Here is a 57,671-nt window from a genome sequence, read left to right as displayed (position 1 = left end):
AGCTCCTCGCGCCGCAGGCCCGGTACGCGGCGGCGCTCACCGTAGCGGACAAGTCCGACGTCCGAGGGACTGATGCGGCCCCGACGGGACTTGAGGAATGCGCCTAACTCATCCATGGCTTCATTATGCTGAAGGTACGACTGGGAAGGCTAGCCTTCCTGGTGAGACGAACGACAAGAGTCTGGCTAGGAGTCGGGTCTTCTCCCACCCTTGCTCCATGACCACGCATCCCGACTCGCGGCAGCGCATGAGCACCCGGCTGAAACTCACGCTTTTCGTCCTGCTGGGCGCCCAGTTCATGCTCTCCGTCGACTTCTCCATCCTCAACGTCGCGCTGCCCCAGATCGGTTCCGGGATCGGGATGTCCAGCGAAGACCTACCGTGGGTCGCGTCGGCGTACGCGCTGCCCGCCGCGGGCTTCACCCTGCTGTTCGGCCGGATCGCCGATCTCTTCGGCCGCCGCCGGCTCTTCCTCGCGGGCATCGTCCTGCTGACCGTCGCCTCGGTGCTCGGCGGGGTGGCGGACGACCCCGGTCTGCTGCTCACCGCCCGTGTCCTGCAGGGCCTTTCGACCGCGATGGCGGCTCCGGCGGCGCTGTCCCTGCTCACCACCTCGTTCTCCGAGGGCGCGATGCGCGAGCGGGTGCTCGGCCTGAACGGCGCCCTGCTGTCCGGCGGGTTCACCGTGGGCGCCCTGGTCGGCGGCACCCTGGTCGGCCTGCTCAGCTGGCGCTGGGCGTTCCTGATCAACGTCCCGGTCGCGCTGGTGATCCTGGTGGCGACGCCCCGGCTGATCGAGGACAGCCGGGCACCGGAGAAGGTCCGCCTCGACGTGCCCGGTGCCGTCACGGTGACCGCCGGCCTGCTGGCCTTCGTCTACGGCGTCATCGACAAGAGCATCCTGATCTCGGCCGTCGGCGTGCTGCTGCTGGGCGTCTTCTGGCTGATCGAACTGCGGTCGCCCGCACCGCTCGCGTCCGTCCGGATCCTCAAGCGGCCCAGCGTGAAGTGGGGCAACTTCGCCGGTCTCGTCGTGTTCTCGATGGAGAGCGCGCTGATCTTCCTGATGACGCTGTACTTGCAGGACGTGCTGGACTTCGCGCCGCTGACCACGGGGCTGATCTTCGGTGTGCCCGGCCTGGCCGCCGTCGCCGCCGGTGTGGTCGCCGGCCGGGCGATCGGCCGGTTCGGCACCCGGAACGTACTGGCGGTCGGTCTGGCGGTGCAGGGCCTGGCCACCGCCCCGCTGGTCCTGGTCGGCAGCGACCGCGTGATGCTGGCGGTGGCGCTCCCCGCCCTGTTCATCAGCTTCTTCGGCCATGTCACCTCGATCGTCGCCTACACGGTGACCGCCACCTCCGGGCTGCCGGACTCCGAGCAGGGCCTGGCCACCGGCCTGGCCGCGCTCAGCCAGCAGGTGGCCGTGACGATCGGCATCCCGATCCTCAGCGCGGTCGCCGCCACCCGCAGCGTGCAGCTCGACGGCATCCACCTCGCGCTCGGCGTCGACGTGGCCGTCACCCTGGTCGCGGTGGGCCTGCTCTGGGTGGGGCTGCGCAACCGCTCCGGGGCCGCCTCCCCGGCCGCCCAGGAGCCGCCGGTCGAGGTGGGCGAGCGGGCCGCCAGCCACTGAGACCGGGTGGTCTCAGCACATTCGGAGAAGATATCCGTCCGATTTCCCGGGATTATCGAACAGCGCCCCCGGCACGGAGAAACCCGCGGCACGGTCCGCGGGTTTCTCCGTGCTTCGCGTGACCGCGTTCCGGCCCGAACCGGACCGGCCGACACCCTCTCTTTTCCACCCCGAGGAAACGGACCACCTGTGGCAGTCAAAAGCATCGCCGTCAACGGAATCGACATCTCCTATCTGGAACTCGGCGAAGGGCCGCTGGCCCTACTGATGCACGGGTTCCCCATGTCCCCGGCGACCTACCGCCACCTGATGCCCGCCCTGGCCGGGGCGGGCTACCGGGCGGTCGCGCCGTATCTGCGGGGGTTCGCCCCCTCGGCCGTCCCGGCGGACGGCGGCTTCGCCATCGCCGACCTGGTGGCGGACGTCAACGGCCTGCACGAGGCGCTGGGCGGCGACGGCGACGCCGTGCTGGTCGGCCACGACTTCAGCGCTCCGGCGGTGTGGGGCGCCGCGCAGGCCGCCGACCGCTGGTCGAAGCTGGTGGTCTGCGACGTCCCCCCGCTCCCGGTGTTCGGCCCGATGGTGCTCACCCCCCGGGGCACCGACGCGCTGAGCCACTTCTGGTTCTTCCAGATGGCGGTGGCGGAGCAGGTGATCGCCGACGACGACATGGCCTATCTGGACTGGGTCTACCGGAAGTTCACGGCCGAGGGGTTCGACGCCACGGAGGACGTGGCGCACGCCAAGGACACGCTGCGCGCGCCCGAGAACCTGCGGGCGGCGCTCGCGCTGTACCGCACGGCCTTCCCCCCGGCCGCGTTCGGCACCCCTGACTGGGCCGCCGAGCACGGCGCGGTCTGGGGGGCGCCGCCGAGCCAGCCGGTGCTCAACCTGTTCGGCTCCGAGGACCCGAGTTTCGCGATCACCCCGGACGTCCTGGCCGCGATCGCCGAGGCGCTGCCGAAGGGCTCGCACGCCGAGGTCGTCCCGGGGGCCGGCCACGTCGGGCTGGTCGAGAAGCCGGCCGAGGTCAACAGCCTGATCCTGCGTTTCCTCGCCGGGGAGCTCTGACCGGCGGGTGCACCGAAACGGCCCGGGCGGCCGGCTGTGGAGGCCGGCCGCCCGGGCCGTTCGGTCGACGCCCGCTCAGGAGCTGAACTTGTCCTGGCCGTTCCACCAGTTCTGGCCGGGGCCGACGGCGTTGGCGTCCTCGTAGCGGTCGTGGTGGCGCCACCAGTCCCAGGGGTGCTCCAGCCCCTCCTCCTGCCGGCCCAGCACCGTCATCTCCAGGTAGTTGTAGGGGCTGAGGGTGGCCTCGCCGCCGCGGTCGAACACCGAGTTGGTGTGGAAGACCTCGTCGCCCTCGCGCAGGAAGGTGCTCACCCCGGGGATCTCACCGCGGTCCGTGGTGACGTGGAAGTCCCGGTTGAACTCGGTGCCGTAGGACGAGACCCACGGGATGTCCCAGCCCATCCGCTCGCGGAACGGCTCGATCCTGGCGATCGGCGCCAGGGCGACCATCACGAAGGAGGTGTCCCGGGCGTGCAGGTGGGAGAGGTGGCCGACCGAGTCGGCCTGCATCGAACAGCCCGGGCAGCCCTGCTCCCAGGCCGGTTCGAACATGAAGTGCCGGACGATCAGCTGACGGCGGCCGGCGAACAGGTCGAGCAGGGTGGGGTTGCCGCCCGGCGCCTCGAAGACGTACTCCTTCTCCACCTTGACCACCGGCATCGAGCGCCGGAGCACCCCGACCTCGTCCCGGAAACGGGTCAGCTCCTTCTCCCGCTCCAGCAGCTCCTTGCGGGCCGCGAGCCATTCCTCCCGGGTCACGACGGGCGGCATAGCCATGTTGTCCTCCTGGGGACAAATCCGCCCACCGGGACGGCATGGGCGGGAACGAATGCGTCGGTCCAGCGTGGCACGCGGGACGCCGCCGTGTCTTCCTCTCGATTGCCCTGACCGAAAAACAGTCCGGCCGGGTTCGGCAATTCTGAAGATGCCCACCCGGGCGGCCCGGTGGAATCGTTTCCCCGGTGACCGCCCGCACCGTACGGAAATACGGTCAGGTCACCCATCCCCAATCGCCCAGGAGGCCATGATGTCGTCCAGTGGAATACCGACGCGGGAAGAAATCGTCGACCGGGTCGCGGCGCTGGTGCCCGTCCTCCGGGAGCAGGCGGTCTGGTCCGAGGAGAACCGACGGCTGAGCGACGCGACGATCGCCACCCTGGCGGAGGCCGGCGTCTTCCGGCTGCGCACACCGCGGCGCTACGGCGGGTACGAGTGCGACACGACGACGCTGGTGCAGGTCGCCATGGAGCTCGGCCGGGCCGACGGGGCCATCGGCTGGACGTCCTCGGTGTACTGGATCCCCACCTGGATCGCCGGGCTCTTCCAGGACAGCGCCCAGGACGAGGTGTTCACCACCCCGGACCCGCGGGTCTGCGGCACCAACAGCCCGACCGGCACCGCCGTCCCGGCCGAGGGCGGCGTCGTGCTCAACGGCTCCTGGAAGTTCATCAGCGGGGCCTGGCACGCCGGCTGGCAGGAGGTCGCCGCCGTGCTGCTGCGCCCGGACGCCGAGCCGGAGCCGCTGATGCTGCTCGTCCCGATGTCCGACCTGGAGATCGCGGACGACTGGCACACCGTCGGCCTGCGCGGCAGCGGCAGCGTCACCACGCTGGCCGACCACGTCTTCGTCCCGCAGCACCGGATCATCCCGATGAGCGCGGCGATGCGCCCGCAGGGGCTCTCGCAGGCCAACGCCGACTCCCCCGTCTGGCGCACCCCGGCCACCCTGGTCGCGGCGGCCTCCGGGGTGGGCGTGGCGGTCGGTCTGGCGAAGGCGGCCAAGGAGGTCTTCTTCGAGCGGCTGCCCGGCCGGCAGATCACCTACACCGACTACACCGCGCAGAACGAGGCCCCCGTGACGCACCTTCGGGTCGCGGAGGCGGTGAACCGCATCGACCAGGCGGAGTTCCACGCCCTGCGGGCCGCGGCCGTGGTCGACGCCAAGGCGGCCAGCGGGGAGGAGTGGAAGGTCGAGGAGCGGGCGCGGGTCCGCAACGACCAGGGCGAGGCGACCCGGCTGGCGAAGCAGGCCGTCGACACCTTCGTCAGCATCAGCGGGGGTTCCGCGATCTACCTGGACGTGGCGCTCCAGCGGATCGCCCGGGACATCCAGGCCGCCGGTCTGCACGCGCTGATCAACCCGGACACCAACGCCGAGCTGTACGGGCGGATCCTCTGCGGTCTGGAGCCGAACACCCTCTACATCTGAGCCGTCCGCGGCCGGACCAGGGCCCGCCGTCCCGCTTGCCGGGGCGGCGGGCCCGTCGCCGTCGGTACCCGGCCGTCCCGCCGTCAGTGCGCCGCCATGCCGCCGGTCAGGTCGACCAGGGCCGCCGTCGTCGCGTCGGCCCGCTCCGAGGCCAGGAAGGCCGCCATGTCGCCGACCTGCGCGAGCGACGGCCCGCGGTCCAGCAGGCTGCGGGCGGCGGAGCGGCGGTTCCAGCCCTCCGCCCGGCCCGGCAGGTCGGGCAGGTCGGTCGCCAGCGTGCTCTCGATACTGGCCCGCGCCTCCGGCGAACCGGCCGAGTGCAGGCAGAGCACCCGGACACCGGCCGGGCCGACCTCGGCGGCCAGGGTCCGGGAGAACGCCTCCACCGCCGCCCAGGCCGGGCCGAAGCCGGCCGTGTAGGGGTAGGGGATGCGCGAGGGCACCGCCGTCGCCATCATGATCACGCCGCGCCCGGCGGGCACCATCCGCGCGGCCGCCGCGGTGGCGGTGGTGAACTGCGCCCGGGTGAAGTCGATGATCGGCAGCGCGAAGTCGTCGAAGGACAGCTCCCCGAGGGCCGCGCCCTGCTCCCCGCCCGGGCGGTGCGTGGAGGTGGCGCAGAACGACACGTCCAGCCGGCCCGTGCGCTCGACGACGGAGTCGACGAAGGCCTCCACGGCCTCCCGGTCGAGCGCGTCGACCTGCGCGGTGACCAGCGAGCCCGGCCACGGCCCGGCCCCGTCGGCCAGCTGCTCGTCGACCAGTTGCTCGTCGGCCAGTTGCTTGAGCGCCGCCTCGCCCCGGCCCGCCACGAACACCCGCGCGCCCTCGCGGACGAACGCCCGGGCCACCGCACCGCCGATCGCGCCGGGTCCGTAGACCACCGCCGTCTTCCCGGCCAGCAGACTCTCCATCGGGTTTCACCTTCCCTCGGGCGAGCCGGACACGCGGCCCGCGGGACTTCGGCACCGCCGTAACGGCGGGCGCGTCCGATCCACGCTAAGGAAGGTCCGGGCGGGCCGCGAGCCGAGCGGGTCCCGGTCCGCGCCGCGCTCCGGGCGACGCCGCAGGCCGCGGCGGCCGCGCGGGCGGTCCGGTCCGGCGGGCGGTCCGGCGGCCGCCCGCTGACGCACATGCGTTCGGGCCCGGCCGCGCCCGGTTCAGCCGCCCGGCACCCAGGCCGTGTGCCCGGCGGCCGGGAGCCCGTCCGGCAGCAGCACCTCGGCGACGGGGGCCCCGGTGAAGTCGGCGGTGTCGACCACCACCAGCGAGCCGCTGTCCCGCTCCCGGTCGTGCACGAGGCCCAGTACCCAGCCGTCGCCCTCCGGCGCGCCGGGGCCGCGCGGGACGAACACGCCCTCCCCCACGGTGCGGCCGGCGCCGACCCGGTGCACCGCCGTCCGCCCGGTCAGCAGGTCGTGCCGGAGCAGCGCCGTACCGGTGGCGGCGCCGCGGCCGTCCGGCCGGACGGCCGTGGTGAAGGCGTAGCGGTGCGGCAGGCCGCTGCGGCGGGGGTCGATGCCGGGCAACTCCTCCACGAAGTCGTCGAGTTGCTCCTCCAGCACGGTGCCGGAGAGCCGGTCCACCGTCCATCGCCACAGGCCCGGCGCCGCCTGCCCGGGGTCGAGCGGGTGCGCCCCGGGGCGGGGCGCCGGGTGGCGGATCGCGTCGATGACGAGGTGCCGGCCGGTCTCGTAGGCGTTGACGGGGTGGAAGACGTAGCAGGGCTCGATCTCGATCCAGAGGATGTCGTCGTCGCCGCCGTCGCGGGGCAGCAGGCCGAGCCGGGCGCCGTGCCGGTCGTCCCACTGGTAGCGCGGGCCCGGCCCGGGGCCGTCGGCGACCACCGGCAGGTCGTAGAGGACGGCGTACCGCTCGGTGAGCGAGAAGGCGTGCATCATCGGGGACTGCTTGACGGTGATCCGGCGGGCCCGCCGCACCCGGCCGGTCCGGTCGACGGCCACGTGCTCCACGTAGGGGCGGCGGTGGTCGAAGGCGACCGCGTGCAGTTCCCCGGTGACCGGGTCGAGCACCGGGTGCGAGGCGAAGCCGTTCGGCAGCGTGCCGTCGAAGTCGCCGCGGGCCACGGTGTTCAGCTCCGGGCCGAGCTCGACCGGCAGCGCGCCGTCGTCGCCGAGCGCCAGGATCCGCCCGCCGTGGCCGACCAGGGCGGCCCCGGCGTCGTCGGCGAGGGCGCGCCGCGGTCCGGGGACGGTGAGCTCGCCGAGCCGCCGGCAGGCCCGGTCGGTGCGCAGCCAGCGGCTGCGGTACCACTGCGCCTCGCCGTCCCGCAGCCGCAGCCCGTGCACCAGCGGGTCGCCGCCGTGCAGGTGGTGGCCGGCGTCCGGGCCGGCGCCCGGGCCGGCGCCGGCCGCCAGCAGCAGGCCGTCGAGTCCGGCCGGGAGTTCGCCCCGGACCCGCGGGGCGTGCACGGTCTGTTCGCCCGCGACCGGCCGGGGTTCCCGGCGGGTGGCGCGAAGAAGGGTGTCGGACTGGCTCTGCGTCAACATCGCTACCCGCCATGGCGTCTCGGCGTTACGTAACACTGTTACTATTCAGGTGTACCGCTGCCATGACAGCATGTCAACGGTGAGTCCCCGTCAAGCAGACCCCAGACTCGGCGCGCAGCTCATCGAGGCCGCCGCCCGCCTCCTCGCCGAGGAGGGCCCGCTGGCCCTCTCGACCCGCCGGCTGGCCGCCGCCGTGGGCACCTCCACCACTGCGGTCTACACCCACTTCGGCGGCATGGACGACCTGGTCCGGGCCGTGGTCCACGAGGGCTTCGTCCGGCTCAACGGCCGGATGAGCGCCATCGGCGAGGGACCCGACCCGGTGACCGACGTCGCCTCGCTCGGCCACGCCTACCGGGACAACGCCCTGGAGCACCGCTACCTGTACGGCATCATGTTCGGCGGCGCCGGCCTGGGCGGCTTCGCCCTGACCGACGCCGACCGCCAGCACGGCCGCTACACCCTGGAGATCCTGGTCCGGGCCGTCGTCCGGTGCATGACGGCCGGCCGCTTCCGGGCCCACGACGCCCAGCTGGTCGCGCACCAGATGTGGATCGCGCTGCACGGCCTGGTCACCCTGGAGCTCGGCGGCTACCTGGTCGAGCCGTACGACGCGGACGCCTGCTTCGAGGCCCAGGTCTGCGGCCTGATCGTCGGCGCCGGCGACAAACTCGCCGACACCATGGCCTCGTTGAAAACAGCGCGGGAGCTCCGGGCCTGATCTCCGGGGCCCGGGGCTCCCGCGGTCGCGGCCCGTCGGCGGGCCGTGCGGAGCGTGCGGAACGCGCCGGGGGTCAGTTCCAGGGCGCCGTCGGGAACCAGAGGTAGCCGAGCCGGCCCAGGATCCGGATGTCCCAGTAGACGATCGTGAAGACCCCGGCCACCAGGAAGGCGGCGGCGGTCAGCGCGCTCGCCCGCGCGGGCCTGGCGGCCAGCCAGCCCCGCAGCCGGTCGCCCAGGGTGACCGAGAGGAGCACGAACAGCAGCCCCATGACCACGATGTTGCCGATCGACTGGAGCACGAAGGCACCCGCGCCGTAGAACGGGTTGTGGGTGTTCGCGGCATGCCGGAAGAGGTCCCGGAAGAGCGGGTACGGGCGCCCGATCAGGAAGCCGCCGACCAGCACGCCGATCAGCACCAGCGGCGCGTTGGGGAACCGGCGGGAGAGCGCCGCCAGCGGATCGCGGACCACCCCGGCGGCGGCCAGGCCCAGCACCACCATCGCCAGGCCGATCAGACCGTAGGTGGTCATCGACTGCGCCGCCCGCGGCGAGAGGCCGCTGGTCGGGGCCGTGGCGAACTGCGGGAGGTGGGTCCCGGCCAGCCCGACCAGCGCGCCGTAGGCCGCCGAGACCGGCACCAGCCCGGCGCCGATCCACAGCAGCGGACGCACCGTCTGGAGGAGTCTGGCCCGGCGGGTCCTCTCCTGGCCGACCAGCGGGCCGACCGCGCCGAAGACCGCGATGTTGCAGGCGGTGAAGGAGCCGGCCAGGCCCGTGACGAACGCGAACAGCACCCCCGAGGCGATGCCCGCGATCGGGGTGCCGTGGGCGTCGTGCCCGAGCAGGGCGGTGGCGGTGTTGAAACCGATCTCGCGGTCGACCAGTTCGGAGTTCCAGGCGTACGCGATGAACAGGCCGCCGAGGACGCTCAGCCCGAGCGTCAGCCCGAGCCGTCCTGGGCGGTGTCCGTTGACGAACAGGGAGGTGGGAACCGCCGGACGGACGGCGGACCGGGCGTCGATCACCTTGCTCATGGCTGTGGGCCTCCTGCGGGCTGGCGGGACAGGGCGTTTGGAGTATGGGGCGCCACCGGGCGGCGGACTTCTTCCGTCCTGCCCAGTCCGCCGGCCGACCGGGTCGGGCACGTTCGGAGTAGGCCCGCCGCGTCCGCCGCCAGCACGATGTGAAGCCGGATCACCGCGGTCCACCCCGCCCCGCTGGAGGGAACGTTGGCCGGTTACTGGCGCGCGCTGCGGCGCCGCATCCTGACGCCCGACATCTCGGAGACCCTGCTCTCCACCCGTGGCTTCCACGAGAAGGACCCCGCCGCCCGGCACCTGCTGGAGAACGTCGGCGCCACCTTCCTCACCGGCTACGCGTACGCCGCCGAGGCCCGCACCCCACCCGACGCCGAGCGCCGTCTCGAACAGGTCCCGGAGGAGTTCCGGGGCTTCGCCTACGAGGGCGCGGCGATGGCCCTGGCGATGCTGGACGGCCTGCCGCTGGGCGGCCGCAACCACGTCCGCGGGCTGCTCGCCGGGCGCGGCCGGGACCACGTCTACATGGCCTACGTCGGGGTGGGCTGGGCGATGGCCCGGCTCCCCCGCTTCCGCTGGCCGGCGCTGTCCCTGGACGACCCGCTGCTGCGCTGGCTCGCCCTGGACGGCTACGGCTTCCACCAGGCCTACTTCCGCACCGCCGAGTACGTCCACGGGCACCGGCGGGACACCGATCTGCCCTGGCCCTGCGACGGACCCCGCGACTACGTCCCGCACGCCGTCGACCAGGGGGTCGGCCGGGCCTGCTGGTTCGTCGGCGGCGCCGACCCCGAGCGGGTGGCCGACCTGCTCGACCGGTTCCCCGAGGAACGCCGGCCCGACCTCTACAGCGGCGCCGGGCTGGCGGCCACCTACGCGGGCGGCGGCGACGAGGCGGAGCTGCGGGCCTTCCTGCGGCGGGCGGAGAAGTACCGGGGCGAGGTCGCCCAGGGCTCCGTCTTCGCCGCCACCGCCCGGATCGAGGCCGGGCTGGTCACCGAGCACACCCGGCTGGCCGCCCGCGTCCTGTGCGGCCTGACCCCGGAGGAGGCCGCGGAGTTCAGCACCGCCGTCCGGCCGGTGCCGGTGGTGGACGGCGAGCTGCCCGCGTACGAGGTGTGGCGCCGCACGATCGCCGCCCGGTTCGCATCCCGCCCGGGCGCGGTCGTATGAGCACCGTCGCCCGGCCCGGCGGACGGCCGCCGGGGCCGTCCCGCCGGCGCACCCTGGACCTGCTGACCCGGATGGCCCGGGACCGGCTCTCCGTGATGACCTGGGCGGCGCGCACCTACGGCGACGCCGTCCGGCTGCCGCTCGGCCCGAAGACGCTGCACTTCTTCAACCATCCGGACCACGCCCGGCGGGTGCTCTCCGACAACGGCGCCAACTACCACAAGGGGATCGGCCTCACCCACGCCCGGCGGGCGCTCGGGGACGGGCTGCTCACCAGTGAGGGCGCGCTCTGGCGGCAGCAGCGGCGGACCATCCAGCCGGCCTTCCAGCCCAAGCGGCTGGCCCAGCAGGCCGCCGCCGTCGGGGAGGAGGCCGAGAAGCTGGTCGCCCGGCTGCTGGCCCGGCCGCCCGGGGAGCCGGTCGACATCCGGCAGGAGATGACCGGTCTGACGCTCGGTGTCCTCGGCCGGACGCTGCTCGACGCGGACCTCGACGCCTACGAGGGCATCGGCGAGCACTTCGAGACCGTCCAGGACCAGGCGATGTTCGAGATGATGTCGCTCGGGGCGGTGCCCACCTGGATCCCGCTGCCGGGGCAGACCCGGTTCCGCCGGGCCCGCGCCGAGCTCGAACGGATCACCGCCACACTGGCGGCCGAACGGGCCTCGGCGTCGACCGGGGGCCGGGACGACGTGCTCTCCCGGCTGGTCGAGTCCAGCCGGGACGACCCGCCGGCCGTGCGCCGGCTACGGGTGCGCGACGAACTGGTGACCCTGCTGCTGGCCGGGCACGAGACCACCGCGTCCACCCTGAGCTGGACCTTCCACCTGGCGGCCCGGCACCCGCAGGTCTGGGAGCGGCTGCACGAGGAGGCCGTCGAGGTGCTCGGCGACCGCCCGGTCGGCATCGGGGACGTCCACCGGCTCGGCTACACCACCATGGTGCTGCAGGAGGTGATGCGGCTCTACCCGCCGGTCTGGATCCTGCCCCGCAAGGCGCTCGCCGAGGACGAGATCGGCGGGTACCGGGTGCCGGCCGGCGCCGATGTGCTGATCTGCCCGTACACCCTGCACCGGCACCCGGAGTTCTGGGACCACCCGAACCGCTTCGACCCGGAGCGGTTCACCCCCGAGCGCGCCGCGCACCGCTCCCGGTACAGCTATCTGCCGTTCGGCGCCGGGCCGCGGGTCTGCGTCGGCAGCGGGCTCGGCATGATGGAGGCCGCCGTCGTCACCGCGGCGGTCGCCCGCCGGGTGCGGCTCACCGAGGTGCCCGGGTACCCGGTCGTCCCCGAGCCCATGCTGACCCTGCGGGTGCGGGGCGGGCTGCCGATGACGGTCCGGCCGGTCGGCTGAACCACCCGTACGAGAAGACCCCCGGGCCCGCCGGCCCGGGGGTCTTCTCGCGGTCCTGACGCCCTGCCGGCACCCGTCCGGACAGCACGCAGGCCCGGCCGTGCAGCGGCCCTCCCGGTGAGGGCCGCTGCACGGCCGGGCACAGCCGCCCCCGGCCCTCCCGATCGGGACCGGGAGGGCCGGGGAACAGGCTCAGGAACGGCCGAGCGGGTGGAACCCGCCGGCGTGGAAGACCAGCGCCGGCTCCGCCTCGCCGCGCCCCAGTCCGAGGACGGACCCGACCAGGATCGAGTGGTCCCCGCCGTCGTGCACGGCGGCCAGCCCGCATTCCAGCCAGGCCAGCGCGCCGGTGAGCAGCGGCGCGCCGGTGTGCCGCCCGGGGGACGCCGGGACGCCCTCGAACTCGGCCGCGCCGCGCGGCCGGTGGCGGTCCGCGAAGTAGCGGGCGAGCTTCTCCTGGCGGTCGGAGAGCACCGACACCGCGAAGCCCCCCTCCGCCAGGATCCGGTCGTGCACGGCGGCCGTGCGCACCACGCACACCAGGACGAGCGCCGGGTCGAGCGAGACCGAGGTGAACGAGTTCGCCGTCATCCCGCACGGGTTCTCCCGTCCGGCCGTCAGCACGGTGACGCCGGTGGCGAAGGCGCCGAGCGCTCCGCGCAGGGCCGAGCGGTCATGCACCCCGCGCGGGAGGCGCTCGGACAGCCCGGCCGGCTCAGGCGGCCCGGCCAACCCGGACAGCCCAGGCAGCCCAGGCAGCCCGGACAGCCGGGCCGGTGTCCCGGGCGCCGCCGGTACGGGCGGTGCGGTGAGCCCGGTCAGGGACCGGCCGTCAGTGGCGCCCACGGCCTACACCCCGCTTCCGCTGCGGACCGGAACGGGCTCCGGGACGTCCGGGACGGCGCCGGCGGCGTAGGGCGCCAGCGCCAGCCGCAGCGGCTCGGGCACCCGGGCCGGGCGGGTGTCGTTGTTCGGCCCCCGCATGCAGGCCACCCGCTGCCGGCCCCGCGCGACCAGGTCCTCGCCGCCCTCGCGGAGCCGGACGTAGTCGAAGGTGAAGCCGATCTGGGTCTGGGTGAGGTCCTCCAGCCGCATCCGGATCGACAGCTCGTCGAAGGCGGTGATCTCGGCGAAGAACTCGCAGTCCACCTTGAGGGTGAACAGCTTCAGGTCGTCGCGGATGTCCGCCAGCACCTCGGGCGCCCGCTCCCGGAGGAAGAGCTCGCGGCAACGCCCCTGCCACCGGACGTAGTTGACGTAGTAGACGTTGCCCACCAGGTTGGTCTCCTCGAAGCCGACCAGATGGCGGTGCTCGAAGTACGGCCGGTCGCTCACTCGTCCCCCTCGGTCAGGATGGCGAACACCACGGGCTCCCGGAGCCCGCGCAGTGCGGTCGGAAAGGTCGCGACGCGGGCGGCGCCGGAACGCAGCACCAGCCAGCCGTCCAGGCCGGTGGCCGGGCCGGTCGCGGGCCCGGTCGCGGGGTCGGCGGTGAGCCGCCCGAGCGCCCGGCCGTGCTTGCGCAGGCACTCGACCGCTCCCCAGACCCGGGTGGCGGCCACGGACAGCTCCTCGGTCTGCTCGGCCGCGATCAGCCGGGCCAGGGCGAGGCCGTCGGCCCCGAGCAGGCCGGCCCAGTCCTCGGCGGTGCGCTCGTCGACGGTCTGGACGTCGCAGGCGACCGGCCGCTCCCCCGCCACCGCGAAGGTCACGCCCGCGCCGTGCGAGGAGGAGACGGTGGGCCCGCCCTCGATCTCGGGGCGGCCGTCCGGGCGGTAGCGGACCGTGGCCGGTCCGCCCACCAGCCGGGCGACGGCCTCGGCGGTGCGCTGCCGCCGTTCGGCGGTGCCCCGGGGCGGGGCGCCGTCGTCCGGGTGGACGACGCAGTCGACGGCGGCGGACAGCAGGAGTTCGGCCCGGCGCTCCAGGTAGGGGCCGAGCAGGACGGGCTCCCACGGACCGCGGCCGTCCTGCTTGCGGACGGCCTGGAGCCGCAGCCCCCGCCAGCTCTCGACCAGGGCGTCGTCGTGGTCGCGGACGTCCAGGTCGTAGAGGTAGGTGTCACCGTCGCGCAGGCGCTCGACGGCGTGCAGGACGAGCGGGCCGGACGCGCCGGCCCCCGGGCCGGCGGGGTGCAGCCGCTCGACGCCGACCGGCAGCAGGGTGGCGTCCGGGACGCAGCACTGGATGGCGTGCATGAGGGTGTCCCGGGCGCCGGGGTCGCCGAGGACCAGGCCGTCCGGCAGGTAGCCGGCGAACCAGGGGGCGTCCGCGCGGGTGGAGACCTCGGCGACGCACTGCTTGGCGGCCAGCGCCCGGTAGCCGAGCAGCCGCTGGAAGCGGCCGCCCTGGAAGAGCACCGGTCCGTAGAGGTCGCGGGCCGGGTCCAGCGGGACGGCGCCGCCGGGTGCCGTCCCGAGGGCGGCGGGGGCGGGGGCGTCGAACCGCAGGGTGGCGCGGAAGTGGTCGGCCTGGTAGCCGGTCTCGCTGCTGCGGATGACGGTCCGGACCGTGCCGTCCTCGGCGGCGAGGACGGCCACCCGGATGGTGGTGGTGCCGTCGGTCGGCACCACGATCGGCCGCAGGAACTCCGCGTCCTGGAGCGCCGGCGGTGTGCCGTGCCCGGTCAGGGCGGCGGCGCACTGGGTCATCGCCTCCATGCCGAGGACGGCGGGGAAGAGCAGCGAGCCGTCGAGCAGGTGGTCGCCGAGGTAGGGGTCGGTGGCGTCCGACAGGTCGGTCTCGGCGACGAGTTCGACGCCGGGGTGGTGCACCAGGAGGCGGTCGAGGAAGCGGTACAGCGGCAGTTCGGCCGTCTCGTGGGTGAGGGTCGGCAGGGATCCGGTGCGGCCGGCCACCACCAGGGTGCCGGGGGCCGTCCGGTCGGCGATCAGACGGCCGAGCAGCGCGACGCCCTCCTCGGCCGGGATGGGTTCGATGCCGGCCCGGAGCAGCGACTCCAGGACGCCGAGCCGTTCGCCCATGCCGGTGCCGGACCAGACCGACCATTCGAGCGCGAGGCAGCGGCAGTCGGGGTAGTCCTCCCGGACCCGGTCGGTGAGGTCGGTGAGCCAGTCGTTGGCGGTGGCGTAGTCGCCCTCGCCGCGCAGTCCGGCCCGGCCGATGATGCTGCCGAAGGTGACCAGCAGCCGCAGGGAGGCGGGGTCGGTCACCGCGAGGACGTTCTCCAGGCCGGTGATCTTGGTGGCGAGGGTGCGCCGGAAGGACGCCTCGTCGAGGTCGGCGAGGGCGTGCGGCACATTGCGGCCGGCGCCGTGCAGGACGGCGGTGACCGGGCCCAGGACGGCGTGGATCCGGGCGACGGCCGTCTTGACCTCGTCGGCGGCGGTCACATCGGCCCGGACGTAGTGGTAGGAGACGCCGGCGGCGGCCATCCGCTCCAGGTTGGCGGCGAGTTCGGGGTCGTCGTCCGGGTCGGAGCGGCCGAGCAGACCGATGGCGGTGCCGGTGGCGCGGGCCAGCCCGAGGGCGCACTCGGCGGTGATGCCCTTGCCGCCGCCGGTCACCAGCAGGACGTCGCCGGTCCCGAGGCCGAGGTCGGCGCCCTCCTCGGCGGCCGCGGTCGGGTGGGGGCGCAGGACGGGGACGCGGCGGGTGCCGTCGGGGTCGTAGTGCACCTCGGCGAAGCCCCGGGTGGCCGCGACGTCGGCGACGATCCGGGCGACGGTGTCGGCGCCCGGTCCGGCGTCCGGGCCGGTGTCCCGGCCGGGCGCGAGCGGCAGGGTGATCACGGTGGTGGCGACCGCGGGCGCCTCCAGGTGCAGGGTCCTGGCCAGTCCGGCGGCGCCGCGCCGGTCGCCCACGGCGACCAGGCGGACCGGTCCGGCCGCGGAGAGTGCCGCCCGGGCGGCGTCGAGCATCAGGCCGGCGTGCCGCTCGTCGCAGTCGGCGGGCAGGCAGAGCAGCACGCCGTCGCCGAGTCCGGCCCGGCCGAGGGCGCGGTGCAGGTCCTCCGCCAGCGGGTGGTGGGGGGTGCTGAAGAGCTGCCAGTCGCCCCCCGGCCGGGGGGCGCCGGCCGGTCCCGCGGCGGCCGGGACGAGGTCGACCGCGTAGGCCCGCACCCAGGGGGCGACCCCCTGGACGGCCGCCGCACCGTCCGTCCCGGGGCCGTCGCCGTCGCCGAGCTCGTCGAGCAGTCCGGCGAGTTCGGCCAGGGTCGAGGTGGCGAAGGCGGAGGTGGCCATCGGCACGGACCGGCCGAGTTCACGGGCGGTGTCGTTGACGATCTGGCCGACCGTGATGGAGCTGAGGTGCAGCTCGTCCAGCGGGTTCATGCCGCCGTGCACCGCCGCGAGCGGCAGCTCCGCGCGCTCGGCGGCGAGCCGGAGCAGGACGGCGAGCGTGTCGTCGCCGCCGTCGGACGGCGTCTCCCGGTCCGCCGTCCGGGCGCGTTCGCGGGCCGGGGCCGGCTCGGAGCGCTCCGCCGGGCGGGCCGCCGCCGTGGTGCCGAAGTCGCCTTCGGGGGCCTCCTCGCAGGGGCTGGCGAAGAACCGGAACTCCTTGTCCAGCGGCAGCGGGCGGACCAGCCGGTCCGCGAAGAGCGCCGCGTGCTCGACGGGCGCGCCCATCGTCCAGGCTGCGGCCGTCGCGCCGAGCAGGCCGGCCAGCGAGGTGCCGTCGGTGTCGAGCGAGAGCACCGGGACGGTGGGCGCGATCTCGGCCGCCAGGCCGCGCAGCACCCGCCCGGGGCCGACCTCCAGCAGCAGGTCGGTGTCGGCGGCCAGGGCGGAAAGGGCCTCGGCGAAGCGGACCGGGTCGAGCACCTGCCGGGTCAGCAGGGCGCGCGGGTCCGTCCCCTCGGCCAGTTCGGCGCCGGTGACGGTCGAGAACATCCGGCCGTGCGGCGCGGTGAACGGGACGGTCGCCAGGTGCTCCGCGAACGCGTGGGCGGCCGGTTCGACCGCGGGCGAGTGGAAGGCGTGCGAGACGTTGATCCGGTTGCTGCCGAGCCCCTGCCGGGAGGCCCGGGCGCAGACCCGTTCGACCGCGTCGACCGGGCCGGACACCACCGTCTGGGTCGGGCCGTTGTATCCGGCGACGACCACCGGGAGCCCGTCCAGCAGCGGCTCGACCTCGGCGGGCGGCGCGGCGATCCCGGCCATCGTGCCGTTGCCGTCACTGGCGTGTGCCATCACCCGGCCGCGCACGGCGACGGTCTCCAGCAGGGCGGACTCGTCGAGGGCGCCCGCCCAGTGCAGCGTGGTGAGTTCGCCCAGGCTGTGCCCGACGGCACCGACCGCCTCGATGCCGAGGGCGGCGAGCACCCGCAGGCCGGCGACGGAGGAGGTCACGATGCGCGGCTGGGCGACGTCGGTGGCGACCAGGTCCCCGTCGGCGGGCAGCCGCAGGTCGCGGTAGAGCGCGTCGACGGTGGCGAACCTGCGGCGCAGCGCGCCGCCGTCGCCCCGGCGTCCGGCGCCCTGCCCGGGGAAGAGCAGGCCGATCCGGGGCCGGGCCGAGCCGACCCCGAGGAACACCCCGCCGGCCGGGTCGACGACGGCGCGGGTGCCGCCGTCGAGGAGGCCGAGCAGGTGCTCGAAGCGCCGGGCGGCCTCCTGCGGGTTGGCCGCGAGGACGGCCGCCCGGACCGGTCGGCCGGCCAGCCGGGACTGCAGGGTGGCGGCGAGGTCCGCCAGTTCGGCGTAGGAGAGGCGGGCGGTCAGGTCGGCGAGGTGGGCGGCCGAGGCCCGCAGGTCGGCCGGGCTCACGGCGTCCACGAGCAGCAGCTCGCAGTCCTGCCGGGAGCGGACCAGCCGTTCGGTGGTCCGTCCGAGGGCGCTCTTGCGGACGCCGTCGGCGTGCTCGACCACCACGTGGGCGTTGATGCCGCCGAAGCCCATGGAGGAGACCCCGGCGCGGATCGGCGCCTCGGCCGGCCACAGTTCGGCGGTGTCCGGGACGCGCAGCGCGGGCTGCTGTCCGGTGAGTTCGGCCTGCGGCTCGGTGTGGCCGGTGGCGGGCGGGATGATCTGGTGGCGCACCGCCAGGATGGCCTTGAGCAGCCCGGCCACCCCGGCGGCGGCCTTGGTGTGCCCGATGTTGCCCTTGATGGTGCTGATGGCCGCGGGCGGGGCGGTGGCGTCGGCGGCCCGGCGGGCCTGCGAGAAGGCGCGCAGTTCGGTGGCGTCGCCGACGGCCGTGCCGGTGCCGTGGCCCTCCAGGTAGTGGACCGAGTCGATGCCGAACCCGGCCGCCCGGTAGGCCCGTTCGATGGCCAGCCGGTGTCCCTGGACCTCGGGGCGGGTGATGCCGCCGCGGCCGTCCGAGGAGTAGCCCCAGCCGGGCAGGGTGGCGTAGCGGAACCGGCCCTGCGCGCGGGCGTCCTCGTCGCGCATCAGGACGAGCATGCCGCAGCCCTCGCCGGGCCAGAAGCCGTTGGAGTGCCGGTCGTAGACGCGCATCTCGCCGGTGGCGAGGGCGCCGGTCTTGGCGAAGCCGATCAGTTCGAACGGGTCGATGCTGAGGTCGACCCCGCCGGCGACGGCGACGTCGAACCGGCCGTCGGCGAGCGCGTCGGCGGCGGTGATGACGGAGAGCAGGGAGGAGGAGCAGGCCCCGTCGACGGTGAAGCCGCCGCCCTTGAAGTCGAAGTGGTTGCAGATCCGGCCGGCGATCGTGTTGGCCAGGCCGCCGGCCAGGGTGTCCTCGCCGATCGGCGGGAACGGGCTCTTGTAGCGCTCCTCCAGTCCGTCCAGGAACTCGCCGAGCGCGGCGTCGTCCCAGCCCTGTTCGCGCAGCGCGGCGCCGACCGTCCGGCGGACGTAGGGCCAGCGCAGGCGCATGACGTTGGCGCGGCTGAACTCGCCGGTCAGGGTGTTGCCGACGACGACGCCGGTGTTGGCGTCGGCGAGCCCGTGACCGGCCGGGAAGCCGGCGTCGGCGAGGGCCCGGGCGGCGGTGTCGAGGGCCAGCCAGTGCGTCATGTCGGTGGCGCGGAAGGTGCTGCCGGCGACCCGGTGCTCGACCCGGTCGAACTCGAAGCCCTCGATGACGGCCGCGTTGGGGCTGTAGAAGCGGTCCGGTGCGGCGGGGTCGGGGTCGTAGTAGTCGGCCGCCCGCATCCGCTCGTCGGGGATGCGGCGGAAGGCCCGGCGCCCGGCCAGGACGTTCTGCCACAGCTGCTGGGGGGAGTCGGCGTCGGGGTAGCGGCAGGCGATGCCGACGACGGCGATGCGGCGGTCGCTCATACCGACACCGCCTCGGTGCCGGACTGCCGGCCGACCGCCTGCGGGTTGCCGGCCGCGCCGAGCGGGCCGGCCGCGGCGCGCTCGCGGCGTCGCTTGAGCAGGTGGGCGACCCACCAGCCGCCGCCGCGCAGCGCGCAGGCGAGGGAGGTGGCGAAGAACAGCGTGTAGACGACGTTGAAGACCATCAGGAGGCCGTAGATCATGGCCACCCCGGAGCCGAACATGAACTGCGGCCAGGCCTTGGACGGGGTGGTGCCGGGGTCGCTGATCATGTAGTTGGTGAAGAGGACGAACGCCACCCCGGTCATCACGCCGAGCGCGGAGTAGAGCGAGACGTCCCAGATCCAGTGCCGGAGGAACGCCTGGATGGCGAAGCCGCCGAGCCAGCCCACGATCAGCGGGGTGCGCTTGGTCAGCAGGGAGTTGATCACCGTGCCGGCGGTGGCGATGATCAGCGGGATCATCATCCGGAAGAAGGTGTTGGCGTTCTCGGTGAACTCGTAGGGCGGGGCGATGCTCAGCCAGGAGCCGAAGCAGAGCAGCGAGACGGTGATCCCGAAGTTCGACGGGTTCATGAAGTGGCGCATCCGCCCGGCCACCGGGGCCTGGAGGGCGTGCTTGCCGGAGACGCCGACGACCACCGCGAAGAGCATCGCGATCAGCTGGTTGTTGACGTAGAGGAGCATGTTCGCGGCCAGCGCGGTGATGTGCGACGGCAGGAGGAACTCGTAGACGCCGCGCACGCCGTGGCCGAGGAACCGCGGCCCGCGCTTCTGCGCCCAGGCGCTCAGCAGCTCGAAGGCGATCTCGGTGGCGTAGCCGGTGAGCACCGCCAGGATCGGCCAGAGCCAGGGCTGCTCGAAGCCGAGCAGGGTGTAACCGAAGATGTTGAACACGCTGATGGAGAGCGCGAAGTTGCGCAGGGCGAGGTAGCGGGGGTCGGGCTTCGGCTTCGGTCCGGGCGCGGGCGACGGGGACGCGCCGGCCGGTACGCCGCTGACGGGTGACTGTACGGTCGCGGTCATCGGCTCGGGACCTCCTTGATGTCGCTGGTGAGTTCGAGGGTGTGGGTGCCCGGGGTCAGCTGGGTCGTCTTCTGGTGCGGGGTGCCGCCGGCGTCGCGCCATTCGAGGCTCACCGTCACCGGGCCGCTCGTGGCGCCGAGGCCGAAGTGCACGTCGAAGCTGCGGAATCCGCCGTGGCCGCCACCGCCGTCGAGCTGGGAGACCTGGGTGCCGAGGGCCGAGGTCACCTTGACCCGGGCGCCGTAGGCGGGCGATCCGGTGCCCGCCAGGCCCTGGCCGGCCGCGCTGTCGCCGGCCGGGCGGTAGAGCTTCAGGTTGAGGTAGTCGCCGCGGTTGGACGCCATGTTGGCGTAGAAGGCGGGCGGGCCCCACTGACGGGCCACCGCGAAGTCGAGGGCGCCGGTACCGGTGGTGTCACCGGTGGCGATGCCCCGGGTGGGGGTGGGGACGGCGAGGCCGAGCTGCTTGCTGACGTTGGCGTAGACGCCGTTGGCGGTCTTGGCGTAGAAGCCGAGCACGTTGTCGCCGGCGAGGTCGTCACCGGGCTGCACGTGCGGCCACATCCGGGGGTTGGAGAGCAGGTTGTCGTTGCTCATGGCGAGTTCCTGGAGCCACGGCCAGCGGTCGATGTTCCCCTTGACGAAGCCGGTGGCCTGGATGACGGAGAGGTCGCCGTTGTTGAGGAAGTCGCCCATCTTGGCGTCCCAGCCCCAGCCGGTCCAGGCCATGCCGTGCTCCTGGGCCTTCTGGGTGAACGGCGCCGTGCCGCGTTCGAGCTGCCGCTTCATGTCGGCCTCGTCCTTCGCCTCGTTGACCCAGACGAAGTTGCTCTCCTCCAGGCCCCAGGCCTCGGTGATGTTGCTGACGAACATGTCGAAGTTGCCGTTGTGGTTGAGGTCGCCGAAGTCGACGCCCATGCCCTTGAAGGAGCCCTTGCCGAGGACGAACGACTTCGGGGTGGTGGGCGTCCGCTCCCCGGTGGCCTCGGTGAACCGGATCTTCCCCGGGGTGGAGCGGTTGTACAGCAGGTGGGCGTGGCCGAAGTCGTTGGCGATGTAGAGCTCGGGGAGCGCGTCGGAGGTCAGGTCGGCGCCGGAGATGGCCAGCGTCCACCCGGTGGAGGCGTCGTAGGGGATCGCGTCCTTCTCCTCCACGAAGGCGGCGGTGGGGTCGCTGCCGGTGGTGGCGGACACCCAGCGCAGCACGTGGTCGCCGCCGGCGTTGCGGGCGCTGGAGAGGGAGTCGTTCATCGCCACGTTGTTGAGGCCGTGCGGGTCCAGGACGTCGGAGTCCGGGAAGTAGTTGCCGATCACGATGGACGGGTGGCCGCTGCCGTCGAGGTCGCCGACGTAGTCCGCGTCGGTGTTCCAGCGCGGGCCGTGGTACTTGCCGTCCGGCGAGGCGGTGGGCACGACCTCGCGCGGCACGTACGCGCCGGGCGCCGGCTCGGTGGCGTCGGTCCTGGCCATGAAGAGGATCGGGGTCCGGCCCCAGTAGGTGACCAGCAGGTCCATCCGGCCGTCGCCGTTGAAGTCGCCCGGGGTGCAGCCGGTGGGCGCCATCGCGGCGTCCATCGGCAGCGGCGCCGCGTCGAGGACGAAGGGGGTGAAGCGGTCGCCGGGCCGGGCGGTCGGCGTGTAGGTGACGATCACCTGGTCGGTCCGGGTGTCGACGATGCACATGCCATCGGCGACGCCGTGTCCGGTCAGGTCGTTGATGGCGATGCTGGCGCCGACCGAGGAGATCCACGAACGGATCTTGTAGTAGGCCGGGTTGACCTCCCGGACGGTCTTCATCGGGCGGTTCTCGTAGCCCGGTGGCATCGCGATCGGCAGTTCCTGGAAGGCGTACGCGGCGGCTGCCTCGTCACCTCCGGCCACCGCCACGGAGGTCCTGACCGCGAAGAACAGGGAGGCGGCGACCACGATGGTCGCCACCCCCGGTATCATCCGGCGAAACCGCTCACGGAGAGGCATCTCATTCCCTTCGGATCGGGCACGGACGGAACTGCCAGGACCAGTGAAATACCGTCAAAAGAACGGCGGATATGGCCAGGAGTTCGCAGAATGAATGATGGATCGGAGTCCGCGGAAAACGCTTCTCCCGCATTGCCCACCGATACGGCCGATATGGGCACGTTCGGAGAAGACCGCGGCCCGGGCACGTGTGATGCTCTCCGGCAGATCGCCCGAGCGCACGCCCCGTGGATCCACCACGAACGGGGGTGCCGCCACCGGTACTACGCCGCGAGGACATGTCATGACAGAGACGTACGACGAGATCATTGTCGGATCAGGCTCGGCCGGCGCAGCCCTGGCTGCCCGGCTCAGCGCCGATCCCTCCCGCCGGGTCCTGCTGCTGGAGGCCGGCCCGGACTTTCCGGACATCGACGGGACCCCCGAGGACCTCCGCAGCGGCGCCGCGATGTCGCTGGACGAGCACGACTGGAAGTACCGGGCCGAGATCGCCGACGGCCGGCGGGTCCGCTTCCCGCGCGGCAAGGTGACCGGCGGCTCCTCGGCGGTGGGCGCCACCATCGCCCTGCGCGGCGTGCCGCAGGACTACGACGAGTGGGCCGCCGTCGGAAACCCCGAGTGGTCCTGGGAGAAGGTCCTGCCGTTCTTCCGCCGCCTGGAGGACGACGCCGACCACGACCAGGGCGAAGTGCACGGCCGGGGCGGCCCGTACCCGGTGCGCCGCTGGCAGCCCGACGAACTGACCGACATCCAGCGGGGGTTCCTGCAGGCCGCCCTGGACGCCGGATACCCCGAGGTCAAGGACCACAACGACCCCGAGGCGACCGGCGTCGGCCCGATCCCCTCCAACCGGCGCGAGCCGCTGGACGTCCGGGTCTCCACCGCGATGGCCTACCTGACCGCCGAGGTGCGCGAGCGCCCCAACCTCACCATCCGGCCCGGCGTCCTCGTCCACCGCGTGCTGCTGGAGGACGGGCGCGCCACGGGCGTGGAGGTGTCCACCGCGGGCGGCGCGGCCGAGCAACTGCTCGGCCGCCGGGTCGTGCTGTCCGCCGGCGCTGTCAACTCCCCCGCCATCCTGATGCGTTCGGGCATCGGCCCGGCCGACGAGCTGGCCCGCCACGGCATCGCGGTCCGGACCGACCTGCCGGGCGTGGGCGCCAACCTGATCGACCACCCGCGGACCGGCGTCTTCATGGTGCCCCGGCCCGGCGCCGTGGACACCGCGGCACCGTTCCTGCAGACCATCCTGCGCACCACCGCCGAGGACTCCGACCAGTTCAACGACCTGCAGTTCTACATGGTCAACCACTTCGACCTGACACTCTTCCCGGACCTCCAGATGCTGGCCGGCGGCATGGTCATCCTCGGCGTCATGGTCGTCCACCAGCGGCCCGAGTCCCGCGGCCGGATCACCCTCACCTCCGCCGACCCCGCGGCCGCGCCCGACGTCCGGCTGAACTTCCTCTCCACCGAGCGGGACATGCGGATCCTCGCCGACGGCGTCCGCACCTGCTGGCAGCTGGCCAACCACCCGGACGTCCGCCCGTACGGCGAGTCCTTCATCGTGCTCAACGAGCGGCTCGTCGAGCAGGACGACATGGTGCGCCAGTACATCCGGGTCAGCCTGGACAGCGCCTACCACCCGGTCGGCACCGCCCGGATGGGGCCGGCCGACGACCCGGGCGCCGTGGTCGACCAGTACCTGCGCGTCCACGGTGTCGACGGCCTGTACGTGGCCGACGCCTCCGTGATGCCGAACATCGTCAGCTGCAACACCAACCTGACCTCGATCATGATCGGCGAGCGGCTGGCGGACTGGCTGAGCCGCGACTGACCGCCACCGGCCGCCACGGCCGGCCGGCCCCGGGCCCGTTCGCGTACCAGGCGGACGGGCCCGGGGCCGTTCGCGTACCAGGCGGACGGGCCCGGGGCCGTTCGCGTACCCGGGACGCCGGTCGGCCGAAATGACCAATACCCGTGCCCGGTCCGGCCTTTGACCAACCGGCCGACCGGTCGTTCAATCCACCTGGCAGAGGGCAATCTCGGAGACACCAGACCGACCGCCCGGTGCCACCATCGTGGGAAAGCAAAGCACCGAAATCACCGTCCGCGGAATATCCGAACCACTCGGAGAGCAGGAGAGATTGGCATGACGGAGCAGCAGCAGATCCCCGGGGTCCGTGTCCCGATGGTGTCCGAATCCGAGGCCACCGGCCGCACCGCGGAACTGTACGAGCGCATCAAGGAGACGACGAAGCTTCCCTTCGTTCCGGACATGTTCCGGCTGGTATCCGCCCGGCCGGCCCTCCTGGAGGTGGTACTCGCCGGCTATTCCGGGGTCTTCAGCGACGGCGTGCTGCCGCGCGGCACCCGGGAACTCATCTCCGCCTGGACGTCGAAGGTCTGCGGCTGCCCGTACTGCGTCGGGACGCACAACTGGTTCCTGCTCCAGTTCGGCGGCAGCAAGGAGCTCGCCGACGCCATCACCGTCGCGAGCTCCCCCGACGAGCTGCCCGTCGACGCGCCCACCGCCGAACTGCTGCGGCTGGTCACCAAGGTGACCACCGGCGCCTACCGGGTCACCGACGAGGACTGGCAGCGGGCCGCCGCCGCGGGGTGGAACGACGAGGAACTGCTGGAGGCGGTCTTCGTCGCCGCGCTGTTCAACTTCATCACGCGGCTGGTCGACGGCCTCGGGCTCGGCACGACGGTCCGCGAGAGCCGGATCTCCCGGCAGGACACCGAGGAGCAGGACACCGGGGAGCAGGCGACCGGGGACGCCGGGGACACCGAGGACGCCGCCCGGTGAACGCCTCCCGCGCCGTTCTGCTCACCGGCGCCTCCTCCGGCACCGGCCTCTCCTCGGGCACCGGCCGGGCCGTCGCACTCCGGCTGCACCGGGCCGGCTGGCCGGTGTACGCGACCGCCCGCGACCCCGAGATGCTCGCGCCGCTCGCCGCGGAGGGCATCACCACGATGCGCCTGGACGTGACCGACGAGAAGTCGATGCTGGCGGCGGTGGAGCGGATCACCGCCGAACACGGCGCGGTGGGCGTGCTCGTCAACAACGCGGCCTACAGCCTCAACGGGACCATCGGCGAGACGCCGATCGAGGAGGTCCGCCGGCAGTTCGAGACCAATGTCTTCGGGCTCTCCCGGCTGACCCAGCTGGTCCTGCCCGGCATGCGCGAGCAGGGGCAGGGCCGGATCGTGATGATGTCCTCGATCTTCGGGCAGTTCGCCACCCCCGGGCGCGGCTACTACCAGGCCACCAAGCACGCGCTGGAGGCCATCGGGGACTCGCTGCGGCACGAGGTCGCCCATGTCGGGATCAAGGTGGTCCTGGTCGAGCCCTCGCCGATCCTCGGCGGCTTCGTGCCGACCAGCGTCGCCGACCTCGGGATGTCCGGCCAGGAGAAGTCCGGCCTGTACGACGCGTTCTGGGAGCACTTCGTCGACTGGCACGGGGCCTACCGCGAGACCGAACACCCCACCGGCCGCGGGCGGATGGCGGTCCGGGCCGAGACGGTCGCCAAGGTCGTGGAGCGGGCGGTGGCCAGCGACAACCCGAGGATCAGGTACCGGATCGGGGTCCCGTCCCGGCTGCTGCCCCGGATGCGCTGGACCATCGGTGACCGCATGTTCGAGCGATTTGTGCGAGCTTTCTTCCCGATCCCTTAACATGCGGTCCACCGAACGTTCCTGACTGTCACTCAGTCGGACTCCCCAACCACCGCCGGTCCCGCCGGCGCCCACCGGACGTCCGGCCCCGTTCCCGTCCCTCCGGCCCACACACCTACTACAGGGGAACCGCGTGCACCGAAGAATCGTCCAACGCGGGCTGCGCAACCTGTCGCTCGCCCAGATCCGCCACGTCTCGCCGGCCGGCTACCACAGCGGCGGACTGCCCGTACGCCGCGTCTACCGGGAGGTGGAGCGCGACTTCGGGGTGCTCGCCCCTCCCATCGCACTGCACTCCCCCGCGCCGGACGTGATGACCGCGAGCTGGCTGATCCTCCGCGCCTCGCTGGTCGCCCCCGGCCGGGCGCGGCGGGCGGCGAAGGAGGCGGTGGCCGTCGCGGTCTCCGAGGCCAACTCCTGCCCCTTCTGCGTCCGGATGCACGCCGCGACCCTGGCGGTGCTGCTGCCCGGCGGCGGCGCCGGTCCGGGGCAGCCCGCCACCGTCGCGGGCGGCGACGGGCTGCCCGACCCCATCCCGGCGGACGAAGTGCCCGAACTGATCGGGACCCTGGTGGTGATGCACTACCTCAACCGGATGGTCAACGTCTTCCTGAGCGAAGTCCCGCTGCCGCCCGGCGCCCCCAGGACCTCGCTCGGCCCGGTCCTGCGGGTGCTCACCTGGCTGATCCGCTCGGCGGGCCGGACGGCCTCCCCGCGCTCGCGCAATCACGGCCTGCTCCCCGCGGCCGAGCTGCCGGAGGACCTCCGCTGGGCGGCGGGCGAGCCGAGCGTCGCGGACGCCTTCGCCCGGGCCTGCGCCGCCCTCGACGAGGCCGGCCGCCGGGCCGTTCCGGCCGCCGTCCGGACCGTGGTGACCGCCGAACTCGACCAGTGGGACGGGCAGCCGCCGGGGCTCGGCACCCCCTGGCCGGAGCGGGCGCTGGCCGGCCTGTCGGCCGAGGACCGGCCGGCGGGCCGGCTGGCCCTGCTCAGCGCGATGGCCTCCTACCGCGTCGACGACCGGACCGTCGCCGCCGCGCGGCCCGGCCGGACCGACCGCGACATCGTCGAAATCACCGCCTGGGCGAGCTTCGAGGCGGCCCGCCGAATCGGCGACCGGACCTACCGGCAGACCGGCCGGAAGGACGTCACCGGCCATTGAGGGCTACCCCGCCCGGGCATGACCCGAACCTCGGGCGTGACCTTGAGTTCGACATACGACTCCGCTAACGTAACGGCCCATAACACGGGGGCATCACAAATTGACGACGGTTTCTCCACTAACGGAACAGAGCGTCCCGCCGAATCGGCGGAATTCCACGGCCGCGCGCCGCCACAGGCTCGACGGAGGCTGCGCCCGGCCGGTTCCATGCGCCATCTGATCCGGGCGCCGCTTCCCGCGGCGCCCGCGGTCTCATGCCGCGCACCTCTTCCCCCGATTGGAGAGATGTCATGCGGGCTGCTGTCGAGCGTGCGATCAACACGATGTGGGACCACTACAACGAGCCGCTCTCGCTGGCCGACCTGGCCGACACCGCCATCCTCAGCAAGTTCTACTTCTCCCGTGTCTTCAGAGACCAGACCGGCACCTCCCCCGGCAGATTCCTGACCGCCATCCGCCTGTTCAAGGCCAAGGGCCTGCTCCAGCACACCCTGCTGAGCGTCACCGACATCTCCTATCAGGTCGGTTACAACAGCCTCGGAACATTCACCAGCCGTTTCACCCGGAGCGTCGGAATGTCGCCGGCGCGATTTCGCGCGTTTACCCGAACCGGAATTCACGATATTAACCGCCCGCCGGCGGCAGGTTTAGGACAACGGGTCTCCACGGTCACCGGATCGGTCACCGTGCCGCCCACCGAAGGCGCCGTCCGGGTCTATGTCGGGGCTTTCAAGGAACCGATCGTGCAGGGTTTCCCGGTGGCCTGCGCCGTCCTGAACGGCCCCGGGCGCTACCGGCTCGACGCGCTGCCCGACGGGCTCTGGTACGTCCGCGCCACCGTCCTCGCGCTGGACTCCCAGCCCCGCCGGCGCTCGCACCAGCCGCTGTTCGTCGGGTCGAGCGCGCCGATGACGGTCCGCAGCGGCCGCGCCGAGGCCGACATCGACACCAGACCGCTCTGTCTGCTGGACATGCCGATCCTGCTCGCCCTGCCCGAACTGGACTGCCACTTCTCGGGATCCGCGTGCACACCCGCGGCGTCCTCGCCGTGGAGCCGCGAGGCGCGGTCCGAGCTGACCCAGCAGGCGTACCCGGCCTGACGGCCGGACCGAGACCCGTCACCCCGGACCGCCGGCCGGTGTGCCGTCGAACGAACCGGCCGACCACGCCCCACCGTGCCGTGTCGTGCCCTGCCGACCATGCCCGCCGAGCCGTGCCCTGCCGCGTCACCCCCACCGCGGACGGCCTCGGGGAGCAGGCCGGGACCAGGGTGTCCCGCCGCCGGAAGCCCGACCGCCGGTCCCGCCCCGGCCCGCCTCCGACCGGGCCCGCCCGGCCTCGCTCGGACCGGCCTCGCCCGGACCGGACGCACCGACCCGGACGCGCTCAGACCCGGCCGGACGCGACGGTATCCGGGTGCCCGCCGGCCGCCCGGCCGGCCTGCCGGGCGGAGATCCGCCCCGAGCGGTGCAGCCAGCCGACGGTGTCGGCCAGGGTCTGCGCGAGCGGTCGCGCCCGCAGCCCCAGCGACGGCGCGTCCGCGGCCACCGGCGCCGCCACCGCGCAGGTGTAGACCGCGCCGAACTCCGCCGGGATGTACCACGGCCACACATGCTGCAGCAGCCCGACCAGTCGGCCGACCGGGAACATCGCCCGGGCGGGCAGATACCCGGCCGGCAGCCACCGACCGGTCACCTCCCCCACCGCCTCGACATACTGACGGGTCGTCAGAAACCGCCCGGGCGCGAAGTACCGGTCGGCGGCGGGGACTCGGCCGGCCGGCCTGGTGACCAGCGCGGCGTGCAGGGCCGCGGTGTCCCGGACGTCCCCGAGCGGGAGCCCGCCCGACGGCCAGAGCGGCATCAGGCCGCGCAACTCGTTGCGCAGCCGCGCGTTCTGGTCACCCAGGTACGGATCGTGCGGCCCCAGCAGCGCCGGCGGGTAGCTGATCACCACCGGGGCGCCCGCCTCCTGGTGCCCGCGCGCGAGCAGGTCGGCCGCCGCCTTGCTCGCCAGGTAGGCCTCCCGCGGCCGCCCGACCGGCGAGTGCGCGCCCAGCTCGGCCTGCGGGGAGGGGAAGAGCGCTCCGACGCTGGAGACATGGACGACCGGGTCGGCCCCGGCCCGGCGGGCGGCCTCGATGACCAGCCCGGTGCCCTGCACGTTGACGCGGCGCACCTGCGCGTACTTCCTGCTGTCGAAGGAGTAGACGGAGGCCGCGTGCAGCACCGCGTCCGCTCCCGTGACCGCCCGGGCCACCGCGTCGGGATCCGTGACGTCGCCGACCACCACCTCGACCCGGGCCGGGTCGACGCCCAGCGGCCCGAGCGCCCGGCCCACCGCCGCCGGATCGCGGACCAGCAGGCGTACCCGGCAGCCCGCCGCGAGAACCGCCGCTACCGAATGGGCGCCGACGAACCCGGTTCCCCCCGTGACACAGACCAGCATGAGCCCTCCACCCTCGGCCGTACGACGGTCCCGTTCAGCCGGCCGGTCCGGGTGGACGCGGTGGCCCGGCCATCGTGCCGCAGCGGGGTGGACGGCGTCTTCTCACAGCGTGCCCCCCGTGGGCCGAACCCCGCCCCCTGGCCAGGTGGTTCGGCCGGGCCGGGTTCGGTCAGGCGGTGCGGCCGGGCGGGGTTCGGCCGGGCAGGCCGGCCGCGAGGTCGGTGAGCGCCCGGACGACGGAGCCGGCGGCCGGCGAGCCCGGCTCGATCAGGGTGTAGTGCCCGGTGCCCGGCAGCACGATCTCCCGCGCGTCCCGGTGCGCGGCCAGGTAGCCGGTGAACTGGTCGTGCGGCAGCTCCTCGTCGTTCGCCCCGCGCAGGACGACCGTCGGCACGCCGGTGGTGCCCGCGCCGCGCAGCAGCGTCAGCGGGTCCACCGCGGGCAGCCGTTCGACGGCCGGGCCGTCACCGCCGAGCAGGAGCAGCCCGGCGTCGTCGCTGAGGCCGTCGCGGATCACGCCGGCCAGGTCGGTGATCGGCGCGAGCCCGAGCACGGCGTCCGGCAGCCGGGTGCTGCACCAGGGCGAGTCCTCGGGGAGCAGCGCCCGGGCGGCGGCCCACAGGGCCAGGTGCCCGCCGGAGCAGTGGCCGGCCAGGATGTAGGGCCGCCCGGCGGGCAGGGTGTCCACGGCCCGGGCGACGTCGTCGAAGGTCGCCGGGTAGCCGCCGGCGCCGCCCGCGCGGCGGAAGCCCGGCAGCAGGACGTCGAAGCCCTGGCGGGCGAGGTGGGCGGCGAACGGCGTCAGGTGCAGCCGGTCGTAGCGCCAGTAGCCGCCGTGCAGCAGCACGACCAGCGGGGCGTCCGGCCGGTTCGCCGTCCAGAGGTCGTAGGTCTGGTGCGGATGGCCGCCGTAGGAGCCGCGCGCGGGCGCGAGCACCGGTTTCAGGGAGAGGACGCGGCGTTCCTCCTCGGCGCCCTGGGCGGAGAGCGGCGGGCGGACGCGGGGTGCGGGGGCCGGGACATCGGGGGTGCCGGGGGCGTCAGACATGGCTGCGGGCCGTCCAGAGCTCGGGGAAGACCGGCCGGGCGGCGCGCTGTTCCAGCCAGACCACGCCCGGTGAGCCGCCGCTGCCCGTCTTGGCGCCCATCGCCCGCCGGACGACCAGCACATGGTCGGCGCGCCAGCGCAGCACCAGTTCGGCGATGTCGGTGAGGGTCTCCGCCAGGGTGAGCAGCGGGTCGTGCGCGGGCCCCGCGTAGATCCGGCGCCACACCTCCTCGACGCCCGGGTCCGGGCGGTAGGGCTCGGTGACGTCGCGCTCGCGGACCGCCTCGGGGACGGGCAGGCCCCGGCGGTACAGGAACTGCAGCACCTCGTCGTAGAGCGACGGCCGGACGAGCGCGGCCTCCAGCGCCTCGTGCGCCGCCCGGTGGCCCCGGTAGGAGTCGACCATCGGGCGGGACTTGTCCCCGAGCAGGAACTCCATCTGCCGGTACATCGCCGACTGGAAGCCGGAGGCCTTGCCGAAGGCGGCGCGGAAGGAGTTGAAGCGGCCGGGGGTGAGGGTCGCGATGGGGTGCCAGGAGTCGTTGAGCGCCCGGTGGGCGCGGGCGCTGCGGCGCAGGGCGTCGAGCGCGGCCTCGGGGTCGTCCTTGGACAGCGCCTCTCCGGCGGAGCGCCACTCGTGCACGGTGAGGGCGAACCACAGCTCCATCACCTGTGCGGTGACCAGGAAGCCCATCTCGTCGGGGGCGTCGGTCAGCGGCTGCTGGAGCGAGGCGAGGAGGTCCGCGTGGACGTAGTCCTCGTAGGGGGTCACTCCCTGGAATTCCAGGAACGGTGCGTCGGTCATGAGGACTCCGTGGGAATCGGGGCTGTCGACCGGGACGGCCGGTCAGCGGTGTCAGAGGTCGAAGTCGAGGGCGATCTCGCCGGTGGCGTCCGGCTCCGGCCGGGCCCGGCAGGTGAGCACGCAGCCCTCGGCCACCTCGCGCTCGCCGAGCGCGTAGTGGCGGTCCATCCGGACGGCGCCGCGGACGACCCTGGCCCGGCAGGCGCCGCAGAGGCCGTCGCGGCAGGAGTACGGGGTCTCGGGCCGGGCGCGCAGCACCGCGTCCAGGACGACGCGGTCGCCGGGTGCCATGGTGACCGCGCTGGTGCGGCCGGCCAGCCGTACGGTGATCGGGCGGCCCGCGGTGCGGGCGTCGGGGGCGGCGGCCGGTGCCGGGGTGTCGTCGGCGGTGAAGAACTCGCAGTGGATCCGGTCCGGTTCGGCGCCCCAGCGGGCGAGCGCCGACCGGGCGGTCCGCACCAGCCCCCAGGGGCCGCAGAGGTAGAAGGAGCACGGGTCGCCGGGGGCGGCGCCGAGCAGGGTCAGCAGGCCGGGCAGCCGTTCCTCGTCGATCCGGCCGGAGAGCAGTTCGCTCTCCCGGCTCTCGCGGGAGAGCACATGGAGGGCGGTGAACCGCCGCAGGTGGGCGTCCTTGAGGTCGGCGAGTTCGTCGGCGAGCAGGGCGGCGCGGGCGGTCGGCACCGCGTGGACCAGGGAGACCCTGGCGTGCGGGTCGGTGCGCAGGGCGTGCGCGGCCATGGCGAGCAGCGGGGTGATGCCGCTGCCGCCGCCGATCATCACATGGTGCTCGCCGGGGCGGTCGGCGAGGGCGAACCCGCCGGTGGGCGTGGAGAGTTCGAGGGTGTCGCCGGCGGCGAGCGCGGTCGTGGCGTGGTCCGCGAAGCCGCCGGGGCCGAGCCGGCGGACGACCAGGCGCAGCGTCCGCGGTTCGCCGGGCGGCGGGCAGAGCGAGTAGCTGCGGCGCAGTTCGCCCCGCGGCCCCCGGTGGCGGACCACGACGTGCTGTCCCGGCCGGTGGGCGAAGGCCGGGGCGAGCGGGTCGGGCAGGTCGAGGCGGATCGCCACGGCGTCGTCGGTGAGCCGGTCCAGGCCCGCGACGCGCAGCCGGTGCCAGCCGGGCGTGCGGGGCGGGGCGGCCGCCGCTATCGCTGTCATGACGGGTCGTCACATCGCTTTCAGGTGGGCGAAGGTCTCCCGGCAGGCGGTGCAGACGAGCACGGCCTGGCAGCGGGTGGCGCCGAACGGGCTCTGCGGCCTGGTCGCGGCCGAGCCGCAGTTGGGGCAGGGCAGGCCGAGGCCGAGGCGCAGCGGCAGGGGCGCGGTGGCGGGGCCCGGGGGCACGATGCCGTGCTCGGCGAGCCGGCGGCGGCCCTCGGGGGTGATCGCGTCGGTGGTCCAGGCGGGGGTGAGCTCCTGGCGGACCCGGCCGTCCGGGTGGCCGCAGTCGGCCAGGGCCTCCCGGATGGCCTCCGTCATGGCGGGCAGCGCGGGGCAGCCGAGGTAGGTCGGGGTGATGACCACCTCGACCGCGCCGTCGGGGGCCAGGCCGACGGCGCGGATCACACCGAGGTCGGCGAGCGTGATCATCGGCAGTTCCGGGTCGGGGACGGTGGCGACGCGGGCCCGGACGCGGTCGAGGTCCGGCGCGGCCGGGGTGGCCGGCGCGGTCACCAGGTGCCGCCGGGGTACTGGCGGTGGACCGACTGGAACTCGGCGAGCAGCGGGGCGAACGCCTCGGTGTGCAGGCCGGCCCGTCCGCCGGTGGCCCGCCAGCGGGGGGCGGGGACGGCCAGTCCCGCGGTGGCGAGCACGGCGGCCGTCTCGCGCTGCCAGGCGTCGCGCAGCCGGGCGGGGGCGACGGCGGTGCCGGCGGCGTCGAGCCGGGTGCTCGGCCCGTCCTCCTCGAACAGTTCGTCGGTGTAGGGCCAGAGCGCGTCCAGGGCGGTGGTCATCCGGCGGCGGCTCTCGGTGGTGCCGCGGCCCAGCCGGACGGTCCACTGCGCGGCGTGCATCCGGTGGTACTCGACCTCGGCGGCGGCGCGGGTGCCGAAGCCGGACAGGACGGGGTCGGCGCAGTCCGCGAGCGCGGTGTAGAGCAGTCCGGCGTAGTGGGAGAAGACCAGCTGGCGGACGACGGTCGCGGCGAAGTCCGGGTCGGGCAGTTCGACCAGCAGCACGTGGCGGAACTCGCGCTCGGTGCGGCGGTAGGCGAGGTCGTCGTCGCCGCGTCCGGTGCCGTCGCGCTGCCCGCTGTAGGAGAGCAGGGTGCGGGCGTGGCCGAGGAGGTCGAGCGCGATGTTGGAGAGCGCCAGGTCCTCCTCGATGGTCGGGGCGCGGGTGATCCAGCCGCAGAGCCGCTGGCAGAGCACCAGGGCGTCGTCGCCGAGCCGCAGCGCGTAGCCGGCCAGGTCCGGGTCGGGGTCCGGGTGGGGGGCGGGGCCCGGGGCGGCGGGGCGGGCCGGTGTGGTGTCAGTCGTCATGGGCGCCGTCCTCGGTGAGGGAGACGTAGTGCTCCGGGTAGCGGTACGGCTTGTCGGCGGCGTTGCTGAACAGCGGGTCCTTCTCGGCGGGCGAGGAGGCGCGGACGGCGTCGCTGCGCACCACCCAGATCGACACCGGGTCGCCCCTGCGGACGTACAGGTCACGGGCGTTGGCGAGCGCCATGTCGGCGTCGGCGCCGTGGACCGAGCCCACGTGCTGGTGGGACAGGCCGCGGCGCGGCCTGATGAACACCTCCCAGGGCGTCTGCACCCGTCCGCTCCCCCGCGTCGCCGCCGTCATGACCGCCGCCCGGCCGGTTCGGCGGCCTCGGGCCGCGCCGCGTCCGGCAGGGTGCCGTCCTCGTCGAGGCGGGCGGCGTAGGCGTCCACCGCGGCGCGGACCCAGGCGCCGTTCTCGTGCGCCGCGACCCGGTGGGCCAGCCGGGCCCGGGCGCACTGCGAGTCGTCGCCGAGGGCGTCCCGGAACAGCTGCCAGTCGATCGGGCTGAAGTCGTAGTGCCCGCGCTCCTCGTTCCAGCGGATCGCCGGGTCGGGCAGGGTCACGCCCAGCCGCTCGGCCTGCGGGGCGGCGTTGTCGACGAACCGCTGGCGCAGCTCGTCGTTGGTGTGCCGTTTGATGCCCCAGGCCAGCGAGCGGCGGGAGACCCCGGCGCCGATGGCGGCGGTGCGCCTGTCCAGGCCGCCGGCCTCGGTGTCGGGCGGGCCGAACATCAGCGCGACGGCCGGCAGCCACCACCGGTCGACGGCGTCCTGCGCCATCGCCCGCTGCCCGGCCGTGCCCCGGCAGAGCGCCCACAGGACGTCGTAGCCCTGGCGGACGTGGAAGGCCTCCTCCTGGCAGACCCGGCGCATGGCCCGGCCGTAGGGGCCGTACGAGGTGTGGCAGAGCGGGGCCTGGTTGACCACCGCCGCGCCGTCCGTCAGCCAGGCGATGGCGCCGGTGTCGGCCCAGGTCAGGGCCGGGTGGTTGAAGGTGGCGGCGTACCGCTGGTGGCCGCGGTGCAGGGCGTCGAGCAGGTCTTCGCGGGAGGCGCCCAGGGTCTCCGCCGCCGCGTACAGGTAGAGCCCGTGCCCGGCCTCGTCCTGCACCTTGGCCAGCAGCGAGGCCTTGCGGTGCAGCGAGGGCGCGCGGGTGATCCAGGAGCCCTCCGGCTGCATGCCGATGATCTCGGAGTGGGCGTGCTGCGCGATCTGGCGCAGCAGCATCATCCGGTAGCCGGGCGGCATCCAGTCGCGCGGTTCGATCCGCTCGTCGGCGGCGAGCAGCGCCTCGAAGTGCTCCTCCAGCCGCTGTCCTGCGGTGCCGTCGCCGTCGTCCGGCGCCGGCCCGGCCGGTGCCCGGCCGGCCTCCTCCACGGGCCCTGAACGCACCCGGATCACCCCTCGCTCCTCCTCGTCGCACGCACGCTCCGGCCGACGGCCCGGCGCGTGCCTTCACGGGTAGAGGAGGAGCGGGGCGGGGTGCTCCATCCCCCGGCCGTACAACCGCGCCAGTGATGCTGATCACAGACATGACAGGGATTGGTCAGGCCGCGACCGCTCCTCTGTAAGGGCGGGTCAGACACGCCCGGGGGCGGCAAGGCCCCGCACGGGACCGCTACGAGAGGCAGGGCATGAGCACTGTACGAAAGATGCTGGTCGACCTGACCGGCCTGCCGGAGTTCGCCGACGCGATCGAGGACACCGCCGATCTCACCGCCAGCGGCATCGACTCGGGCGACATGGTGCGCCTGGTCCTGCTGATCGAACAGCACACCGGGGCGGAGGTGACCGCCGGGGACCTGGAGGGGCTCTCGACGATCGCCGACTACGAGCGGTTCCTGGCCGGGCACGGCGGTCCCGCCTGATGTGGCTGACCCAGCTCTTGGAGCGCAACCGCCAGTGCTACCCGGACCGCCGGGCCCTCGTGGACGAGCGGCGCTCGGTGACCTGGAGCGAGCTGCACGACCGGACGCTGCGCCTCGCCCACGGGTTCGCCAGGCTGGGTCTGCGGGCCGGTGACCGGGTCGCGGTCCTGTCGCTGGACCGGATCGAGGTGCTGGAGACGTACTTCGCGCTGGCCCGGATCGGCGTCCTGTTCGTGCCGCTCAACCACAGTCTGACGACCGCGGAGATCGGCGGGATCGTCGAGCGCACCGGGCCGGCGGCGATCGTCGGCGAAGGGAAACTGCTCGGCCGGCACCCGGATCTGCCGGTGCGGCTGCGGATCGCCCTGGACGGCGCGGAGTACGCCGCGCTGGCCGACGGCGACGGCGGGGCCGGTGCCCCCGGGCTGCCGGCCGTGCCGGACGACGCGCTCGCCGCGATCCTGCACACCTCGGCCACCACCGGCCAGGCCAAGGGCGTCACGGTGGACCACGCGTCGTTCCGCGCGATCGCGCTCGGCTGGCTGGCGCTCGCCCGGCCCGAGGACGACATGGTGCTGGTCAACTGCTGCCCGCTGTACCACGGGAGCGTGGTCGTCTCGCTGACGTACCTGGCCGCCGGGGCCACCGTGGTGCTGATGCCGGGCTTCAAGCCGCAGACCGCGCTCGCCGCCATCGAGGAGAACCGCGCCACGCACGTCTGGCTGGTGCCGCAGATGCTGCGCTTCATCCTGCGGGCCGGGGCGCGGCAGGGCACGGACCTCTCCTCGCTGCGGGAGATCCTGTACGGCGCGGCGCCGATGCCGGTCGACGTGTACGGCGAGGCGCTGGAGGAACTGGGCTGCGGCTTCCGCCAGGTGTACGGGATGACCGAGGTCGGGGGTCCGTTCGTCACCCTCGGCCCCGAGGAGCACCCCCCGCTGGACCGGATCCCCGACATCATCCCGAGCGGCCGGGTGATCCCCGGGATGTCGGCGCGGGTGCTGGACGCCCGGGGCGGCGAGGCCGGGCCGGGCGAGATCGGCGAGATCGGCGTCCGGGGGCCGGGCGTGATGCGCGGGTACTGGGGCAACGACGAGGCCACCGCCGAGATCACCGTCGACGGCTGGACCCTCACCGGCGACCTCGGGTTCATCGACCGGGACGGCCGGATCCACCTGGTCGACCGGAGCAAGGACCTGATCATCCGGGCCGGGCAGAACGTCTACCCGACGGAGATCGAGCGGGCGCTGCGCTCCCACCCCGGGGTGGCCGACGTCGCGGTGGTCGGGGTGCCGGACGAGGACTACGGCGAGGTGCCGCTGGCCTATGTGGTGGCCGACGGCGAGGTCGGCGCGGCCGAGCTGCTGCGGCACGCGGCCGGGCTGCTGGCCCCCTACAAGCGGCCCCGGCGGGTCGAGTTCATCGAGCAGGTGCCGAGGAACCCGGCCGGGAAGATCGTCAAGAAGCTGCTGCGGACGGCCGGTTGACGGGCCCGTGGTGCACGGTGAGGGGCCCCGTCGTCGACGGGGCCCCTTGCCGTGGACTCGGCGCGCAGGCTCAGCGGGCGGCCCTGACGTCCTCGACCACCAGCCGCAGCAGCGGGGTCGGGGCCGGCTGGAAGTAGAAGTGCGCGCCGGGCAGCAGCCTGGTCCCCAGGAAGCGCGTCGTCCGGGCCGCCCAGCCGGGCAGCAGGCCCGGCGGGGTGACCTCGTCCCGTTCGCCGCCGTACACCGCCAGCGGGACGGGCAGCGGCTCCCGGTCCAGGTCCGGGCGCCAGCACTCGACGAGTCCGAAGTCGGCCCGCAGGACGGGGGCCAGCAGCGGCCAGAACTCCGGGTCGTCCAGGATCGCGCGCGGGGTGCCGCCCATCGCCTCGACGGCGGACCGCAGCTGGTCGTCGTCGGAGAGGTCGAAGCCGGAGACCCGCCGGGGGTGGTGCTCGGGCGCCGCGAGCCCGGAGAGGCCGAGCCACTCGGGCAGCGGCAGCCCGCGCCGGTGCAGCGCGTGGGTCAGCTCGTAGGCGGCGATGGCGCCCATGCTGTGGCCGAACAGCGCGTACGGGCGGTCGAGTTCGCCGGACAGCCCGCGCAGCAGCGCCCCGGCGAGCTCGTCGGCCGTGCGGCAGGGCGGCCCGGACCGGCCGATCCGCCCCGGCGCCTCGACCAGGCACACCTCCCACTCCGGGGGCAGCAGCGGGGCCCAGGGCCGGTAGCCCACGTGGGAGCCGCCGGCGTGGTGCAGCACGAACAGCCGCAGCTCCGGTGCGGCCGGGCGGCGGACCCGGAGCAGCTCGGCCGCGGGCCCGGCGGCGCCCGGGTCGACGGCGTCCGGCCCGGACCGGGCCCGCCCGGTGGGCGAGTCCGGTCCGGCGGGGTCGGGCCGCCTCATCGCGGTCCGGCCGGCGCGGCCGGGCGCAGGTCCAGCCAGTGCTCGTTGACGTGGGCGACGCAGGCGGCGCGGTCCGCCGGGCCGTGCGCGGTCCGCCAGCCGGCCGGCACGGCGAGCGCGGCGGGCCAGAGCGAGTGCTGGTTCTCCTGGTTGACCAGCACCAGGTAGTCGGCCGACTGGTCCTCGAACGGGTTCGTCACCGGTGTGTTCCCTTCAGTTCGGTCTCGATGAGGTGGGCGATGTCGGCGGCCGCCTCGGGCCGCAGCATGTCGCCGTGCGCGCCCGCGACGGCGTGGTCCCTGATCCGCCCGGCCACGTACGGGCGCCAGGCCCGGGCGGACGGCCCGGTCTCCGGGCCGGCACCGACGGTGCCCTCGGAGGCGTGGAAGAACAGCGCGTCCCCGTCGTAGTGGCCGGGCACGAAGGCGTAGCCGAGCGCGGTGTCGTTGGCCATGACGGCGAGCAGCGCCGAGACCGCCCGGTCGTCCAGCCCGCGCAGCGTGCTGTCCTCGCGCTGGAGGACGGCCAGTACCCCGGCCCGGTCCGGCGGGGCGTCGTCCGGGCCGCCGTCCGGGCCGGCCGGGCGGGCCGCGCCGGAGGAGGCGAGCAGGATGCCCAGCAGGACGCGTTCGAGCTCCTCGGCGGCGGGCAGCGGGGGCCGTCCGGGCAGCGCGCCCATCGGGAGGCAGTCGAGCATCGCCAGCAGCCCGGTCGGCTCGCCCGCCGCCCGCAGCCGGACGGCCATCTCGTGGGCGACCAGACCGCCGAAGGACCAGCCGAGCAGATGGAACGGGCCGTGCGGGTGGACGGTCCTGATCTGCCGGAGGTAGTCGTCGGCCATCTCCCGCACCGAGCCGGCCGGCCGCTCGCCGGGCAGCAGGCCCCGGGCCTGGATGCCGTAGACCGGGCGGTCCGGGTCGAGGCCGCCGAGCAGGGCGGCGTACGGCCAGCCGACCCCGGCGCCGGGGTGGACGCAGAACAGCGGCGTGCCCGAGCCGGCCGGGCGCAGCGGCAGCAGGACGTCGAGCATGCCGCCCGCCACCGGGTCGGCGCCGCCGTCCGGGCCCGCCCCGTCGGCCTGGGCGGCCAGGCCCTCGACGGTGGGGCTCCGGAACAGCGCGGCCACGGTCAGGTCGACGCCCAGGGCGGTGCGCAGCCGGCCGAGCATCTGGGTGGCGAGGATGGAGTGGCCGCCGAGTTCGAAGAAGTTGTCGCGCAGGCCGATCCGGTCGTGCTGGAGCAGGTCGCGCCAGATGCCGGCGACGGTGCGTTCGGTCGCGGTGGCCGGCCGGTCCGGTCCGTCCTCGGCGTCCGGGCTCGGGCCCGTGCGGGCGAGCCGGTCGCGGTCGATGGCGCCGTCCGCGGTCCTGGGCAGTTCGGCGACGGGCAGCGCGGCACAGCCGACGGGGGTGCCGTAGCGGTCCGGGAGTTCGCCGCCGGGGTCCGGGGCGGCGCCCGCGGCCGGGGCGGGTCCGGTCTCGACGTGGGCGGCCGGGGTGCGCAGCGGGTGGACCGGGGCGAGGGTCTGGGCGCGGATCCACGGCGCGTCGGGGTCGAGGCCGATCAGCACCTGCGGGGTGTCGTGGCACAGGGCCGTGTCGAGCGAGCGCAGGGCCTCGCGGACGCCGAGGATGCGGTAGCCGCGGGCCTCGGTCAGCTCGCGCATCGCGTAGCCCCGGCTCATGCCGCGCTCGTCCCACATGCTCCAGGCCAGGCTGCGGCCGTCGATGCCGCAGTTGTCGCGCTGGTGGGCGGCGAGGGCGTCGAGGTAGGCGTTGGCCGCCGCGTAGCTGCCGACCCCGGCGCCGCCGAAGTGGCCGTTGACGGAGGAGAAGGAGAGGAAGAGCGCGCCGGGCCGGTCGGCGACCAGTTGGTGCAGGGCCCAGCCGCCGAGGATCTTCGGGGCCAGGACGGCGGCGCGCTGTTCGGGGGTCTCCCCCGTCACCGGCCGTTCGGCGAAGTGCCCGGCCAGGTGGAGCACGCCCGCCAGTTCGGTGTCCCAGGCGCGCTCGGCGGTGCGGACGACGGCCCGGACGGCGTCGGCGTCGGTGATGTCGACGGCGGCGTAGGCGATGTCGCCGGCGGCGCTCAGCTCGCGGTGGGCGGCGAGGCGGCGGGCGAGCTCGCCGCCCTCGGCGAGGTGGCGGTCCTGGTCGGCGGGGGCCGGCAGCGGGGTGCGGCCGAGCAGCAGCAGCCGGACCGGGTGGGCGGCGAGCAGGTGGCGGGCGGCCTCGACCGCGACCCCGCCGAGGCCGCCGCTGATCACGTAGAGCCCGCCGTCGCGGAAGACCGGGGCGGCCGGGGCCTTGAGGTCGCCGCCGGGCAGCCGCCGCAGCCGGCGCGCCCAGCGGGCGGGGGCGCGGCCCCGCCCGGGGCGCAGCGCGACCTCGGTGTCCCCGGCGGGGGCGGCGAGTTCGGCGACGAGGTGGGCGAGGAGCGCCTGGTCCGGGCCGGGGGCGGTGAGCGCCGTACGGCTGCCGAGGTCGATGTGCCGGGTGTGCAGCCAGGGCAGTTCCTGGCCGAGGCTCTTCGCCAGGGCGACGGCGGGGGCGCGGCGCGCGGCCGGGGTGTCGGTGGCCAGGACGCGCCCGCTGTCGGCGGCGACGACGTACAGCGCCACCGGCCGTTCGGGGCCGTAGCGGTCGGGCCGGGCGGCGAGCGCCGTCGCGAGCTGGGCGATCTCCTCGACGCCGTCGGCGCCGGGGCCGTCGTCGGGGGCGCCGGTGGTCAGGTGGACCACCCGGCCGAGCGGCGGCATCGCGTCCAGGAGGGCGTCCCACTGGGCGCGGTCGGTGGCGTCGAGCGTGGCCAGCGGGGCGTCGGCCGGGCCGGGGCCGGCGGCCGGGGCGCGCCGGACGAGGGTGGTGTCGTGGCCCTCGGCGCGCAGGGCGGCGGCGAGCCGTTCGCCCGGCCCCGCCTCGTCCGCGACCAGCAGGGTGTGTCCGCCGGGGCGGGCCGCCCCGGGCCCGGCCGGGTGGACGAGGGCGGCGGGCTGCCAGACGGGCTGGAAGAACCAGTTCGGCAGGGTGTCGCCGAGGGCCGTCGTGGCGAACTCCCCCGCCTCGAAGCGGGCGCGCAGCCTGGTCCGCTGGATCTTGCCGATCTCCGTCTTGGGGATGTCCGCGCGGTCCAGCGGGACGAGGTGGGCGGGGTTGACCCCGCCCTCGCGCAGCACCTTCTCGCGGATGCGGCGGGCGGCGGCGTCCGGGTCGGCGCCGGGCGCGAGGACGTAGAAGAGCGCGAGTTCGTCGCTGTCGCGGCCCTCGGCGCGCACCGCGCAGGCGGCCGTGAACGAGCTCTGGACGTCGTCGAGTTCCTCGACGATCGCCTCCAGCTCGTGGCTGGGGTGGTTGACGCCGCCGATGATGACGACGTCCTTGGCCCGGCCGGTGAGGGTGAGCGCGCCGTCCCTGAGCAGGGCGAGGTCGCCGGTGCGGAACCAGCCGTCGGCGGTGAACGCCTCGCGGTTCTGCCCGGGGTCGGCGTCGTAGCCGCGGGTGACGGCCGGGCCGCTGACCTGGAGGTGGCCGACGGTCCCCTCCGGGACGACGGTGTCGGTGTCGTCGGTGATCCGGACCGCGAAGCCGGGGTAGGGGCGGCCGACCTCGGTCGGGGCGTCCGTCGCCCCGGCCGTCGCGGAGAGCGGGGCCGAGACCTCTCCGGAGGAGGTCTCGGACATCCCCCAGACCGGGTGCATCGCCCCGGCGGGCAGGCCGTGCGGGGCCAGCAGGCGGACGAAGCGCCGGGCGACCCGGTCGACCACGGCCTCACCGCCGTTGAGCGCCAGGCGCAGCGCGGAGAGGTCCCACCGCTCCCCCGCGATCCGTTCGGCCTGGTCGTTGACCAGGCCGAACGCGAAGTTGGGGGCCCAGGTCGCGGTGGCCCGCCGGGTGTGCAGCGCCTCGATCCAGCGCAGCGGGTCGGCGAGCACCCAGGCGGTGGGCGCGTGGATCTGGGCGGCGCCGGCGGCCAGGAAGGCCAGGTGGAACATGACCACGCCGCCGACGTGGTCCAGCGGCATCCAGTTGAAGGCGGTGTCGGCGGGGCCGAGTCCGTGCGCCTGGCGGGAGGCGGCGGCGTGGGTGAGCACGTTGTCGTGGCAGAGCCGGACGGCCTTGGGGGTGCCGGTGCTGCCGGAGGTGAGCATCAGCAGGATCAGGTCGTCGGGGCGGGCCCGGTGCGGCGCGTCGTCGGCCGGGCCGGTGCGCAGGTCCTCGATGACGGCCCGGCGGCGGTCGGCCGGGAGCGTGGCGCCGTGGGCGCGGTCGGTGAGGGTGAGCGGTTCGCCGAGGGAGCGCCAGGCGTGGGCGGCCCGGGTGGCGACCGCGCCGTCCGGCTGGTCGGCCGGGGGCGTGGCGAGCGGGACGGCGACGAAGCCGCCCAGCACGCAGGCCCAGAAGCCGGTGACGAAGTGCCGGTTGTCGGCGAGCTGGAGCAGCACCCGGTCGCCCGGCCGGAGTCCGGTGGCGCGCAGGGCGCCCATCACCCGGGACGCCTCGTCGAGGAGTTCGGGGTAGCTCTGCCGCTCGGTGGTGCCGTCGGGGCGGAGGTACTCCAGGCCGGACGGCTGCGCGGCCCCGGCGACGCGCCGGAGCACGGCGCCGAGCGTGGACTCGGGGTAGGGCCGCAGCGGGGCGCCGGTGCTGAGCGAGGGCGGGGCGGCCCGGTCGGGGGTGGCCGGCTCCGGGGTGGCGAGGTCCGGGGTGGCCTGGTCGGCGGCGCGGACCGGGGGCCGGGCGGGCCCGGGCGGGCGGACGCGCCGGGCGGGACCGCCGGACGGCCGGTGGGCGACGCGCGAGACGGCGGCCCGGTCGCGGCCGGCGGTGGTCAGCCAGCGGTCCTCCCAGCGGGCCAGCAGGTCGTCGTCGAGGACGGGGATCCGGGCCAGCGCCGCCTCGTCGAGCGCGCCGCCCGGGGTCCGCGGCAGGTCGGAGACCAGGACGGCGGCGGTGAGCGGCAGGGCCGCGGGCAGTTCCCCGGTCGCGGCGCGGACGATCCACTCCTCGCCGATGTCGCGGGTGGGCACCACGTAGGCGACCAGTTCGGCGACGCCCGCGGTGCTGTGGCGGACGGCCAGGGCGCAGTCGCGGACGGGCTCCAGCTCCCTGATCCGCCGGGCGAGCGCGGCGAGCCGGAGGGTGTGGTCGCCCACCTGGGCCAGGCCCGGGGTGCGGGTGGTGGTCTCCAGGTCGCCGTCCTCGGTGAGCCGGCCGAGGTCGCCGGTCGGCGTGCCGGCGGCGGCCGGCCCGGCGGGGAGCGGGGCGTCGGCGGCCGGGGCGAGGTGGACGGCGCCGGACACGCCGAGCGGCGCCGGCCGGCCGTACCCGTCCAGGACGCGCAGCGGGCGGACGGGGCGCAGGGCGCCGGGGCGGCCGGGGTCGGCGACGGCGAGCGGGCCGGTCGCGGCCGTGGTGTGGGTCGGGCGCAGGACGGCGCCGAGCGCGTCGTGGTACCGGGCAGTCTGGTCGGGCGTCAGCGCCCGGCCGGTGTGGACCACCGCGCGCAGGGTGGTGGGCAGGGGCTGCGCGGCGAGCCGGGCGAGGTCGCGGTCGACGGCGAGGGCGACGCTCGCCCCGTCGTCCTCGGTTTCCCCCGCCGGGACGGCCAGGGCGGCGCCGTGGAGCAGCGGCAGCAGGGTCTCCCAGACCGACCGGGCGGTGCCGGGCGGTGCCCACCGCCGGACGGTGTCGGCGGCGGTGAGCCCGGCGGCGGCAGCCAACTGGTCGATCTGGTGGACGAGTTCGGCGTGGTCGACGGCGACGGGCGGTTCCTCGGCGCAGAGCAGGACGGCCGGGTGCCGCCCGGTGAGCGGCACGGGCGCGTCGTCCGCGGCCGGGGCGTCGGCGGCCGGGGCGGCAGCGTCCAGGGCGTCGGGGCCGGCCAGGGCGGCGAGGTCGAGGACCACGGGTGCCGGGCCGTCGGCCGCCGGGCGGGCGGCGAGCGCGCCGGCCGTCCCGGGCGGCGCGTCGGTGAGGACGAAGGCGGCGCCGGACCGCCGGAGCAGGGCGGTCAGCCGCTGCGGCGGGTCGGCGGGGTCGAGCGGGACGCCGACCGCCCCGGCCCGCACGACCGCGAGCAGCGCGAGGGCGCCGTCGGCCCCGGGGCCGCAGCAGAGCGCGACCCGGCTCCCGGGCGTCACGCCCCGCGCGCGCAGGCGCCGGGCCAGCCGGTCGGCGCGGGCGTCGGCGTCCCGGTAGGTGAGGGCGGCCGGGCCGGTGCGCAGCGCGGTCGCCGCGGGGGTGGCCGCCACCCGGGCGGCGAACCGCCCGGTGACGGTGGCGTCCCGGTCGTAGCCGGGCACGGCGGCGGTGACGCCCACGAAGCCCACGGGGTCGGCGGCGTCCTCGGCCAGCGGCAGCCGGGACAGCGGCAGGCCCGGATCGGCGGTCACGGCCTCCAGCAGCAGCCGCAGCCGCTCGGTGGCGCGCCGGGCGGTGCGGCGGTCGAACAGGTCGGTGGCGAAGACGAGGGTGCCGCGCAGGGTGCCGTCCTGCTCCCACAGGTGCAGTTCCTGGTCGAACCGGCAGGTCCAGTCGGCGACGGTGGCCGGGGTGACGGTCAGGCCCGGCAGCCCGATCTCCGGGCGGTCGAAGTTCTGCAGCGCGAAGACGACCTGGAAGAGCGGGTTGCCGCCCGGGTCGCGCTGCGGGGCGATCTCCTCGACGATCTTCTCCAGCGGGATGTGCTGGTGGGCGAAGGCACCGAGGCTCACCTCCCGCACCCGGTGGACCAGCGCGGCGAAGGCCGGATCGCCCGAGGCGTCCACGCGCAGCGGCAGGGTGTTGACGAACATACCGATGAGCGGGTCGAGTTGGGCGTTGTCCCGGTTGGCCGAGGGGGTGCCGACCAGGATGTCGTCCTGCCCCGTGGTGCGGTGCAGCAGGGCGGCGAACGCGGCCAGCAGCACCATGTAGAGGGTGGCGCCCTGATCGCGGGCGAGCCGTTTGACGGCGTCGGCGAGGTCCGGCGGGAGAACGAAGTCCAGCCGGTCGCCGGCGAAGGAGCGCTCGGCGGGCCGGGGCCGGTCGGCGGGCAGCCGCAGCACCGGCAGGTCCCCGGCCAGGCGTTCGCTCCAGTAGGCGAGCCCTTCGGCGAGCGGTTCGCCGGCCAGGTGCTCGCGCTGCCATTCGGCGAAGTCCCCGTACTGGATCTCCAGCGCGGGCCAGCCGGGCGCGCTGCCCGTGACCCTGGCCCGGTAGGCCTCGGCGAACTCGCGGACGAACACGCCCGCCGAGACGCCGTCGATGACGATGTGGTGCACGCAGACCAGCAGCAGGTGGTCGGCCGGCCCGAGACGGAACAGGACGGGCCGCAACAGCGGGCCCCGCTCCAGGTCGAACGGGTGCCGGACCTCCGCGAGCAGCCGCTCGCGCAGCTCCTGGTCCGCGGCGAGGTCCGCCCCGGCGGCGACGACGCCCGTCAGGTCGACGGTGGCCAGCGGCAGCTCCAGCCCGTCGGCGACCACCTGGAGCAGACCCTCGGCGGAGTCGGCGAAGGTGGTGCGCAGCGTCTCGTGCCGGTCCACCAGGTCGCCCAGCGCCCGGGCGAGCGCCCCGGTGTCCGGGGCGCCCCCGGTCAGCCGCAGCAGCAGCGGGACGTTGTAGAAGGCGTTGCGCGCGTCGAGCCGGTAGAAGAACCACATCCGTTCCTGGGCGTACGACGCCGGGAAGGTGAGGGGCTGCGCCGTCGCGGGCGGCTCGGACGGGCCGTCGGGGCCGGCCGTCGGGCTGGGCATCGTGGTGCTCCTTGGGGTGTGGGTGCCTGGACGCCCGCGCGGGGCGGGTCACCAACGGGTCGGGGGGCCGGGTGGGCGGAACCGGCCGCCCACCCGGCGGGTGGTCAGCTCCGGCCGCCGCGCCGCCGGCTGGGGGCGATCCGCTCCGGGGCGGGCGCGGCGTTCTGCCGGAGGGCCTCGATCTCGCGGACGACGGCGGCCACCGTCAGGTTCTCGAACAGCTTCTTGACGGCGAGGTCGACCGACAGTTCGTCACGCAGCCGGCTCGCCATCTGGAGAACCAGCAGCGATTCGCCGCCGAGGTCGAAGAAGTTGTCCTCGACGCCGACCTCGTCGAGGCCGAGCACGGCGGCCCAGTGGCGGGTGACCAGCTTCTCCAGCTCGGTGACGGGGGCGACGTAGGCCGTGGCGAGGTCGGGGCGACGGTTGAACGACCCGCCGGCGGCTGCCGGGGCCGCGCCGGGCGCGTCCTCCTCGGGGGTCCGCTCCGGCGCCGGACCGCCGGGGGCCTGATCGCCGGGGAGCTCGCCGTCCGCGAGGAGTTCCACGGTGGCGCCCAGCGCCCGCAGTTCGGCGAGCCGGGCCGCCGCGAGCCCGTCCGCGACGGCGCCGCCGGGCCGGGTGCCGATGATCAGGCCGTGGTCGGGGGCGGTGGCACGGCCGGGGGCCGGCAGGGCGAGGACGGGGTCGAAGCCCAGCGTGGACAGGAGCCCGGCCCAGCGGTGCGGGGGCAGCAGCGGGGAGTGCTCGCGCAGGTCGTCGTCGAAGTACCACCAGCCCTCGAAGAGGCCGACGGTCATGGTCGCGGCGCGCGGGGTGCCGGTGGCCTCCAGGATGTAGGCCCGGCCGCCGGGGCGCAGCAGCGCCCGCAGATTGCCGACGGTACGGCGCAGGTCCGGGGTGGCGTGCAGGACGTTGAAGGCGAGCACCGCGTCGAAGCCGCCGAGCTCGGCCGCGGCGGCGCCCTTGTCGATGTCCAGCACGCCGAAGGTCAGGAAGTCCAGGCCCCGGTCGGCGGCCTCCTTCTGGGCCGCCACCACGAAGGAGCGGCCGAGGTCGGTGAAGTGGTACTCCACCGGCCCGGCCCCGCGCAGCGCCTCGACCACCGGCCAGGTCAGATAGCCCTGGCCGCCGCCGACCTCGACGATCCGCAGCGGGCGGCCGGCGGCCTCCCGGACCGTCCTGGCCATCTCCTCGGCGACCAGCTCGCGGTAGACCGCGACGTCGCCGTGGGCGAGCACCCGCTCGGCGCCCGAGCTGGAGCGGTCGCCGCTGCCGTCGGGGCGCAGGACCTCGGTGCCGGAGCGGGTGCCGCCGAGGACGGCGTCGTACGCGGCCACGCAGTCCCGGAGCAGCTCCAGCTCGCCGGCCAGGTCGGGGTGGCGGGCGGTCAGCGACCGCTCGGTCTCCGCGACGAGGCCCGCGAGGACGTCGTCGCCGCCCGGGCCCGCCGTGGCCGGGCCGGTGAGGGCCGCCAGACCCTCGGTGAACCGGAGGGTGTCGGTGTCCGGGTCGAAGTCCGCGACCCCGTCGGCGACCAGCCCGTCGAGCAGGGCGTGCACGAGCTTGCGGTAGGCGGGGACGGCGCCGAGGCGGGCCACCACCTCGGCCCGGGTGCGGGTCTCGCCCGGGCCGCCGGCGAGGCCGTGACGGCGCAGGTGGATGAGGGTGTGCAGGGTGCAGAGCCGGTTGAGCCCGGCCGTCCGCTCCTCCTCGCCCGCCGGGGCCGGCGGGGCGGCCGCGCGCAGCCGTTCCTCCGCTTCGGCGAGCCGGGCGGCGGCGTCCTGGCCGGGCGCGGGCACGGGCTCGGCGGCGGGGGCGGCGGCGGGCGCGGACACGGGCGCGCCGGTGATCACCAGGTGCCCGCGGGTGCGGGCGGCGAGCGCCCGGGTGGTGGGGTAGTTGTCGTCGCGCAGGCCCTCGGGCAGGACGTACACGGTCCGCCCGGCGGCGGCCGGGGCGGCGGCGGGCGGCGCGTCGATCCAGTGGCGGCGGCGCTGGAACGGGTAGCCGGGCAGCGGCACCTTGCGCGGCAGCGGGCCGGCCGCGTCCGTGCTGTCCGTGCTGTCCGTGCTGTCCGTCCAGCGGATCGGGGCGCCGTGCGTCCACAGCTCGCCGAGCGCGCCCAGCAGGACGTCCCGGTCGTCCAGTTCGGCCTGGGCGTGACGCATCGCGGCGACGGTCGTGACCGACTCGCCGAGCCCGAGCCGGGCGAAGCGGGAGAGCGAACGGCCGGGACCGACCTCGACCAGGGCGGTGCGGCCCTTGGCCGCCAGTTCGGCGTGGAGCACCGCCACGCCGTCGGCGAAACGCACGGTCTCGCGGAACTGGCGCAGCCAGTAGTCGTGGCTGGTGGCCTGTTCGTCGGTGATCCAGGTGCCGGTCGGCCCGGCGCAGAACGGGATGCCCGGCGCCGCCAGCTCGACCCGCCGCAGCGCGGCCGCGTAGGCGTCCAGGACGGGGTCGAGCAGGGTGCTGTGCGGCGCGGTGGGCAGCGGTACCCGGCGGTGCTCGACGCCGAGGCCGCTCAGGTGGCGTTCCAGCCGCTCGACGGCGTCGGCGGGCCCGGAGACCGCGCACACCTCGGGCGCGTTGACGGTGGCGAGGCCGAGCCCGGCACCGGCCGGGCCGGAGAGCAGCTCGCGGACGGCCGGTTCGGCGAGCGCGACGCTGAGGGTGCGGCCGCCGGCCAGCCCGAGCAGCCGCTCCCGCTCGCTGACCAGCGGCAGGGCGTCCTCCAGCGTCATCACCCCGGCCAGGCAGGCCGCGGTGTACTCGCCCAGCGAGTGGCCGATCAGGGCGTCCGGCCGGGCACCGCGGGCGATCAGCAGCCGGGCCAGCGCGTACTCGGTGGCGACCAGCGCCGGGAAGGACCACGCGCCCCGGCCTTCGGCGCCCTCGTACAGCACGGCGCGCAGGTCCTGGCCGAGGACCGGCTCCAGGACGGCCGCGGCCCGGTCGATCTCGGCCCGGTAGCGGGGCTCGGAGGTGTACAGCCCCCGGCCCATCCCGGGGTGCTGCGCCCCGCCGCCGGGCAGCAGGTACGCCAGCCGCAGGCGTCCGGAGCCGTCGGTGCCGGGGTCGGGGCGGGCGAGCCGCTCGGCGGCCTCGCCGAGGGTGCGGGCGACGACGGCCCTGCGGTACGGGAGGTCCCGGCGGCCCTCGGCCAGGGTGCGGGCCACCGCGTCGGGGGCCAGCCCGGGGTGGGCGGCGAGGTGTCCGGCGAGCAGCCCGGACAGTTCCTGGAGCGCGGCCGGGGTGCGGGCGGAGACCGGCAGGACGACGGAGCCGTCACCGGCCGGCGGGACGGCCGTCCGGTCGGCGGCCGGCGGGGCCTCCTCCAGGATGACGTGGGCGTTGGTGCCGCCGATGCCGAGGGAGCTGACGGCCGCCCGCCGGGGGCCGTGCTCCGGCGCCGGCCAGGGCGCGGTCGCGGTGTTGACGTAGAACGGGCCGTGCGCGAAGTCGATGGCGGGGTTGGGCCGTTCGAAGTGGAGGCTGGCGGGCAGCGTGCGGTGGCGGAGGGCGAGCACCGTCTTGATGAGTCCGGCGATCCCGGCGGCGGCGTCCAGGTGGCCGAGGTTGGTCTTCACCGAGCCGAGCGCGCAGTAGCGCTCGCGGGCGGTGCTCTCGCGGAACGCCTCGGTCAGCGCGGCGACCTCGATCGGGTCGCCGAGCGCGGTACCGGTGCCGTGCGCCTCGATGTAGCCGATCGAGTCGCCGTCCACGCCGGCCGCCGCCTGCGCGGCCAGGATCACCTCGGCCTGGCCCTGCGGGCTGGGTGCGGTGAAGCCCACCTTGCGGCGGCCGTCGTTGTTGATCGCCGAGCCCTTGATGACGGCCCAGATGTGGTCGCCCGCGGCCAGCGCGTCCGCCAGCCGCTTGAGGACCACCACGCCGACCCCGTTGCCGGGCGACATCCCGGCCCCGGCGGCGTCGAAGGCCCGGCAGCGGCCGTCCGGGGAGAGCGGCCCGTCGGGGGTGTGCCGGTAGCCGCGCAGCGCCAGCGGGTCGAGCGAGGCACCGCCCGCCAGGGCCGTGTCGCAGGAGTGGTTGAGCAGGTCCTGGCAGGCCAGGTGGACGGCGACCAGCGAGGTGGAGCAGGCGGTCTGCACCGAGACGGCGGGCCCGGTCAGGTTGAGCTCGTACGCCACCCGGGTGGCGAAGGCGCCGGCGTCGTTGCCGAGGCCCGCCGAGAACCAGTCCAGCGAGAGCGCCCGGCCCGCCAGCCGGGGCTGGACGTTGGCCAGGAAGTACTTGCTCTGGCTGGCGCCCGCGTACAGGCCGGTGAGGCCGTCGGAGCGCTCGGGCTGGTGGCCGGCCTGTTCGAGGGCGTGGTAGCAGCATTCGAGGAAGAGCCGGTGCTGCGGGTCCATCACCTCGGCCTCGGTGGGCCGGCAGTGGAAGAACTCCGCGTCGAACAGCTCGATCCCGTCGACGACCGACGCCCGGCGGACGAGGTACGGGTCGTCCAGTCCGGCCGGGTCGCCGCCCGCCGCGAGGTACTCGGCCTCGCCGACGTCCCGGATCGACTCGTGGCCGGCCACCAGGTTCGCCCAGAAGCGGTCGAGGTCGGGGGCGTCGGGGAAGCGGCCGGCCATGCCGACGACCGCGATGTCCGCGCCGGTCCCGTCGTCCATCCCGTCGTCCGCGCCGACGCCCGCCCCCTCGTACGGCCCGTGCTCGGCTGCCGCGCTGGTCTCAGTCATCCTGGGAGGTGTCCTTTCGGGAGGGGCCGGCCGGGCGGCGGCCGCGGTTCTGGCGCTGGGCGCGGCCGCGTTCGGCGCGGGCGGCGCGTTCCCGGGCGGCGGTGAGCCGGTCGGGCGTGCCGTGGTCGGCGGAGCCGGATGCCGGGGCGGTGTCCGGGGCGGTCGGTGCGGTGCGGCCCAGGTGGGCGGCCTGCGCGGCGACCGTGGTGTGGGTGAACAGGTCGACGATCGGCACCGGCCGGCCGGTCAGTTCGGCCAGCGCGCCCTGCAGTCCGACCAGCAGCAGGGAGTGCCCGCCGAGGTCGAAGAAGTTCTCGTCGCTGCCGGGCGTCCCGTCGAGGCCGAGGAGGGTCGTCCACAGCTCCGCGATCCGTCGCTCCAGCCCGTCGCGCGGCGCGGTGCGGCCGGTGCCCGCGGGGCGGGCGAGCGGGCGCCGGGCCAGCTCGGCGCGGTCGGTCTTGCCGCTGGGTGTCAGCGGCAGTTCCGCGACCACGACCAGGGCGGCCGGCACCAGGTGGTCCGGCAGCGTCCCGGCCAGCTCCCGGCGGAGCGCGGCGGGGTCGATCGCGGTCCCGGGCGCGGCGGGCACCAGGTAGCCGACGAGCTGCTTGCCGCCGGGGCCCTGGTGGGCGACGACGGCGCTGCGGGCGACCTCCGGCCGGGCGTCCAGGACGGCCTCGATCTCGCCCGGCTCGATCCGGAAGCCCCGGATCTTGACCTGCTCGTCGGCCCGGGTGAGGAACTCCAGCTGGCCGTCGGCGCGTCGGCGCACCAGGTCGCCGGTGCGGTACATCCGGGTGCCGGGCGGGCCGTAGGGGTCGGCGACGAAGCGTTCTGCGGTGAGCCCCGGGCGGCCCAGGTAGCCGCGGGCCAGCCCGGGACCGGCGAGGTACAGCTCACCGGGGACGCCGGCCGGGACGGGCCGCAGGGCCGCGTCCAGGACCCGGGCCCGGGTGCCGCGCACCGGCCGGCCGATCGGCGGCGCGCCGGCCGGGCCGCCGGCGGGCGCGGCGAGCGGCAGGCTGAGGGTGGCGCAGACGGTGGACTCGGTCGGGCCGTACGCGTTGACCATGACCCGGCCGGGTGCCCACCGGGCGACCAGCTCGGGCGGGCAGGCCTCGCCGCCGACGGCCAGGGTGGTGCCGGCCGGCAGGGCGTCCGGCGGCAGGGCGGCCAGCGCGGACGGGGGCAGGATGAGGTGGCTGATCCGCTCGGTGCGCAGCAGGTCGGCCAGGCCGGGGCCGGGCAGCAGCCGGGTGCGCTCGGCCAGGACGAGGCAGCCGCCGTTCAGCAGGGCCGCGCAGACGTCCCAGAAGGCGGCGTCGAAGCTGTGCGAGGCGAACTGCAGGACGCGGGCGTGCTCGTCGCTGCCGAAGCGCTCGCGCAGGGTGGTGGTGAAGTCGGCGATGCCGCGGTGGGTGACCAGCACGCCCTTGGGCCGGCCGGTGGAGCCGGAGGTGTAGATCAGGTAGGCCGGGCGGTCGGGCCGGAGCGGGGCGGTGCGCTCGGCGTCGGTGAGGTCGGTGTCGGCGAGCGCGGCCAGCTCGGCCCGGGTGGCGGGCGCGTCGAGCAGCAGCCGCGGCCGGGCGCCCGGGGCGCCGGCGGCGCCGAGGGCGGGGTGGCCGGCCAGCTCGGTGCCGGTGATGACCAGCGCCGGGTCGGCGTCGTCGAGCATGTAGGCGATCCGGTCGGCCGGGTAGTCCGGGTCGACGGGCAGGTAGGCGGCGCCGGTCCGGCCGACCGCGAGCAGGGCGGTGACCAGGCCGGTGGAGCGGGGCAGCAGGAGCGCGACGGTGCGCTCGGGGCCGATACCCCGGGCGGCCAGCAGCCGGGCGAGCCGGGCGGACCGGGCGTCCAGCTCGCGGTAGTCGAGGTCCTCCGGTTCCGGTCCGGCCCAGCGCAGCGCGGGCCGGTCGGGGGTGCGGCGGGCCTGGGCGGTGAAGAGGGCGGGCAGGGTGTGGACCGGGCCGGCGGGGCCGCCGTCCTCGGCCTCGGCCCGCCGGGTGTGCTCCTCGGCGGAGAGGATGTCGGCCGCGCCGACGGGCCGGTCTGGGTCGGCGGCGACGGCGGTGAGCAGCCGTTCCAGCCTGACGGTCAGCTCCCGGACGGTCGTCTCGTCGAAGAGGTCGGTGCTGTACTCGACGACGCAGTCGAGGCCGGCCGGTGCGGCGCCCGCCGGACCGGAGTCCGGCCCGGCCCCGGTGGTGCGTTCGGCGGTGCGTTCGCGGAAGCCGAAGAACAGGTCGAACTTGGCGGTGCCGCCGTGCACGGTCACCGGGTCGGCGGCGGCACCCGGCAGGCCGGCGGTCGGCCGGGCGTTGTTCTGCAGGACGAGGCCCGCCTGGAACAGCGGGTGGCGGCCGAGCGAGCGGGCCGGGTTGAGCACCTCCACCAGCCGTTCGAAGGGCAGGTCCTGGTGGGCGAAGGCGTCCAGGGCGGTGTCCCTGGCCCGGCGCAGCAGCTCCCGGAAGCCCGGGTCGCCGCTGGTGTCGGTGCGCAGGACGAGCGTGTTGACGAACAGTCCGACCAGGTCGTCGAGGGCCTCGTCGGCGCGGCCGGCGACGGTGGTGCCGAGCGGGATGTCGGTGCCCGCGCCGTGCCGGGTGAGCAGGGCCGCGACGGCGGCCTGGAGCACCATGAACAGGCTGGCCCGGTCCTCCTTGGCCAGCTCGGTCAGGGCCCGGTGGAGCGGGGCGGGCAGGGTGGTGGAGACGAGCGCGCCGCGGTGGCTGGCCACGGCCGGGCGGGGCCGGTCGGCGGGCAGCGCCAGCTCCTCCGGCAGACCCGACAACGCCCGGCTCCAGTGGGCGAGTTGGCGGGCGGCCGGGCTGTTGGGGTCGTTCTCGTCGCCGAGCACCTCGCGCTGCCAGAGGGTGTAGTCGGCGTACTGGACCGGCAGCGGCGGCCAGTCGGGGGCCCGCCCGTCCAGGCGGGCCCGGTAGGCCGCCGTGAGGTCGCGGTACAGCGGCGCCAGGGACCAGCCGTCGGCGGCGATGTGGTGCAGCACCAGCAGCAGGACGTGCTCGTCGTCGCCGGTGCCGAGCAGCCGGGCCCGCAGCGGCAGGTCCCGGGCGAGGTCGAAGGGGCGGCGGGCCTCCTCGGTCAGGCGCCGGTCGAGGTCGCCCGGTGCCACGGTCTCGGTGGTCAGCGGGTCGGGCAGGGCGGCGTCCGCGGCGAGGACCAGCTGTTCGCCGGCCCCGGCCGGGCAGACGGTGCGCAGGCTCTCGTGCCGGGCGAGGACGTCGTACAGCGCCGCGCGCAGCGCCTCGGTGTCGACGTCGCCGGTCAGCCGCAGGGCGACCGGGATGTGGTACGAGGGGCTGGAGCCGCTGACCCCCTGGAGGAACCAGAGGCGGCGCTGGGCGTGCGAGAGCGGGACGGGCCCGGTCCTGGGCACCGGCCGCAGCGCGGGGGTGCCGCCGGGCCCGCCGGCGGTGCCGGTGACCAGCCGGGCGAGGGCCGCGACGGTGGGGTGTTCGAAGAGCGCGCCGACGGCGAGGTCCACGCCGAAGGCCGTCCGGATCCGGCTGACCAGGCGGGTGGCGAGCAGGGAGTGCCCGCCGAGGTCGAAGAAGCTGTCCTCGACGCCGACCCGGTCGCGCTCCAGGACCTCGCCCCAGATCCGGACCAGGGCGCGTTCGGTGTCGTCGCGGGGGCCGAGCGGCGCGGCACCGCCGGGGCCGTCCCCGGACGCGGGCTCGTGCCGTCCGACCAGCCGGCGCCACCCGTCGTGGTCGCCGGGCGCGGGCAGGCCGGGCACCGGGAGGACGGCGCAGGACACGGGCGCGCCGTAGCGGTCGGGCAGGGTGAGCCCGTCGGTGTGCGGGGCGGGCGCGCCGGGCTCGGTGACGACGCAGCCGACGAGGCGCTCGGCGGGCCGGGCGGGCCCGTCGGTGTGGCTGCCCACCCAGGGGGCCGCCGGGTCGAGGCCGATGAGCAGGTAGGGGTCGTCGTGGGCGAGCGCGACGGCGAGCGACTGGACGCCCTCGCGGCGGCCGAGGACGGCGTAGCCCCGGGCCCGGGTGAAGTCGGTGAGCGCGTAGCCCCGGCTCATGCCGAGGTCCTCCCACATGCTCCAGGCCAGGACGCGGACGTCGGCCCCGGTGCGCGCGGCCTCGGCGCAGAGCGCGTCGGCGCAGGCGCTGGCGGCGGCGTAGGGGGCGAGCCCGCTGCCGCCGAAGTGGCCGTTGACGGAGGAGAAGACCACCAGCGGCAGCCCGGGGCGCTCCTCGGCGAGCCGGCAGAGCACCCGGGTGCCGGCCGCCTTGGCGGCGAAGGCGGCCTGCCAGTCCTCGTCGGTCAGCCCGGTCAGCGGCCGCTGGGTGAGGTCGCCGGCGAGGTGCAGGACGGCGTCGAGCGGGGTGTCCCGGTCCCGTTCGGCGGCGGCGAGCGCGCGGCGCACGGCGGCGGGGTCGGTGACGTCGGCGACGGCGTAGTCGACCTCGCCGAGCGCGGCGAGCCGGCGGTGCGCGGCCAGGGTGCGGCCGAGGGCGGTGCCGGCGGCGATGTGCCGGTCCCGGTCGGCCTCGTCGGGCAGGGCGGTCCGGCCGAGCAGCAGCAGCCGGGCGCCGTAGGCCGTCAGCAGGTGTTCGGCGATCTCGGCGCCGACGCCGCCGAGGCCGCCGGTGAGCGCGTAGTGGCCGCCGGGGCGGAAGAACCGGCCGGCCGGGCGCGGCGCGGGGGCGGGCAGCCGCCGCAGCCGGCGGACCCAGCGGCGGCCGGCCCGCCAGGCGGTCTCGGGCTCGGCGGTGGCGGCGGCCAGCTCGGCCAGGACGTGGCCGGCGGCCACGGCGGTGGCGCCGTCGCCGCCGTCCTCGGCGGGCAGGTCGATCAGGCGGGTGCGCAGCCACGGGAGTTCCTGGCCGAGGCTCTTGACGGTGGCGACGGCGGCGGCCCGGGCCGGGTCCAGCGGTTCGCCGTCGTGGACGCTCTGGGCCCGGCTGGTGACGGTGTACCAGTCCACCCGCCGCTGGTCGCCGGCGGCGGGCGCGGCGGCCAGGGCGGTGGCGAGCCGGGCGGCGGCGCGGGAGCCCGCCGACAGGGCGGCCGGGGTGCCCGGCGCGGCGGTGCCGGCCGGCGGGGGGCCGTAGCCGGTCAGGTGGAGCACGGTGTCGACGCCGGTGAGCGCCTCGGCGGGCAGGTCGGTGCCGTCCCCGGTGCCGAGGCGGACGGTGCGGCCGTCGGCGCGCAGGCGCTCGGCGAGCGCGGCGGCGAGGGCCCCGGCGGGGCCGGGCACGATCAGCACCTCGCCGCGGCCGGGGCCGGCCGGATCCGCGCCGTAGGAGGGGAGTTCGGCGCGCCGCCAGATCCGGCGGAAGAACCGGTCGGGCACCGTGCGCTCGTTGCCGAGCAGCAGGTCGACCCGGGTGAGGTCGGCGTCGAAGGCCCCGGCCTGGAAGTCCTGGGCGAGCCTGGTCCGCTGGATCTTGCCGATCTCGGTCTTGGGGATCCGCCCGGGCTCCACGGGGACGACGTAGGCGGGGGCGATCCCGGCCTGCCGGGTGATCCGGCCGCGCACCCGGCGGACGGTCTCCGCCGGGTCGGCGCCCTCCCGGGGCACCAGGAAGACGGCCAGTTCGTCGCCGGCGCCGCCGGGCCGGGCCGCGTCGCGGCCGCGGACCGCGCAGGCGGCGGTGAACGAGCGCTCCACGCAGTCGAGTTCCTCGACGGCCGCCTCGATCTCGGGGCCCGCGTGGTTGACGCCGTTGACGATGATGACGTCCTTGGCGCGGCCGGTGATGGTCAGCGCCCCCTCCTGGAGGAAGCCGAGGTCGCCGGTCTCGAACCAGCCGTCCTCGGTGAACGCCTCCCGGTTGTGCTCGGGCGCGTCCAGATAGCCCCGCGTCACGGCGGCGCCGCGGACCTGGATCCGGGCGATCCGGCCCTCCGGGACGGTGCCCCGGTCGTCGACGATCCGGACGGCGAAGCCCGGGTAGGGGCGTCCGACGCTGACGTACGAGTCCTCGTCGGCCGTGCCGTCCAGGGTGAAGGTGCCCTCGATCTCGCCGGACGAGGTCTCGGACATGCCCCAGGCCGGGCGCATCGCGGTCTTCGGCAGACCGAGCGGGACGAGCAGCCGCAGGAACCGCCGGGCGGTGCGGGCCACCACGGCCTCGCCGCCGTTGAGCACGTAGCGCAGGCAGGAGAGGTCCCAGGAGGCGCGTTCGACCGCCCCGGCGTGCTCGGCGAGCAGGCCGAAGGCGAAGTTCGGCGCCCAGGTGACGGTCGCCCGGTGACGGTCCACCGCCGCCATCCAGCGCGGCGGTTCGGCCAGCACCCAGCCGGTGGGCGCGTGGATCTGGCGGCACCCGACGACGACGTCCCGCAGGTGGAACATCACCACCCCGCCGACGTGGTCCAGCGGCATCCAGTTGAACGAGACGTCCGCGGGCGTCAGCGTGTTGGCGAGCGCGGTGGCGGCGGAGCGGACGAGGACGTTGCGGTGGGTGAGCGGGACGGCCTTGGGCCGGCCGGTGCTGCCGGAGGTGAACAGCAGCAGCACGGTCTCGTCCGGGTCCGGGCGGTGCCAGTCGTGGTCCGGCTCGCGGCGGGACAGCTCGGCGAGGTCCGCCGTGCGGGCGTCCTGCCAGCCGTACTGCCGGGCGGTGTCGAGCAGTCCGTCGGCGCGGGCCGCGTCGGTGAGCACCAGCGGTCCGCCGAGGGCCTGCCAGATGCCGTCCAGGCGGGCGGCGGCGGCCTCGTCGCCGGTGCCGGTGCGCGGCACGGCCAGGGGGACGGCGGTGAGGCCGCCCAGCAGGCAGGCCCAGAGCCCGGTGACGAAGTCCCGGTTGTCGCCGAGCTGGAAGAGCACCCGGTCGCCGGGGCGCAGGCCGAGGCCGCGCAGGCCGGCGAGCACCCGGGAGGCGTCGGCCAGCAGCTCCGGGTAGGACTGCTCGCGCTCGCCGCCGTCCTCGCCGAGGTAGGTGATCCCGCCGCCCGGCCCGGCCGCGGCGGCCGCGCGCAGGGCGGAGACCAGGTCGGGGTGGGGCGGTTCGGGGGCCGGGCCGCCGTCGCTCAGGGCGGGCACGGCTGCGCCCGCCGCCACGCCCTCGTCCGGCGCGGTGCCGTCCGCCGGGGCGGCCGGGCCGGCCGGCTGCGGGGCGTGGACCGGCAGGCCGGTGTGGACCCGCCCGGAGGGTTCGGCGCGGTCGGCCCGCAGCACGGCGGCCTCGCGCAGCCCCGGCAGCTCGCGCAGCCGCCGCTCCCAGCGCGCGGCGAGGTCGTCGTCCAGCACCGGGAGGGCGTCCAGGGCGGCCGGGTCGGGCCGTCCGTCGGCGGTCCTGGGCAGCGCGGTGAGCAGGACGGCGGCGATCGGCGCGGGCAGGCCGGGCAGGGCGGCGCGCAGCCGCCGGGCGACCTGGGCGGTGGTCAGCGGGCCGCTCGCGACGACGTACGCGACCAGGCCGGTGCGGCCGGCCGGGCCG

36 protein-coding genes (2 of these 36 running past the window's edge) are annotated in these 57,671 nt (G+C 75.5%); 13 read left to right on the top strand and 23 right to left on the bottom strand.

The genetic code is table 11. The features are described 5' to 3' along the window. Positions 1-116, bottom strand: partial view of a helix-turn-helix transcriptional regulator gene (locus ACIO5D_RS02850; RefSeq protein ID WP_363608251.1) — the beginning only. 727 nt of this gene lie to the left of the window's left edge; only the first 116 of its 843 coding nucleotides appear in the window; it begins with the start codon at positions 114-116; its stop codon lies off the left edge, out of view. A 101-nt stretch (positions 117-217) separates the two neighbouring features. Here ACIO5D_RS02850 and ACIO5D_RS02845 point away from each other — a divergent pair, with 101 nt between their 5' ends. Both ACIO5D_RS02845 and ACIO5D_RS02840 read left to right on the top strand, forming a co-directional pair. Beyond that, complete coding sequence (locus ACIO5D_RS02845; protein ID WP_363608253.1) at positions 218-1,633, top strand: MFS transporter; 1,416 nt, start codon at positions 218-220, stop codon at positions 1,631-1,633. A 189-nt stretch (positions 1,634-1,822) separates the two neighbouring features. Next, a complete protein-coding gene (locus ACIO5D_RS02840) occupies positions 1,823-2,704 on the top strand; it encodes an alpha/beta hydrolase (RefSeq protein WP_363608255.1) in 882 nt (293 codons plus the stop codon). A 75-nt stretch (positions 2,705-2,779) separates the two neighbouring features. On the opposite strand, the gene ACIO5D_RS02835 is transcribed toward ACIO5D_RS02840, so the two are convergent. Beyond that, entirely contained in the window at positions 2,780-3,481 is a 702-nt protein-coding gene (locus ACIO5D_RS02835; protein WP_400793732.1) for a DUF899 domain-containing protein, read from the bottom strand. Between the two features lie 250 nt (positions 3,482-3,731). Between ACIO5D_RS02835 and ACIO5D_RS02830 the strand changes: the two genes are divergently transcribed. Further along, positions 3,732-4,913 (top strand): acyl-CoA dehydrogenase family protein, encoded by a 1,182-nt coding sequence (locus tag ACIO5D_RS02830; RefSeq protein ID WP_400793731.1) that lies wholly within the window; start codon positions 3,732-3,734, stop codon positions 4,911-4,913. Between the two features lie 83 nt (positions 4,914-4,996). Here the strand turns inward: ACIO5D_RS02830 and ACIO5D_RS02825 are convergent, their stop codons facing one another. Further along, entirely contained in the window at positions 4,997-5,827 is an 831-nt protein-coding gene (locus ACIO5D_RS02825) for an SDR family NAD(P)-dependent oxidoreductase (RefSeq protein WP_400793730.1), read from the bottom strand. A 246-nt stretch (positions 5,828-6,073) separates the two neighbouring features. Then, complete coding sequence (locus tag ACIO5D_RS02820) at positions 6,074-7,423, bottom strand: carotenoid oxygenase family protein (protein WP_400793729.1); 1,350 nt, start codon at positions 7,421-7,423, stop codon at positions 6,074-6,076. A gap of 79 nt (positions 7,424-7,502) precedes the next feature. On the opposite strand from ACIO5D_RS02820, the gene ACIO5D_RS02815 reads away from it, so the two are divergent. Further along, positions 7,503-8,144 carry a TetR/AcrR family transcriptional regulator gene (locus ACIO5D_RS02815; protein WP_363608265.1) on the top strand — a complete coding sequence of 214 codons (642 nt, stop codon included), beginning with the start codon at positions 7,503-7,505 and terminating at the stop codon, positions 8,142-8,144. Positions 8,145-8,217: 73 nt separating this feature from the next. Here the strand turns inward: ACIO5D_RS02815 and ACIO5D_RS02810 are convergent, their stop codons facing one another. After that, entirely contained in the window at positions 8,218-9,180 is a 963-nt protein-coding gene (locus ACIO5D_RS02810) for a hypothetical protein (protein WP_363608267.1), read from the bottom strand. Positions 9,181-9,375: 195 nt separating this feature from the next. On the opposite strand from ACIO5D_RS02810, the gene ACIO5D_RS02805 reads away from it, so the two are divergent. Both ACIO5D_RS02805 and ACIO5D_RS02800 read left to right on the top strand, forming a co-directional pair. After that, positions 9,376-10,356 carry a DUF1702 family protein gene (locus ACIO5D_RS02805; RefSeq protein WP_363608269.1) on the top strand — a complete coding sequence of 327 codons (981 nt, stop codon included), beginning with the start codon at positions 9,376-9,378 and terminating at the stop codon, positions 10,354-10,356. Then, positions 10,353-11,711 carry a cytochrome P450 gene (locus tag ACIO5D_RS02800; RefSeq protein WP_400756996.1) on the top strand — a complete coding sequence of 453 codons (1,359 nt, stop codon included), beginning with the start codon at positions 10,353-10,355 and terminating at the stop codon, positions 11,709-11,711. The genes ACIO5D_RS02805 and ACIO5D_RS02800 overlap by 4 nt, the downstream gene beginning before the upstream one ends. A gap of 192 nt (positions 11,712-11,903) precedes the next feature. Here ACIO5D_RS02800 and ACIO5D_RS02795 read toward each other — a convergent pair whose 3' ends face one another. The 5 genes from ACIO5D_RS02795 to ACIO5D_RS02775 all read right to left on the bottom strand — a co-directional run bounded on the left by ACIO5D_RS02795 (position 11,904) and on the right by ACIO5D_RS02775 (position 21,920). Beyond that, the gene (locus ACIO5D_RS02795; RefSeq protein ID WP_363608317.1) at positions 11,904-12,416 is read right to left on the bottom strand and encodes a flavin reductase family protein; all 513 of its coding nucleotides are present in this window, start codon (positions 12,414-12,416) and stop codon (positions 11,904-11,906) included. Positions 12,417-12,560: 144 nt separating this feature from the next. Further along, positions 12,561-13,046 carry an acyl-CoA thioesterase gene (locus ACIO5D_RS02790; protein WP_363608273.1) on the bottom strand — a complete coding sequence of 162 codons (486 nt, stop codon included), beginning with the start codon at positions 13,044-13,046 and terminating at the stop codon, positions 12,561-12,563. After that, complete coding sequence (locus ACIO5D_RS02785) at positions 13,043-18,919, bottom strand: SDR family NAD(P)-dependent oxidoreductase (protein ID WP_400793728.1); 5,877 nt, start codon at positions 18,917-18,919, stop codon at positions 13,043-13,045. Before ACIO5D_RS02785 ends, ACIO5D_RS02790 begins: the two co-directional genes overlap by 4 nt. Beyond that, positions 18,916-19,944, bottom strand: coding sequence for a hypothetical protein (locus tag ACIO5D_RS02780; RefSeq protein WP_363608277.1), 1,029 nt, complete (start codon positions 19,942-19,944; stop codon positions 18,916-18,918). Before ACIO5D_RS02780 ends, ACIO5D_RS02785 begins: the two co-directional genes overlap by 4 nt. Further along, on the bottom strand, positions 19,941-21,920 hold the full coding sequence (locus tag ACIO5D_RS02775; RefSeq protein WP_400793727.1) for a CRTAC1 family protein: 1,980 nt from the start codon (positions 21,918-21,920) through the stop codon (positions 19,941-19,943). Before ACIO5D_RS02775 ends, ACIO5D_RS02780 begins: the two co-directional genes overlap by 4 nt. 283 nt (positions 21,921-22,203) lie before the next feature. Between ACIO5D_RS02775 and ACIO5D_RS02770 the strand changes: the two genes are divergently transcribed. The 5 genes from ACIO5D_RS02770 (at position 22,204) to ACIO5D_RS02750 (ending at position 27,866) form a co-directional block, all read left to right on the top strand. After that, positions 22,204-23,757: a GMC family oxidoreductase gene (locus ACIO5D_RS02770; RefSeq protein ID WP_400652720.1), complete on the top strand. Its 1,554-nt coding sequence runs from the start codon at positions 22,204-22,206 to the stop codon at positions 23,755-23,757. Between the two features lie 315 nt (positions 23,758-24,072). Continuing rightward, positions 24,073-24,732 carry a carboxymuconolactone decarboxylase family protein gene (locus ACIO5D_RS02765; RefSeq protein WP_400793726.1) on the top strand — a complete coding sequence of 220 codons (660 nt, stop codon included), beginning with the start codon at positions 24,073-24,075 and terminating at the stop codon, positions 24,730-24,732. Then, positions 24,729-25,604, top strand: coding sequence for an SDR family NAD(P)-dependent oxidoreductase (locus ACIO5D_RS02760; RefSeq protein ID WP_363608285.1), 876 nt, complete (start codon positions 24,729-24,731; stop codon positions 25,602-25,604). The genes ACIO5D_RS02765 and ACIO5D_RS02760 overlap by 4 nt, the downstream gene beginning before the upstream one ends. A gap of 133 nt (positions 25,605-25,737) precedes the next feature. After that, positions 25,738-26,766 (top strand): carboxymuconolactone decarboxylase family protein, encoded by a 1,029-nt coding sequence (locus ACIO5D_RS02755; protein WP_400793725.1) that lies wholly within the window; start codon positions 25,738-25,740, stop codon positions 26,764-26,766. Positions 26,767-27,056: 290 nt separating this feature from the next. Then, complete coding sequence (locus tag ACIO5D_RS02750) at positions 27,057-27,866, top strand: helix-turn-helix transcriptional regulator (protein ID WP_363608289.1); 810 nt, start codon at positions 27,057-27,059, stop codon at positions 27,864-27,866. Positions 27,867-28,152: 286 nt separating this feature from the next. Here the strand turns inward: ACIO5D_RS02750 and ACIO5D_RS02745 are convergent, their stop codons facing one another. The 8 genes from ACIO5D_RS02745 to paaA form a co-directional block, all read right to left on the bottom strand. Beyond that, the gene (locus ACIO5D_RS02745) at positions 28,153-29,214 is read right to left on the bottom strand and encodes an SDR family NAD(P)-dependent oxidoreductase (RefSeq protein ID WP_400793724.1); all 1,062 of its coding nucleotides are present in this window, start codon (positions 29,212-29,214) and stop codon (positions 28,153-28,155) included. Between the two features lie 169 nt (positions 29,215-29,383). After that, the gene (locus tag ACIO5D_RS02740; protein ID WP_400793723.1) at positions 29,384-30,262 is read right to left on the bottom strand and encodes an alpha/beta fold hydrolase; all 879 of its coding nucleotides are present in this window, start codon (positions 30,260-30,262) and stop codon (positions 29,384-29,386) included. Beyond that, entirely contained in the window at positions 30,255-31,067 is an 813-nt protein-coding gene (locus ACIO5D_RS02735) for a tryptophan 2,3-dioxygenase family protein (RefSeq protein WP_363608295.1), read from the bottom strand. The genes ACIO5D_RS02740 and ACIO5D_RS02735 overlap by 8 nt, the downstream gene beginning before the upstream one ends. 51 nt (positions 31,068-31,118) lie before the next feature. Beyond that, entirely contained in the window at positions 31,119-32,222 is a 1,104-nt protein-coding gene (locus ACIO5D_RS02730) for a 2Fe-2S iron-sulfur cluster-binding protein (RefSeq protein ID WP_400793722.1), read from the bottom strand. A 9-nt stretch (positions 32,223-32,231) separates the two neighbouring features. Beyond that, complete coding sequence (gene paaD, locus ACIO5D_RS02725; RefSeq protein ID WP_400652733.1) at positions 32,232-32,738, bottom strand: 1,2-phenylacetyl-CoA epoxidase subunit PaaD; 507 nt, start codon at positions 32,736-32,738, stop codon at positions 32,232-32,234. Next, the gene (gene paaC, locus ACIO5D_RS02720) at positions 32,735-33,547 is read right to left on the bottom strand and encodes a 1,2-phenylacetyl-CoA epoxidase subunit PaaC (RefSeq protein ID WP_400793721.1); all 813 of its coding nucleotides are present in this window, start codon (positions 33,545-33,547) and stop codon (positions 32,735-32,737) included. The genes paaD and paaC overlap by 4 nt, the downstream gene beginning before the upstream one ends. Continuing rightward, positions 33,537-33,848: a 1,2-phenylacetyl-CoA epoxidase subunit PaaB gene (gene paaB, locus ACIO5D_RS02715; protein WP_400793720.1), complete on the bottom strand. Its 312-nt coding sequence runs from the start codon at positions 33,846-33,848 to the stop codon at positions 33,537-33,539. The genes paaC and paaB overlap by 11 nt, the downstream gene beginning before the upstream one ends. Next, positions 33,845-34,924 carry a 1,2-phenylacetyl-CoA epoxidase subunit PaaA gene (gene paaA, locus ACIO5D_RS02710; RefSeq protein ID WP_400757072.1) on the bottom strand — a complete coding sequence of 360 codons (1,080 nt, stop codon included), beginning with the start codon at positions 34,922-34,924 and terminating at the stop codon, positions 33,845-33,847. The genes paaB and paaA overlap by 4 nt, the downstream gene beginning before the upstream one ends. Before the next feature lie 257 nt (positions 34,925-35,181). Here paaA and ACIO5D_RS02705 point away from each other — a divergent pair, with 257 nt between their 5' ends. Together ACIO5D_RS02705 and ACIO5D_RS02700 are read left to right on the top strand one after the other, a co-directional pair. After that, entirely contained in the window at positions 35,182-35,415 is a 234-nt protein-coding gene (locus ACIO5D_RS02705; RefSeq protein WP_363608303.1) for an acyl carrier protein, read from the top strand. Continuing rightward, complete coding sequence (locus ACIO5D_RS02700; RefSeq protein WP_363608305.1) at positions 35,415-36,902, top strand: AMP-binding protein; 1,488 nt, start codon at positions 35,415-35,417, stop codon at positions 36,900-36,902. The genes ACIO5D_RS02705 and ACIO5D_RS02700 overlap by 1 nt, the downstream gene beginning before the upstream one ends. 70 nt (positions 36,903-36,972) lie before the next feature. On the opposite strand, the gene ACIO5D_RS02695 is transcribed toward ACIO5D_RS02700, so the two are convergent. From ACIO5D_RS02695 to ACIO5D_RS02675, 5 genes are all read right to left on the bottom strand, one after another. After that, positions 36,973-37,803 carry an alpha/beta fold hydrolase gene (locus ACIO5D_RS02695; RefSeq protein WP_363607598.1) on the bottom strand — a complete coding sequence of 277 codons (831 nt, stop codon included), beginning with the start codon at positions 37,801-37,803 and terminating at the stop codon, positions 36,973-36,975. Beyond that, on the bottom strand, positions 37,800-38,003 hold the full coding sequence (locus tag ACIO5D_RS02690; protein ID WP_363607599.1) for an MbtH family protein: 204 nt from the start codon (positions 38,001-38,003) through the stop codon (positions 37,800-37,802). The genes ACIO5D_RS02695 and ACIO5D_RS02690 overlap by 4 nt, the downstream gene beginning before the upstream one ends. Next, positions 38,000-45,538: a condensation domain-containing protein gene (locus ACIO5D_RS02685; protein ID WP_400793719.1), complete on the bottom strand. Its 7,539-nt coding sequence runs from the start codon at positions 45,536-45,538 to the stop codon at positions 38,000-38,002. The genes ACIO5D_RS02690 and ACIO5D_RS02685 overlap by 4 nt, the downstream gene beginning before the upstream one ends. A gap of 104 nt (positions 45,539-45,642) precedes the next feature. Beyond that, a complete protein-coding gene (locus ACIO5D_RS02680; RefSeq protein WP_400793718.1) occupies positions 45,643-50,247 on the bottom strand; it encodes a beta-ketoacyl synthase N-terminal-like domain-containing protein in 4,605 nt (1,534 codons plus the stop codon). Then, a protein-coding gene (locus ACIO5D_RS02675; RefSeq protein ID WP_400793717.1) for an amino acid adenylation domain-containing protein crosses the window boundary here: on the bottom strand, positions 50,240-57,671 show its final stretch. Its footprint extends 11,345 nt past the window's final position; 7,432 of the gene's 18,777 nt are visible here — the last part of the coding sequence; the start codon falls outside the window, past its right edge; its stop codon occupies positions 50,240-50,242. The genes ACIO5D_RS02680 and ACIO5D_RS02675 overlap by 8 nt, the downstream gene beginning before the upstream one ends.

This window comes from Kitasatospora sp. NPDC087315, assembly GCF_044744345.1.
In the GTDB taxonomy this organism is placed as follows: Bacteria; Actinomycetota; Actinomycetes; order Streptomycetales; family Streptomycetaceae; genus Kitasatospora.
This window is presented reverse-complemented; position numbering and strand designations above follow the sequence as displayed.

Excerpts from the sequence above, each read along its gene's own strand:
- ACIO5D_RS02845 (WP_363608253.1), top strand. The coding sequence starts at position 218 with ATGACCACGCATCCCGACTCGCGGCAGCGCATGAGCACCCGGCTGAAA.
- ACIO5D_RS02835 (WP_400793732.1), bottom strand. The coding sequence starts at position 3,481 with ATGGCTATGCCGCCCGTCGTGACCCGGGAGGAATGGCTCGCGGCCCGC.
- ACIO5D_RS02830 (WP_400793731.1), top strand. The coding sequence starts at position 3,732 with ATGTCGTCCAGTGGAATACCGACGCGGGAAGAAATCGTCGACCGGGTC.
- ACIO5D_RS02825 (WP_400793730.1), bottom strand. The coding sequence starts at position 5,827 with ATGGAGAGTCTGCTGGCCGGGAAGACGGCGGTGGTCTACGGACCCGGC.
- ACIO5D_RS02820 (WP_400793729.1), bottom strand. The coding sequence starts at position 7,423 with ATGTTGACGCAGAGCCAGTCCGACACCCTTCTTCGCGCCACCCGCCGG.
- ACIO5D_RS02810 (WP_363608267.1), bottom strand. The coding sequence starts at position 9,180 with ATGAGCAAGGTGATCGACGCCCGGTCCGCCGTCCGTCCGGCGGTTCCC.
- ACIO5D_RS02800 (WP_400756996.1), top strand. The coding sequence starts at position 10,353 with ATGAGCACCGTCGCCCGGCCCGGCGGACGGCCGCCGGGGCCGTCCCGC.
- ACIO5D_RS02785 (WP_400793728.1), bottom strand. The coding sequence starts at position 18,919 with ATGAGCGACCGCCGCATCGCCGTCGTCGGCATCGCCTGCCGCTACCCC.
- ACIO5D_RS02780 (WP_363608277.1), bottom strand. The coding sequence starts at position 19,944 with ATGACCGCGACCGTACAGTCACCCGTCAGCGGCGTACCGGCCGGCGCG.
- ACIO5D_RS02775 (WP_400793727.1), bottom strand. The coding sequence starts at position 21,920 with ATGCCTCTCCGTGAGCGGTTTCGCCGGATGATACCGGGGGTGGCGACC.
- ACIO5D_RS02770 (WP_400652720.1), top strand. The coding sequence starts at position 22,204 with ATGACAGAGACGTACGACGAGATCATTGTCGGATCAGGCTCGGCCGGC.
- ACIO5D_RS02765 (WP_400793726.1), top strand. The coding sequence starts at position 24,073 with ATGACGGAGCAGCAGCAGATCCCCGGGGTCCGTGTCCCGATGGTGTCC.
- ACIO5D_RS02750 (WP_363608289.1), top strand. The coding sequence starts at position 27,057 with ATGCGGGCTGCTGTCGAGCGTGCGATCAACACGATGTGGGACCACTAC.
- ACIO5D_RS02745 (WP_400793724.1), bottom strand. The coding sequence starts at position 29,214 with ATGCTGGTCTGTGTCACGGGGGGAACCGGGTTCGTCGGCGCCCATTCG.
- ACIO5D_RS02740 (WP_400793723.1), bottom strand. The coding sequence starts at position 30,262 with ATGTCTGACGCCCCCGGCACCCCCGATGTCCCGGCCCCCGCACCCCGC.
- ACIO5D_RS02735 (WP_363608295.1), bottom strand. The coding sequence starts at position 31,067 with ATGACCGACGCACCGTTCCTGGAATTCCAGGGAGTGACCCCCTACGAG.
- ACIO5D_RS02730 (WP_400793722.1), bottom strand. The coding sequence starts at position 32,222 with ATGACAGCGATAGCGGCGGCCGCCCCGCCCCGCACGCCCGGCTGGCAC.
- paaC (WP_400793721.1), bottom strand. The coding sequence starts at position 33,547 with ATGACGACTGACACCACACCGGCCCGCCCCGCCGCCCCGGGCCCCGCC.
- paaB (WP_400793720.1), bottom strand. The coding sequence starts at position 33,848 with ATGACGGCGGCGACGCGGGGGAGCGGACGGGTGCAGACGCCCTGGGAG.
- ACIO5D_RS02705 (WP_363608303.1), top strand. The coding sequence starts at position 35,182 with ATGAGCACTGTACGAAAGATGCTGGTCGACCTGACCGGCCTGCCGGAG.
- ACIO5D_RS02700 (WP_363608305.1), top strand. The coding sequence starts at position 35,415 with ATGTGGCTGACCCAGCTCTTGGAGCGCAACCGCCAGTGCTACCCGGAC.
- ACIO5D_RS02695 (WP_363607598.1), bottom strand. The coding sequence starts at position 37,803 with ATGAGGCGGCCCGACCCCGCCGGACCGGACTCGCCCACCGGGCGGGCC.
- ACIO5D_RS02685 (WP_400793719.1), bottom strand. The coding sequence starts at position 45,538 with ATGCCCAGCCCGACGGCCGGCCCCGACGGCCCGTCCGAGCCGCCCGCG.
- ACIO5D_RS02680 (WP_400793718.1), bottom strand. The coding sequence starts at position 50,247 with ATGACTGAGACCAGCGCGGCAGCCGAGCACGGGCCGTACGAGGGGGCG.